The 55,821-nt window shown below is 71.0% G+C and carries 48 protein-coding genes and 2 tRNA genes; 34 read left to right on the top strand and 16 right to left on the bottom strand.

Features of this window, described 5'->3' with window-relative positions:
• Positions 1–355 precede the first annotated feature (355 nt).
• A complete protein-coding gene (locus ABTX78_RS33415; protein ID WP_502994040.1) occupies positions 356–3,379 on the bottom strand; it encodes a lysylphosphatidylglycerol synthase domain-containing protein in 3,024 nt (1,007 codons plus the stop codon).
• 170 nt (positions 3,380–3,549) lie between these two features.
• Between ABTX78_RS33415 and ABTX78_RS33410 the strand changes: the two genes are divergently transcribed.
• The 6 genes from ABTX78_RS33410 to nudC all read left to right on the top strand — a co-directional run bounded on the left by ABTX78_RS33410 (position 3,550) and on the right by nudC (position 14,800).
• Positions 3,550–3,903: an MGMT family protein gene (locus ABTX78_RS33410; RefSeq protein WP_502994039.1), complete on the top strand. Its 354-nt coding sequence runs from the start codon at positions 3,550–3,552 to the stop codon at positions 3,901–3,903.
• A 203-nt stretch (positions 3,904–4,106) separates the two neighbouring features.
• The gene (locus tag ABTX78_RS33405; RefSeq protein WP_352210531.1) at positions 4,107–7,652 is read left to right on the top strand and encodes an ATP-dependent helicase; all 3,546 of its coding nucleotides are present in this window, start codon (positions 4,107–4,109) and stop codon (positions 7,650–7,652) included.
• A 106-nt stretch (positions 7,653–7,758) separates the two neighbouring features.
• Positions 7,759–8,577: a hypothetical protein gene (locus tag ABTX78_RS33400; protein WP_352210530.1), complete on the top strand. Its 819-nt coding sequence runs from the start codon at positions 7,759–7,761 to the stop codon at positions 8,575–8,577.
• Positions 8,578–8,814: 237 nt separating this feature from the next.
• Positions 8,815–12,405 (top strand): ATP-dependent helicase, encoded by a 3,591-nt coding sequence (locus ABTX78_RS33395; protein WP_352210529.1) that lies wholly within the window; start codon positions 8,815–8,817, stop codon positions 12,403–12,405.
• Between the two features lie 10 nt (positions 12,406–12,415).
• Positions 12,416–13,813 (top strand): dipeptidase, encoded by a 1,398-nt coding sequence (locus ABTX78_RS33390; protein WP_352210528.1) that lies wholly within the window; start codon positions 12,416–12,418, stop codon positions 13,811–13,813.
• Positions 13,814–13,849: 36 nt separating this feature from the next.
• Positions 13,850–14,800, top strand: a complete 951-nt coding sequence (nudC, locus tag ABTX78_RS33385; protein ID WP_352210527.1) for an NAD(+) diphosphatase — start codon at positions 13,850–13,852, stop codon at positions 14,798–14,800.
• Between the two features lie 101 nt (positions 14,801–14,901).
• On the opposite strand, the gene ABTX78_RS33380 is transcribed toward nudC, so the two are convergent.
• Positions 14,902–15,144: a mycoredoxin gene (locus ABTX78_RS33380; protein ID WP_352210526.1), complete on the bottom strand. Its 243-nt coding sequence runs from the start codon at positions 15,142–15,144 to the stop codon at positions 14,902–14,904.
• Between the two features lie 170 nt (positions 15,145–15,314).
• Between ABTX78_RS33380 and ABTX78_RS33375 the strand changes: the two genes are divergently transcribed.
• The 5 genes from ABTX78_RS33375 (at position 15,315) to ABTX78_RS33355 (ending at position 19,194) form a co-directional block, all read left to right on the top strand.
• On the top strand, positions 15,315–17,489 hold the full coding sequence (locus ABTX78_RS33375) for an ATP-dependent DNA helicase UvrD2 (protein WP_352210525.1): 2,175 nt from the start codon (positions 15,315–15,317) through the stop codon (positions 17,487–17,489).
• A gap of 165 nt (positions 17,490–17,654) precedes the next feature.
• The gene (locus ABTX78_RS33370; protein WP_352210524.1) at positions 17,655–17,993 is read left to right on the top strand and encodes a hypothetical protein; all 339 of its coding nucleotides are present in this window, start codon (positions 17,655–17,657) and stop codon (positions 17,991–17,993) included.
• A gap of 194 nt (positions 17,994–18,187) precedes the next feature.
• Entirely contained in the window at positions 18,188–18,556 is a 369-nt protein-coding gene (locus tag ABTX78_RS33365) for a WhiB family transcriptional regulator (protein WP_327680511.1), read from the top strand.
• Positions 18,553–18,876, top strand: coding sequence for a putative WhiB-interacting protein (locus ABTX78_RS33360; RefSeq protein WP_327680509.1), 324 nt, complete (start codon positions 18,553–18,555; stop codon positions 18,874–18,876). The genes ABTX78_RS33365 and ABTX78_RS33360 overlap by 4 nt, the downstream gene beginning before the upstream one ends.
• Before the next feature lie 117 nt (positions 18,877–18,993).
• Positions 18,994–19,194: a hypothetical protein gene (locus ABTX78_RS33355; RefSeq protein ID WP_352210523.1), complete on the top strand. Its 201-nt coding sequence runs from the start codon at positions 18,994–18,996 to the stop codon at positions 19,192–19,194.
• Between the two features lie 99 nt (positions 19,195–19,293).
• Here the strand turns inward: ABTX78_RS33355 and ABTX78_RS33350 are convergent, their stop codons facing one another.
• Both ABTX78_RS33350 and ABTX78_RS33345 read right to left on the bottom strand, forming a co-directional pair.
• Positions 19,294–20,658 carry an ABC1 kinase family protein gene (locus ABTX78_RS33350; protein ID WP_352210522.1) on the bottom strand — a complete coding sequence of 455 codons (1,365 nt, stop codon included), beginning with the start codon at positions 20,656–20,658 and terminating at the stop codon, positions 19,294–19,296.
• A gap of 44 nt (positions 20,659–20,702) precedes the next feature.
• Positions 20,703–21,923, bottom strand: coding sequence for a ThiF family adenylyltransferase (locus ABTX78_RS33345; RefSeq protein WP_352210536.1), 1,221 nt, complete (start codon positions 21,921–21,923; stop codon positions 20,703–20,705).
• 311 nt (positions 21,924–22,234) lie between these two features.
• Between ABTX78_RS33345 and ABTX78_RS33340 the strand changes: the two genes are divergently transcribed.
• The 4 genes from ABTX78_RS33340 (at position 22,235) to ABTX78_RS33325 (ending at position 26,075) form a co-directional block, all read left to right on the top strand.
• Positions 22,235–22,858, top strand: a complete 624-nt coding sequence (locus ABTX78_RS33340) for a M48 metallopeptidase family protein (protein WP_340475242.1) — start codon at positions 22,235–22,237, stop codon at positions 22,856–22,858.
• A gap of 128 nt (positions 22,859–22,986) precedes the next feature.
• A complete protein-coding gene (locus ABTX78_RS33335) occupies positions 22,987–24,609 on the top strand; it encodes a TerD family protein (protein ID WP_352210521.1) in 1,623 nt (540 codons plus the stop codon).
• A gap of 14 nt (positions 24,610–24,623) precedes the next feature.
• A complete protein-coding gene (locus tag ABTX78_RS33330) occupies positions 24,624–25,304 on the top strand; it encodes an AIM24 family protein (RefSeq protein WP_352210520.1) in 681 nt (226 codons plus the stop codon).
• A gap of 15 nt (positions 25,305–25,319) precedes the next feature.
• Positions 25,320–26,075, top strand: coding sequence for an AIM24 family protein (locus ABTX78_RS33325; RefSeq protein WP_352210519.1), 756 nt, complete (start codon positions 25,320–25,322; stop codon positions 26,073–26,075).
• An 80-nt stretch (positions 26,076–26,155) separates the two neighbouring features.
• Here the strand turns inward: ABTX78_RS33325 and ABTX78_RS33320 are convergent, their stop codons facing one another.
• Together ABTX78_RS33320 and ABTX78_RS33315 are read right to left on the bottom strand one after the other, a co-directional pair.
• On the bottom strand, positions 26,156–26,695 hold the full coding sequence (locus ABTX78_RS33320; protein WP_352210518.1) for an NUDIX hydrolase: 540 nt from the start codon (positions 26,693–26,695) through the stop codon (positions 26,156–26,158).
• Positions 26,692–28,185, bottom strand: a complete 1,494-nt coding sequence (locus ABTX78_RS33315; protein WP_352210517.1) for a zinc-dependent metalloprotease — start codon at positions 28,183–28,185, stop codon at positions 26,692–26,694. The genes ABTX78_RS33320 and ABTX78_RS33315 overlap by 4 nt, the downstream gene beginning before the upstream one ends.
• Positions 28,186–28,375: 190 nt before the next feature.
• Here ABTX78_RS33315 and ABTX78_RS33310 point away from each other — a divergent pair, with 190 nt between their 5' ends.
• From ABTX78_RS33310 to ABTX78_RS33295, 4 genes are all read left to right on the top strand, one after another.
• Positions 28,376–29,503 carry an SDR family oxidoreductase gene (locus ABTX78_RS33310; RefSeq protein ID WP_352210516.1) on the top strand — a complete coding sequence of 376 codons (1,128 nt, stop codon included), beginning with the start codon at positions 28,376–28,378 and terminating at the stop codon, positions 29,501–29,503.
• A 79-nt stretch (positions 29,504–29,582) separates the two neighbouring features.
• Positions 29,583–30,041 carry a molybdenum cofactor biosynthesis protein MoaE gene (locus tag ABTX78_RS33305; RefSeq protein WP_352210515.1) on the top strand — a complete coding sequence of 153 codons (459 nt, stop codon included), beginning with the start codon at positions 29,583–29,585 and terminating at the stop codon, positions 30,039–30,041.
• 373 nt (positions 30,042–30,414) lie between these two features.
• Entirely contained in the window at positions 30,415–30,585 is a 171-nt protein-coding gene (locus tag ABTX78_RS33300; RefSeq protein ID WP_352210514.1) for a hypothetical protein, read from the top strand.
• A gap of 101 nt (positions 30,586–30,686) precedes the next feature.
• Complete coding sequence (locus tag ABTX78_RS33295; RefSeq protein ID WP_352210513.1) at positions 30,687–31,775, top strand: YlbL family protein; 1,089 nt, start codon at positions 30,687–30,689, stop codon at positions 31,773–31,775.
• A gap of 58 nt (positions 31,776–31,833) precedes the next feature.
• Here ABTX78_RS33295 and ABTX78_RS33290 read toward each other — a convergent pair whose 3' ends face one another.
• Positions 31,834–32,391, bottom strand: coding sequence for a PPA1309 family protein (locus tag ABTX78_RS33290; protein WP_352210512.1), 558 nt, complete (start codon positions 32,389–32,391; stop codon positions 31,834–31,836).
• Between the two features lie 136 nt (positions 32,392–32,527).
• On the opposite strand from ABTX78_RS33290, the gene ABTX78_RS33285 reads away from it, so the two are divergent.
• From ABTX78_RS33285 to ABTX78_RS33270, 4 genes are all read left to right on the top strand, one after another.
• Positions 32,528–35,443 carry a UPF0182 family membrane protein gene (locus ABTX78_RS33285; RefSeq protein WP_352210535.1) on the top strand — a complete coding sequence of 972 codons (2,916 nt, stop codon included), beginning with the start codon at positions 32,528–32,530 and terminating at the stop codon, positions 35,441–35,443.
• Positions 35,444–35,492: 49 nt separating this feature from the next.
• A tRNA-Met gene (locus ABTX78_RS33280) sits at positions 35,493–35,566 on the top strand.
• A gap of 203 nt (positions 35,567–35,769) precedes the next feature.
• Positions 35,770–37,788: a tetratricopeptide repeat protein gene (locus ABTX78_RS33275; RefSeq protein WP_352210511.1), complete on the top strand. Its 2,019-nt coding sequence runs from the start codon at positions 35,770–35,772 to the stop codon at positions 37,786–37,788.
• Positions 37,789–37,860: 72 nt separating this feature from the next.
• Positions 37,861–37,934, top strand: a tRNA-Met gene (locus ABTX78_RS33270).
• 63 nt (positions 37,935–37,997) lie between these two features.
• Here the strand turns inward: ABTX78_RS33270 and ABTX78_RS33265 are convergent.
• Positions 37,998–38,822: an NAD(P)H-dependent oxidoreductase gene (locus ABTX78_RS33265; protein ID WP_352210510.1), complete on the bottom strand. Its 825-nt coding sequence runs from the start codon at positions 38,820–38,822 to the stop codon at positions 37,998–38,000.
• A gap of 244 nt (positions 38,823–39,066) precedes the next feature.
• Positions 39,067–39,483 carry a Fur family transcriptional regulator gene (locus ABTX78_RS33260; RefSeq protein WP_352210509.1) on the bottom strand — a complete coding sequence of 139 codons (417 nt, stop codon included), beginning with the start codon at positions 39,481–39,483 and terminating at the stop codon, positions 39,067–39,069.
• 125 nt (positions 39,484–39,608) lie between these two features.
• Between ABTX78_RS33260 and ABTX78_RS33255 the strand changes: the two genes are divergently transcribed.
• Complete coding sequence (locus ABTX78_RS33255; protein WP_352210508.1) at positions 39,609–41,078, top strand: catalase; 1,470 nt, start codon at positions 39,609–39,611, stop codon at positions 41,076–41,078.
• 154 nt (positions 41,079–41,232) lie between these two features.
• On the opposite strand, the gene ABTX78_RS33250 is transcribed toward ABTX78_RS33255, so the two are convergent.
• Positions 41,233–41,637 carry a CBS domain-containing protein gene (locus ABTX78_RS33250; protein ID WP_352210507.1) on the bottom strand — a complete coding sequence of 135 codons (405 nt, stop codon included), beginning with the start codon at positions 41,635–41,637 and terminating at the stop codon, positions 41,233–41,235.
• Positions 41,638–41,869: 232 nt separating this feature from the next.
• Positions 41,870–42,670 (bottom strand): histidinol-phosphatase, encoded by an 801-nt coding sequence (hisN, locus tag ABTX78_RS33245; protein ID WP_352210534.1) that lies wholly within the window; start codon positions 42,668–42,670, stop codon positions 41,870–41,872.
• 151 nt (positions 42,671–42,821) lie between these two features.
• Between hisN and ABTX78_RS33240 the strand changes: the two genes are divergently transcribed.
• Positions 42,822–43,481 carry a TetR/AcrR family transcriptional regulator gene (locus tag ABTX78_RS33240; RefSeq protein ID WP_352210506.1) on the top strand — a complete coding sequence of 220 codons (660 nt, stop codon included), beginning with the start codon at positions 42,822–42,824 and terminating at the stop codon, positions 43,479–43,481.
• On the opposite strand, the gene ABTX78_RS33235 is transcribed toward ABTX78_RS33240, so the two are convergent.
• The 4 genes from ABTX78_RS33235 to ABTX78_RS33220 form a co-directional block, all read right to left on the bottom strand.
• Positions 43,426–43,749, bottom strand: a complete 324-nt coding sequence (locus ABTX78_RS33235) for a DMT family transporter (protein ID WP_352210505.1) — start codon at positions 43,747–43,749, stop codon at positions 43,426–43,428. The genes ABTX78_RS33240 and ABTX78_RS33235 overlap by 56 nt on opposite strands.
• Positions 43,750–43,841: 92 nt before the next feature.
• Positions 43,842–44,855 (bottom strand): ribosome small subunit-dependent GTPase A, encoded by a 1,014-nt coding sequence (gene rsgA, locus ABTX78_RS33230; RefSeq protein ID WP_313944218.1) that lies wholly within the window; start codon positions 44,853–44,855, stop codon positions 43,842–43,844.
• Positions 44,856–44,859: 4 nt separating this feature from the next.
• Positions 44,860–46,200: a 3-phosphoshikimate 1-carboxyvinyltransferase gene (gene aroA / locus ABTX78_RS33225; RefSeq protein ID WP_352210504.1), complete on the bottom strand. Its 1,341-nt coding sequence runs from the start codon at positions 46,198–46,200 to the stop codon at positions 44,860–44,862.
• A gap of 108 nt (positions 46,201–46,308) precedes the next feature.
• Positions 46,309–47,049 carry a M50 family metallopeptidase gene (locus ABTX78_RS33220; protein WP_352210503.1) on the bottom strand — a complete coding sequence of 247 codons (741 nt, stop codon included), beginning with the start codon at positions 47,047–47,049 and terminating at the stop codon, positions 46,309–46,311.
• Positions 47,050–47,099: 50 nt separating this feature from the next.
• Between ABTX78_RS33220 and ABTX78_RS33215 the strand changes: the two genes are divergently transcribed.
• From ABTX78_RS33215 to def, 8 genes are all read left to right on the top strand, one after another.
• Positions 47,100–47,915, top strand: a complete 816-nt coding sequence (locus ABTX78_RS33215) for an SOS response-associated peptidase (RefSeq protein ID WP_352210502.1) — start codon at positions 47,100–47,102, stop codon at positions 47,913–47,915.
• A 24-nt stretch (positions 47,916–47,939) separates the two neighbouring features.
• Positions 47,940–48,575: an alpha/beta hydrolase family protein gene (locus ABTX78_RS33210; protein WP_352210501.1), complete on the top strand. Its 636-nt coding sequence runs from the start codon at positions 47,940–47,942 to the stop codon at positions 48,573–48,575.
• A 257-nt stretch (positions 48,576–48,832) separates the two neighbouring features.
• Positions 48,833–49,498, top strand: a complete 666-nt coding sequence (locus ABTX78_RS33205) for a sigma-70 family RNA polymerase sigma factor (protein ID WP_352210500.1) — start codon at positions 48,833–48,835, stop codon at positions 49,496–49,498.
• A complete protein-coding gene (gene rsrA, locus ABTX78_RS33200) occupies positions 49,495–49,815 on the top strand; it encodes a mycothiol system anti-sigma-R factor (RefSeq protein ID WP_352210499.1) in 321 nt (106 codons plus the stop codon). Before ABTX78_RS33205 ends, rsrA begins: the two co-directional genes overlap by 4 nt.
• A gap of 240 nt (positions 49,816–50,055) precedes the next feature.
• Positions 50,056–51,438, top strand: coding sequence for an HD domain-containing phosphohydrolase (locus ABTX78_RS33195; RefSeq protein ID WP_352210498.1), 1,383 nt, complete (start codon positions 50,056–50,058; stop codon positions 51,436–51,438).
• Positions 51,435–52,691, top strand: coding sequence for an HD-GYP domain-containing protein (locus ABTX78_RS33190; protein WP_352210497.1), 1,257 nt, complete (start codon positions 51,435–51,437; stop codon positions 52,689–52,691). The genes ABTX78_RS33195 and ABTX78_RS33190 overlap by 4 nt, the downstream gene beginning before the upstream one ends.
• A 105-nt stretch (positions 52,692–52,796) precedes the next feature.
• On the top strand, positions 52,797–53,804 hold the full coding sequence (locus ABTX78_RS33185) for a tetratricopeptide repeat protein (RefSeq protein ID WP_352210496.1): 1,008 nt from the start codon (positions 52,797–52,799) through the stop codon (positions 53,802–53,804).
• An 80-nt stretch (positions 53,805–53,884) separates the two neighbouring features.
• Positions 53,885–54,517, top strand: a complete 633-nt coding sequence (gene def, locus ABTX78_RS33180) for a peptide deformylase (protein WP_352210495.1) — start codon at positions 53,885–53,887, stop codon at positions 54,515–54,517.
• Between the two features lie 4 nt (positions 54,518–54,521).
• Here the strand turns inward: def and ABTX78_RS33175 are convergent, their stop codons facing one another.
• Positions 54,522–55,490 carry a GlxA family transcriptional regulator gene (locus tag ABTX78_RS33175; RefSeq protein ID WP_352210494.1) on the bottom strand — a complete coding sequence of 323 codons (969 nt, stop codon included), beginning with the start codon at positions 55,488–55,490 and terminating at the stop codon, positions 54,522–54,524.
• Positions 55,491–55,572: 82 nt separating this feature from the next.
• Here ABTX78_RS33175 and ABTX78_RS33170 point away from each other — a divergent pair.
• On the top strand, positions 55,573–55,821 hold a 249-nt coding region (locus ABTX78_RS33170), incomplete at its 3' end, for a hypothetical protein (protein ID WP_352210493.1).

The following is a 55,821-nucleotide window of genomic DNA, read 5'->3' as shown; positions in this document are numbered from 1 at the left end:
GGGCCGCGGGGGGGGGCGGGTGGCGGGGGGGGGCCCCCCCCCCCCGGGGTGGGGCTCGCCCTCCCGCGGGGGGGGGCGCCCCCCGCCCCCCCCCCGGCAGGGTGCGTGCGACCGCCGCCCGCCGGGGCAGACGTCTGCGTACGCGCTGCCCCGCGATCCTTGCCCGTCGGAGCTGACGTCGGCGAACGGGGCCAATTCCAGCCCGTCCGGCGCTTGAGGACACGGCCGCAGGCCGTGCCCCATCCGCGACCCGCAGGGCGCAAGCAACACCACCCCCGCCCGCCCGTGCGAACGAGCGCAACCAGTCCGTCCGGCCGTCCGCCCAGGACAAAACCGGCCGCCGGACGCCCCCGGCCTACAGCGCTCCCTTGCGGGTCAGGTGGTTGAACGCGAACCACCCCGGCAACACCGGCAACCAGAGCGTCAGCATCCGGTACAGCAGCACCGCCGGTGCCGCGACTTCCTTCGGGACGCCTGCCACGATCAGGCCGAAGGTGAGCGCGCCCTCGACCGCGCCGACACCGCCGGGCGTCGGCGCCGCCGAACCGAGCGCGTTGCCCGCGAGGAAGACGACGGCGATGCTCGCGTAGCTCAGCGGCTGCACCCCGTTTCCGAAGGCCCTGATCGACGCGTCCAGGCACATCACGAACACACCGGTCAGCAGCAGCATCCCGCCGATGCCGGTGATCAGCTTCATGGGCCGCTGGAGTACGTCGAGCATGCGCGGCACCACACCCGCGAACAGCGACCGCAGCCGCGTCGAGACGAACTTCCGCAGGAATGGGATCGCGGTCACCACCAGCACCAGCACGGCGACCGTCAGCAGCCCCGCGATCACCGTTCTGGACGGGCTGAGCGAGGCCGTCTTCTCCGTGCCGGTGAGGTAGCCGAAGGACAGCAGCAGCAGGATGTGCGCGCCGAGCCCGAACAGCTGGGACGCGCCGACACTCGCCACCGCCAGCCCCGGCCGTACGCCAGAGCGCTGGAGGAAGCGGGTGTTGAGCGCGACACCGCCGACCGCGGCCGGAGCGACGATCTTGACGAACGAACCGGCGACCTGCGCGACCACGGTGCGCAGGAAGGACACCCGCTCCGGCACGAAGCCCAGCAGGCTCATCGCCGCCGCGATGTAGCTGAGGGCGGAGAAGGTGACCGCGGCCGCCACCCAGCCCCAGTGGGCCCGTCCGAAGACGGTGGCGAAGTCGATGCCGGCGAGCTGCGAGAGCAGGAAGTACGCGGCCACCGCGCCGGCGATCATGCTGACGAGGGTGCGCGGCCGGATGCGTTCGAGGCGTACCGGTTCGACCGGCGCCTGCGGCCTGATCAGCAGCACCTGGCGGCGGATCTGGGAGAGCAGGTCCTCCTCGCGCACCTCGTCCATGGCTTCGTCCATGGCGCGCTTGTCGGCCTGCTTCTCGGCCCGCTCCGTCTTGCGCACCGCCTTGCGGTCGTCGGCCGCCGGCCCCTCGGCCGCCTCGGTACGGGCCCGCTTGGCGGCCGCGGAGGCCTCCAGTACGGCGTCCCGCTCCCGCTGTGAACGCTCCCGCGCCAGCCTGCGCAGTGTCGCCCGGGTCGAGCGGCTCAGCGCGATCGGCTGGAGCAGCGGCAGACAGTCGGCGACCGTGTCCGGACCGAGGATCTCGACGGCGGTGGCGACAGCGCGCTTGGCACCCACCCTCAGTCCGATGGTGGTCAGCAACTGCGCGATGTCCATACGCAGCACCATGTCGCCCGCCGCGATCTCGCCGCCGCGCAGATCGGTGATGATCACCTTGCCGGAACGATCCACCAGAATCGCGTCGCCTGTCAGCCTGCGGTGCGCGATACGGCGAGACATGAGCGCCTTCACCTGCCGCCAGGCACCGCGCGCCACGTCGTCGGTGATCTCGTCGTCGTCCATGGCGTCCAGCGAGCGGCCGCCCAGGTGCTCGTACACGAGCATCACGGCGTCCGGACCGAGTTCGGACGTCGCGATCAGCTTGGGGGCGTTGGCTCCGGCGGCGATGGCGGCGTAGGCGAGCAGTGCCTCCTGCTCCAGCGCCTGGCGCAGCGACGGGTTCGAGCGCCGGGTGGTGATGGAGCGCAGCGTCAGCCGGCGCCACACCCGGTAGAAGAATCCCTGTGCCTGCTGCTCGCGGTCGACGACGGTGACGTCGAGCGGCGCGCCCTCCTCCATGGTCACCAGATATCGGCGGCCGCGGTCGCCCTGCTCGGCGGGGCTGCCGCCGATGGGGCGCAGCGGGGAGGAGTCGGGGACGTCCTCGGCCCGCATCGCGTTGACCGGGCGGAAACCGACATGGCGAAGACCGGCCATCAGCGTCTGGCCGGTCGGGCGGACGTTCGGTGAGCCGACCGCGTAGAGCGTTCCGTACGCGACGGTCCAGCCGAGCAGGACGGTCAGGATGATCGAGAACGGGGTGGTGTACCCGGCGACCAGCATCGCGAAGGCGTCGAGCAGCAGCACCACCCACAGGACGACACGCCATCTGGGTCTGCGGGACATCCCGACGGCGGTCATGTACGCGATGACGGGGGCGAGATACCCGTGCACCGGGTCGGTGAGCCCGCCGTCCGTCTGGGTCTGCGTGAGGGCGTCCTGGAGCGTGCCCGGCGCGCCTCTGGCGACCCAGAGATCGGTGGCGAGCGTGACCCCGTGCGCGAGGACGGCAGCGAGGACGCCGTCGGCGATCCGCAGCCCGTCCCGTTTGATCAGACGCTCGATCGCGAAGGCGACCGGGACCAGCAGGACGGCGATGCTGGAGACGAGGCCGGCGATCTTGACCAGCAGGTCGGGCGCCTGGCCGGTGCCCTTGTTGATGTCCTCTTCGAGGCCGGACGTCGTGCCGTGGGCGAAGGCGGCGACGGCGAGCACCACGGCGATCAGGAGGATGCCGATGAGCAGGCGCATCAGGTCGGAGGGGCGGTGTACGCGGGCGGCGAGCAGCGGCTCGTCACCGGAGACCCGGTCGAAGCTGGCGACGTCGGTGACATCGCCGGCCGCGTCCGCCTTCGCCGGCCCGGTCTTCGCGCTGTCCGTCGTCTTCGCGCCGTCCGTGGTCCTCGCGTCGCCCGAGGGGTCCGTGGTCTTCGCAGTGTCCTTCGGGCCTGCTGCGGACGGCCCGGGCGAGGGCTGGTCGGCTGCGGGCGGTGCGGCCGGGGGTGATCCGTCCGCGGGCTGGTCGGCGGGGTGCCGGCCGGTCGACGACTGCGCGGCCGCGGGCCCGGTGGTGGCCTCGTCGCCGGCGGTCCGGCCGGAGTCCTGCGAGGCGGTCGGAACGGGCGCGTCCGGGCCCGACCCGGCCTCAGGGGTGCTTGCTGCCTTGCCAGGCTGCACGCCCTGCTCCTCGCTCGTCTCGGTCTCTTCTTGATCTCGTATCACCAGTCACCGCCCGCACGATGGTGGCACGCCCCGCCGACAGAGGGGGGCATCAGGGTGTATTGCGGGGGCGGGAGGTACGTGAGATACGCCCCTTTGCCGCCTGAAACCCGCTCTGCACTCCATGCGCCCCTCGACCGCCCCGCCCTGCGTTGTCGGTGGGGTGCGGCAGGATGGACCGGATGGAAGAGCTGCCGGAGTACGCGGAGCGGGTCCTGGAGGTCGCCGAGCTGATCCCGCCGGGCCGGGTCATGACGTACGGCGATGTCGCCGAATGGCTCGGCGAGGGCGGCCCCCGCCAGGTCGGCCGGGCGATGGCGCTGTACGGTGGATCCGTGCCCTGGTGGCGTGTGGTCCGCGCCGACGGCATGCTGCTGCCCGGCCACGAGCTGCGCGCTCTCGCGCAGTACCGGACCGAGGGCACGCCGCTCAGAGAAGCCCCACGCAGCGCCGAAGGGCATGTGCCGCGCCTCGACGTGAGGCGGGCGCGGTGGGACGGCGGCGATGGCGACGGCGCTCACATATGACAGCTTCCGCCATTCGGCGCCCGGACGTGCGGTCCAAGGACTGTCCGGAGTACGTCGCGCACGGGGAGTATGCGCCGATTCCGGCGTTCTTCCGGTACACGGCGGACTCACTGCGTCGCCACCGCGCGCTGGCGTAGCGTCTCCAGGGCGCGGCACGAACCGCTCCATCAGCACCAGCACACCCACCAGGACCGGCGATCCACGTGAGCTCCTCCTCCACCACCGGGCGTACGCCGTACCCGCAACAGGTACGGCAGGGGGTCCCCCCACGCCCGCAGGGGCTCAGGGGGAGAACCCCAGGCGCCTACCGGCTGGTCCGTACCCCGCCGGGCGCTGTGGAGCCCCCTCTTCTGGACGCAGCCCAGCGGGCTGTGGTTGACCACGATCACGGTCCGCTGCTCGTTCTCGCTGGTCCGGGCACCGGAAAGACCACGACCCTGGTCGAGGCGGTGGCCGCCCGGGTGGCCAAGGGAGCCGATCCGGAACGCATCCTGGTGCTCACCTTCAGCCGCAGGGCAGCCGTCGAACTGCGGGACAGGATGGCGGTGCGGCTCGGCGGCGCACAGGGTCCGCAGGCCACGACGTTCCACTCGTTCTGCTACGCCCTCGTCCGCGCCCACCAGGACGCCGACCTGTTCTCCGAGCCGCTGCGCCTGCTGTCGGGTCCCGAGCAGGACGTCGCGGTGCGCGAGCTACTGGCGGGACAGATCGACCTGGAGGGGGAGGGCCTGGCGCGCCATCAGTGGCCGGACGACCTGCGGGCGTGCCTGACGACGCGCGGCTTCGCCGACGAGGTGCGCGCGGTGCTGGCACGCAGCCGCGAACTGGGCCTCGGACCGGACTCCCTCGCCCGCTTCGCCGCGCGCACCGGACGGCCCGACTGGCGGGCGGCGGCGTCCTTCCTCGCCGAGTATCTCGACGTCCTCGACATGCAGGGCGTCCTCGACTACGCGGAACTGGTGCACCGGGCGGTGCTGCTCGCGGAACGGACCGCGTCGCCGTACGACTTCGTGTTCGTCGACGAGTACCAGGACACGGATCCGTCCCAGGTGCGGCTGCTGCAGGCGCTGGCGGGCGGCGGGCGGACGCTCGTCGCCTTCGGCGACCCGGACCAGTCGATCTACGCGTTCCGCGGCGCGGACATCAACGGAATCCTCGACTTCCCGGACGCGTTCCGGCACGCGGACGGCAGCCCCTCGGACGTCGCGGTCCTCACGACGTCCCGCCGCAGCGGTGAGCTGCTGCTGGCGGCGACCCGGCTGCTGACCCGCCGGATGCCGCTGACGCGGCTGCCCTCCGACAAGGTGCGGGCGCACCGCGAACTGTCCGCGGTCCGCGAGGGCGGGACGGTGGAGACGTACACCTTCCCGACGGCGTCCACGGAAATGGAGAACATCGCGGACATCCTCCGCCGTGCCCATCTGGAGGACGGCGTCGCCTGGTCCGACATGGCGGTGCTGGTCCGTGCCGGTGACCGTACGATCCCCTCCATCCGGCGTGCCCTGACCTCGGCGGGCGTACCCCTGGAAGTCGACGGCGCGGACGTGCCGCTGCGTCACGAGCCGGCGGTGTCGCCGCTGCTGACGGCACTGCGGGCGGTGGCGACGGCGGCCGCCGCGCATCCGGCGGCGCGGCCCTCCGTCGAGGCGGTCACCGAGCAGACGGACGCGGCGGGACCGGTCACCACGGAGGACGCCCCGGACGCGGCCCACGCGCCCGCCGGCGGGGAAGCAGCTGACGCGCCCGCGAGCCCGGACGACGCCGACTCCGCCGTCCTCGAAGACGCCACCCTTGAACCCGCCGTCCTCGAAGACGCCACCGAAGACGCCGCCCCTGAAGACGCCGCCCCCGAGACCTCGAGCGCCGCCCCCGCCCCCTGGCTCGACACCGAGACCGCCCTCACCCTTCTCGCCTCCCCCCTCGGCGGCATGGACGCCGCCGACCTCCGACGGCTCGGGCGAGCCCTGCGGGACGAGGAGCGTGCCGCCGGGAACAAGCTTCCGCCTCCCTCCGACCTCCTCCTCGCCCGCGCACTCGCCGAGCCGGAACGCCTCGTCGCCCACGACCCCTCGTACGCCCGAGGCGCCCAGCGTCTCGGCGGTCTCCTGCGCACCGCGCGGGAGCTGCTCGAAGGCGGCGGCACCGCCGAAGAAGCGCTCTGGGAGCTGTGGGACGGCACCCCCTGGCCACAGCGTCTCGAACGCGCCGCCCTCCGCGGCGGTCCCGGCGGACGCAACGCCGACCGTGACCTCGACGCCGTGTGCGCGCTCTTCGACACCGCGGCACGCGCCGAGGAACGCACCGGCGGCCGTGGCGCCCTCAACTTCATCGAGGAGATCGAGGCCCAGGACATAGCGGCCGACACCCTCTCGAAGCGGGAAGTCCGGCCCGACGCCGTGCGTCTGATGACCGCGCACCGTTCCAAGGGTCTCGAATGGCGTCTCGTCGTCGTGGCCGGTGTCCAGGAGGGCCTGTGGCCGGACCTCCGCCGCCGTGGCTCGCTGCTGGAGGCGGACCGCATCGGACGGGACGGTCTGGCCGAGCCGCTGACGCCGGGGGCCCTCCTCGCCGAGGAGCGCCGGCTCTTCTACGTGGCCGCCACCCGCGCCCGCGACCGGCTCGTCGTCACCGCGGTCAAGGCACCCGCCGACGACGGCGACCAGCCCTCCCGGTTCCTCACCGAGCTCGGAGCCGAACCGAAGGATGTCACCGGCCGTCCCCGCCGTCCCCTCGCCGTCTCCGCGCTCGTCGCCGAACTGCGTGCCACCACCGTCGACCCCGACGCATCCCCCGCGCTGCGGGACGCCGCCGCCCGCAGGCTGGCCCGCCTCGCGGCCCTCGCCGACGACGAGGGCCAGCCGCTCGTGCCCGCCGCGCACCCGTATCGCTGGTGGGGCCTGTACGAGCCCACCCACAGCCGCCTTCCGCTGCGTGACCGAAGCGAGCCGGTCACGCTCTCCGGAAGCGCTCTGGACCAGCTAGCCAACACCTGTGCTCTGCAGTGGTTCCTGGGGCGTGAGGTGAAGGCGGACGCTCCCGCCACCGCCGCCCAGGGATTCGGCAACGTCGTCCACGTACTCGCCGACGAGGTGGCCTCCGGGCGGACCCCCGCCGACCTCGCCGTCCTGATGGAGCGGCTCGACTCGGTCTGGGACGCGCTCGTCTTCGACGCGCCCTGGAAGTCGCAGCAGGAGAAGCAGCACGCGCGCGTGGCCCTCGAACGGTTCCTGCGCTGGCATGTGATGGACCGTGGTGGCCGCGTTCCCGCCGCGACGGAACACGACTTCGACGTGACACTGGAGGCCGGTGAGTACGAGGTGCGCATCCGCGGCTCCATGGACCGCGTGGAGCAGGACGCCGAAGGACGCGCGTACGTCGTCGACTTCAAGACCGGCAAGCAGACGCCCACCAAGGACGAGGTCGCCCACCACCCCCAACTCGCCGTGTACCAGCTCGCGGTGCGGGAGGGTGCGCTCGACGACGCCTTCGACGGCCGGCGTCCCGAGCCCGGTGGTGCCGAGCTCGTCCAGCTGCGGCAGGCCGCCCCCAAGAAGGAGGGCGGTGAGGCTCTGCCCAGAATCCAGGCGCAGGAGGCGCTGACGGGGGAGTGGGTCGGGGACCTGCTCGCCACCGCCGCCGGCCGTGTCCTGGACGAGCGCTTCACCCCGTCCGCCGGGCAGCACTGCACCCACTGCGCGTTCCGCGCCTCGTGCAGCGCCCAGCCGGAAGGCCGTCAGACAGTCGAATGACGAGGTGTGTTGTGGCCCATGCCACACCCATCGGCATGCATCCATTGGCTGTCGACAGGTGTCGCTCAAGGGGCGAGGCACCAACGGGGTTTCAGAGGAGAAGCAGATGGCGGCACGACGTACATTTCTGGTTTCGGCAGCGGTCTGCGCGACCGTGATCGCCGGACTGGCGGGCTGTTCTAAGGACAGCGGCAGCACATCCGACGGCAGCTCGGGCGCGAAGAAGAAAGCCGCCGCCACACCGAAGGCTCCGGCCGACCCCTTCGTCGGACTCACCGCCGACAAGATCAGCGACAAGGCGATCGCGGCGACGAAGACCGCCCGCTCGATGCGCATGTCCGGGCGGGTCACCAGCGACGGTGAGGAAGGCGACATCGACGTCACCGCCGACTCCCAGGGCTCATGCAAGGGCTCGATGGGCCCCGCCGGCAACTCTCTCGAGCTCGTCCAGCTGGACAAGGTCCTGTACATCAAGGGCGACGAGAACTTCTACCGGGAGCAGTTGACCGGGAGCGAGATGCCGAAGTCCGAGACCGACGCCGCGGTGGAGCTGATGAAGGGCCGCTGGCTGAAGATGCCCGCGGAGTCCGCCGGCGAGATGGGGGGCGCCTGCGACGTGAAGACCATGGTCAGCGACATGGACGACGAGAAGTCGGACCGTCAGGGCATGACCAAGGGCCCCGACGCCGACGTGAACGGTCAGCCCGCCGTGACCCTCGTGAAGAAGAAGACCGGCGGTGAGACGCTCACCATGTACGTGGCCAAGGAGGGCAAGCCCTACCTGCTGAAGGTCGTGGTGGTCGGCGGTGACGAGCCCGGCACGATGACGTTCTCCGACTACGACAAGCCGGTGAAGGTCACAGCCCCGCCGGCCGACCAGGTCGTCGACCTGGACAAGCTGGACGGGGCGGACGCGGGCGCCTGAGACCCGGCGCCTGCGCCTGGCGTGTGAGCCCGAGACCCGGCGCCTGCGCCTGGCGTGTGAGCCCGGGGCCCGACGCCTGCGCCTGGCGTCCGAGGCCAGGCGCCTGCGCCGGGGACGGGGACGGTGCCTGCGGGCCGGAGCCCGGAGCCTCGTGCGTGACGCCCCGGGCCGGACGCCTGAGCTCGCGGAGGCCGGTGGGGACCACTGCTGTCAGTGGTCCCCACTAGCCTCTCTGGAGTGAACGCCCGCATCACCGATCCCGAGCAGCTCAAGGAGCTCCTCGGCATCCCCTTCACCCCGGAGCAGACGGCCTGCATCACGGCACCGCCCGCCCCGCAGGTCGTCGTGGCCGGAGCCGGGTCGGGGAAGACGACGGTGATGGCCGCCCGGGTGGTGTGGCTCGTCGGCACCGGCCAGGTCGCGCCCGAGCAGGTCCTCGGACTCACGTTCACGAACAAGGCGGCGGGAGAGCTCGCCGAGCGGGTCCGCACCGCTCTCGTACGGGCAGGGGTGACCGACCCCGACGTCATCGACCCGGACCATCCCCCGGGCGAACCGCGCATCTCCACGTACCACGCGTTCGCCGGGCAGCTTCTGGCCGACCACGGGCTGCGGATAGGCCTGGAGCCGACCGCCCGGCTGCTCGCCGACGCCACCCGCTACCAACTCGCCGCCCGCGTACTGCGTGAGGCGCCGGGCCCCTACCCCTCGCTGACCCGGTCGTTCCCCTCGCTGGTCAGCGATCTGCTGGCGCTCGACGCGGAGCTCGCGGAGCATCTGGTGCCTCCGGAGCAGCTCGGTTCGTACGACTCCGAGCTGCTGCGCACCCTCGACGGCGTCCGGCTGAGCAACGCCGAGTTGCGCAAGGTGCCCGAAGCCGCGGCCGCGCGCCGTGAACTGCTCGACCTCACCGTCCGCTACCGGGAGGCCAAGCGCTCCCGTGAGCTGCTCGACTTCGGCGACCAGATCGCCCTCTCGGCCCAGCTGGCCCTCACCCGCCCCGAGGTCGGTGCGATTCTGCGGGACGAGTTCCGGGTCGTCCTGCTCGACGAGTACCAGGACACCTCCGTCGCCCAACGGCTGCTGCTGTCCGGACTGTTCGGCCAGGGCACCGGTCACGCGGTGACCGCGGTCGGCGACCCCTGCCAGGCCATCTACGGCTGGCGAGGAGCGTCGGTGGCCAACCTCGACGACTTCCCCTCCCACTTCGCGCACGCCGACGCCCGTCCCGCCACGCGCTTCTCGCTCAGCGAGAACCGCCGCAGTGGCGGCCGGCTGCTGCACCTGGCCAACGACCTGGCGACTCCGTTGCGGGCCATGCACGAAGGCGTCGAGGCGCTGCGGGCCGCGCCCGGCGCCGAGCGGGACGGCATGGTGCGCTGCGCACTGCTCGCGACACACGAGGAGGAGATCGCGTGGCTCGCCGACTCGATCGCCCACCTCGTGCGTACGGGCAAGGAGCCCGGTGAGATCGCCGTCCTGTGCCGGACCGCGGGCGACTTCCCCGAGATCCAGGCCGCCCTGGTCGCACGCGACGTCCCCGTCGAGGTCGTCGGTCTGTCCGGGCTGCTGCACCTGCCCGAGGTGGCCGACCTGGTCGCGGTGTGTGAAGTCCTCCAGGACCCCGGGGCCAACGCCTCGCTGGTCCGGCTGCTGACCGGCCCCCGCTGGCGGATCGGCCCCCGGGACCTGGCTCTGCTGGGCCGCCGGGCCCGTCTGCTCGTGCACCGTGCCCGCGCCGACGGGACGGACCCGGACGAGCGGCTGGCGGCGGCCGTCGAAGGCACGGACCCGGCCGAGGTCATCTCGCTCGCGGACGCCCTGGACACGTTCCTCGAATCGGCCGACGGCGACGAGGAGCTGGCATTCTCCGCCGAGGCGCGGGTCCGCTTCGCCCGTCTCGCGACCGAACTGCGCGAGCTGCGGCGATCGTTGGCCGACCCCCTGATGGACGTACTGCACCGTGTCCTCGGCACGACGGGCCTCGAAGTCGAACTGTCCGCCTCCCCGCACGCCCTGGCCGCCCGGCGACGCGAGACGCTCTCCAACTTCCTCGACATAGCGGCACGTTTCGCGGCGCTGGACGGGGAGGCCTCGCTGCTGGCCTTTCTCGCCTTCCTGCGTACCGCCGCGCAGTACGAGAAGGGCCTGGACAACGCCCTGCCGGGCGGCGAGAACACCGTCAAGGTCCTGACCGCGCACAAGTCGAAGGGGTTGGAATGGGACGTCGTCGCCGTCCCCGGCCTGACCGCCAAGCACTTCCCGAGCGAGCAGGCGCGGGAGGCGTGGACCTCCCAGTCCAAGGTCCTGCCGCACGCCCTGCGGGGTGACGCGGGCACCCTCCCGGACGTCACGAGCTGGGACGCGGGAGGGCTGAAGGCCTTCAAGGACGCCATGAAGGACCATCAGCACACGGAGGAACTGCGCCTGGGATACGTCACCTTCACCCGCCCCCGCACACTGCTGCTGGGCTCCGGCCACTGGTGGGGCCCGACGCAGAAGCGCCGGCGCGGCCCGTCCGCGTTCCTCCGGGCACTGCACGACCACTGCACCGAGGGCTTCGGCGAGATCGAGGCCTGGGCCGACGAGCCACCGGAGGACGCGGAGAACCCCTGTCTCGACACGACCGGGCCCGAGCGGGCCTGGCCGCTTCCGCTGGACCCCACGTCCCTGGCCCGGCGCCGGGCCGCGGCGGAGACGGTACTGGCCTACCTCGACGCGGGCCCGGAGCCCGAGCCCGAACCGGCTCCCGAGCCTCCCGACGACGAGGAGTGGGCCCTGTGGGACGACGAGGAAGCACCGTTCGACGACTCCGAGGACGAGCCGCCCGCCCCCGACGACCCGTACCCCCCGGACGCCCCGTACACGGACGATGCGCACGACCCGGACCACGGTGGTTCCGCCACCGCCGGCCCGCCCGCCGCGCACGAACCACCGGCACCGTCCGGGGCCCGTGCAGCCGCGTCCGGGGCCCGCGGACCGGAGCTCTCACGAGCCGTTCCGCACCAGGCGGGTCCACCGCCCGAGCGACCCGACGACGCCCGTCACGCTCCGGAGGAGGCGCGCCCCTCGCGGAAGGGACGCACCTCCGAGGACGTACTCACCCCCGAGGACGCCCGTGCGATCGCGTCCTGGGACCGCGACCTCGACGCGCTCGCCGGGGAGCTGCGCCGCAGCCGCACCGGTGTGCGGGCCGTGCCCGTGCCGCCGTCACTCACCGCATCCCAGCTCATGCGTCTCGCGGCCGACCCGGACGGCTTCGCCCAGGAGCTGGCCCGCCCCATGCCGCGGCCGCCCCAGCCCGCGGCCCGCAGGGGCACCCGGTTCCACGCCTGGGTGGAGTCCCGTTTCGAGGAGCTTCCGCTGCCCATGCTCGGCCCGGACGAGCTGGGGGGCGACGACACCGAGACGCCGGAGATCGCGGACGAACGTGACCTGGAAGCGCTCAAGGACGCCTTCGAGCGCACCCCGTACGCCCGTCGCACGCCCTACCGCGTGGAGTCCCCGTTCCAGATCACTCTGGCCGGCCGCGTGATCCGGGGCCGTATCGACGCCGTCTACCGCCCCACCGGGACCGGCACACCCCACGCGTACGAGATCGTCGACTGGAAGACCAGCCGCAGCGGCACCGCCGACCCTCTCCAGCTGGCCGTCTACCGGCTGGCCTGGGCCGAGCAGCACGACCTGCCTCTGGAGGCGGTCGACGCCGCGTTCGTCTTCGTGCGCAGCGGCGAGGTCGTCCGGCCGCCGGACCTCCCGGACCGCGTGGCTCTGGAACGCATCCTGCTGGGCGAGACGGCGGAGGAACCGGCAGCCGAGGCCCGTTAGGCTCACCAGCATGAGCGACACCCCGGACAGCGTCGTCCGTACGTACATCCAGCGGCACCGCGCGGCCTTCCTCGACGACCTCGCCGAGTGGCTGCGCATCCCCTCCGTGTCGGCACAGCCCGACCGTGCCGCCGATGTACGACGCAGTGCCGACTGGCTCGCCGCCAAGCTCCGGGAGACCGGCTTCCCGGTCGCCGAGGTCTGGCCGACGGCCGGTGCCCCCGCGGTGTTCGCCGAGTGGCCCGCCGGCGACCCGGACGCGCCGACCGTCCTCGTCTACGGACACCACGACGTCCAGCCCGCCGCCCGCGAGGACGGCTGGCACTCCGATCCCTTCGAGCCCGTGACCGTCGACGGCAGGCTGTACGCACGTGGCGCGGCGGACGACAAGGGCCAGGTCTTCTTCCACACCCTGGGCGTACGGGCGCACCTCGCCGCCACCGGACGCACGGCGCCCGCCGTCAACCTCAAGCTGCTGATCGAGGGTGAGGAGGAGTCGGGCTCCCCGCACTTCCGCGAGCTCGTCGAGGCCGAGGCCGCCCGTCTCGCCGCCGATGTCGTGATCGTCTCGGACACCGGTATGTGGTCGGAGACCACCCCCACCGTCTGCACCGGCATGCGCGGCCTCGTGGACTGCGAGATCGAGCTGTACGGCCCCGACCAGGACATCCACTCCGGGTCGTTCGGAGGTGCGGTGCCCAACCCGGCGACGGCCGCGGCCCGGCTCGTGGCCGCGCTGCACGACGCCGACGAGCGGGTCACCGTTCCCGGCTTCTACGACGACATCACGCCGCTGACCGACGCCGAACGGGAGCTCTTCGCCGAGCTGCCCTTCGACGAGGCTGCCTGGCTGAAGACGGCCAAGTCCCACGGCACGCTCGGCGAGGTCGGCTACTCCACACTGGAGCGCGTCTGGGCCCGGCCGACCGCGGAGGTCAACGGCATCGGCGGCGGTTACCAGGGCCCCGGCGGCAAGACGATCATTCCGGCGTCGGCGCAGCTGAAGCTCACCTTCCGGCTGGTCGCGGGCCAGGATCCGGACAAGATCGAGGTGGCGGTGAGCCAGTGGGTCGCGTCCCTGGTCCCCGCGGGCATCCGCTACGACCTCACCTTCGGGGCATCGACCCGCCCCTGTCTCACCCCGCTGGACCACCCCGCCCTGCAGTCCGTCGTACGGGCCATGAGCCGGGCCTTCGACGGACAGAAGATCCTCTTCACCCGTGAGGGCGGCTCGGGACCGGCGGCAGACCTCCAGGACGTCCTGGCGGCGCCCGTGCTCTTTCTGGGTATCTCCGTACCCTCCGACGGCTGGCACGCGCCCGACGAGAAGGTCGAGATCGACCTGCTGATCAAGGGTGTGGAGACCACCGCGCACCTGTGGGGCGACCTCGCCGCCGCCCTCCGCTAACTGACACCCAATCCACTCGGGGGAGTTGGAAGAACCGTGAGCACCCACACTTTCGCCGGCGCCGGGGACCTCCCGATCGGTCTCACCGCACCGAGCGGCATCGACCGCGAGGCGCACCACCGTCTCGACGAGGCATGGCTGGCGGCGGCCTGGAGCCACCCGACGACGCGTGTCTTCGTGGTCTCCGGCGGCCAGGTCCTGATCGACGAGGGCGCGGACGGCCGTACCGAACTGGTGATGACCCCGGCCTTCGAGGCCCCCGTCACCGAGACCCACCGCTACTTCCTCGGCACCGACGAGGAGGGCGTGCGCTACTTCGCGCTCCAGAAGGACGCGTTGCCCGGCCGGATCGACCAGTCGGCCCGGTCCGCGGGGCTGCGTGAGGCCGGTCTGCTGCTCTCCCCGCGCGACGCCGGCCTGATGGTCCACGCCGTCGCGCTGGAGAACTGGCAGCGGCTGCACCGGTTCTGCTCCCGCTGCGGCGAACGCACCGTCATCGCGGCCGCGGGCCACATCCGCCGCTGCCCGGCCTGCGGCGCCGAGCACTACCCGCGTACGGACCCGGCCGTGATCATGCTGGTCACGGACGAGGAGGACCGCGCCCTGCTCGGCCGCCAGGTGCACTGGCCGGAAGGCCGCTTCTCCACACTCGCCGGGTTCGTGGAGCCGGGCGAGTCGATCGAGCAGTCGGTGCGCCGGGAGGTCTGGGAGGAGGCCGGGGTGACGGTCGGCGAGGTCGAGTACATCGCCAGCCAGCCCTGGCCGTTCCCGTCGAGCCTGATGCTCGGCTTCATGGCCCGGGCGACCTCGTCCGAGATCAACGTCGACGGTGAGGAGATCCACGAGGCGCGCTGGTTCTCCCGCGAGGACCTGCGGGCCGCGTTCGAGTCCGGCGAGGTGCTGCCGCCGTACGGGATCTCCATCGCCGCCCGTCTGATCGAGCTCTGGTACGGCAAGCCGCTGCCGAAGCCGGGCAGCGCCAACTGAGGTGCCCGCGAGTGCCGCTGTGGCCCGCGGCACTCGCGGTCCCGGCACGACGACGCCCCCGCCCGACATCGTCGAGCGGGGGCGCGTGTGTGCGGGTGCGGTCAGGCGCCGATCTTCTGCTTGACCTGCGCCAGCGAGGGGTTGGTCAGCGTCGTGCCGTCCGGGAAGAGCACGGTCGGCACCGTCTGGTTGCCGCCGTTGGCCTTCTCGACGAAGGTCGCGGAATCCGGGTCCTGCTCGATGTTGATCTCGGTGTAAGCGATGCCCTCACGGTCCATCTGGCCCTTGAGCCGACGGCAGTATCCGCACCACGTGGTGCTGTACATCGTCACAGTGCCCGGCATGGTCTCTCGCGCTCCTCTGTCTCGCTGACTGCGTCCCACTCACTCGGTGCGTGGTCGCACGGCACTAGAACGTACGTGACCGGCCCGCCATTCCCGTATTAGTACGACCACACCCGCTCCCCTGTGGACAAGCGCCGCACCCGCCTCTCCGGACCTGGCAGCATGGCGGGGTGACAGCAGCAACGCACTCCTCCCTTTTCCCGCAGGTGCCCGAGTCGGCCGACGCGGTGCTCGACGGACTCGACCCCGAGCAGCGCGAAGTGGCGACCTCCCTGCACGGCCCGGTGTGCGTGCTGGCAGGCGCCGGCACGGGCAAGACGCGGGCGATCACCCATCGCATCGCGTACGGGGTGCGCGCGGGCATTCTCCAGCCCGCCAGTGTGCTGGCCGTCACCTTCACCAACCGCGCGGCGGGCGAGATGCGGGGGCGGCTGCGCCAGCTCGGCGCCGGCGGCGTCCAGGCCCGCACCTTCCACTCCGCCGCCCTGCGCCAGCTCCAGTACTTCTGGCCCAAAGCGGTCGGCGGCGACATGCCACGGCTGCTGGACCGCAAGATCCAGCTGGTCGCCGAGGCGGCCGCGCGCTGCCGGATCCGGCTGGACCGCAACGAACTGCGCGATGTGACGAGCGAGATCGAGTGGGCGAAGGTCACCCAGACCGTTCCCGCGGACTACCCGGCCGCCGTCACCAAGTCGGTCCGCGACGCCCCCCGGGACCCGGCCGAAATCAGCCAGATCTACGGGATGTACGAGCAGCTCAAGCGCGACCGCTCGGCGATGGACTTCGAGGACGTCCTGCTGCTCACGGTCGGCATCCTCCAGGACCGCCACGACATCGCCGACCAGATCCGCCGCCAGTACCAGAACTTCGTGGTCGACGAGTACCAGGACGTCAGCCCGCTCCAGCAGCGGCTCCTCGACCTGTGGCTCGGCGAGCGGGACAGCCTGTGCGTGGTGGGAGACGCCAGCCAGACGATCTACTCGTTCACCGGCGCCACCCCGGACCATCTGCTGAACTTCCGCACCCGCCACCCCGGCGCGACCATGGTCAAACTGGTCCGCGACTACCGCTCCACGCCCCAGGTCGTCCACCTCGCCAACGGTCTGCTGAGCCAGGCCCGCGGCCGCGCCGCCGAGCACCGGCTCGAACTGATCTCCCAGCGCGAGCCCGGCCCCGACCCGGCCTACGTGGAGTACGCGGACGAACCGGCCGAGGCCGAAGGCACCGCCCGCCGCATCCGCGACCTGATCGCCGCGGGTGTCCCGGCCGGCGAGATCGCGGTCCTCTATCGCGTCAACTCCCAGTCCGAGGTCTACGAACAGGCGCTTGCCGACGCGGGCGTCCCCTACCAGCTGCGGGGAGCGGAGCGCTTCTTCGAGCGCCAGGAGGTCCGTGAGGCGGGCATCGCGTTGCGCGGCGCGGCCCGCGCCGGCGGCAACGACTCGCTGCTCGACGACGCGGGGGACCTCCCTTCACAGGTCAGGGCGGTGCTCTCGACCAAGAACTGGACGAGCGAACCACCCGCGGGCTCGGGCGCGGTGCGCGACCGCTGGGAGTCCCTGGCCGCCCTGGTCCGTCTCGCCGAGGACTATGTGCGAGTGAAGCCGGAGGCGACACTCTCCGACCTGGTGACCGAACTGGACGAGCGGGCGGCCGCCCAGCACGCCCCCACCGTCCAGGGCGTGACCCTGGCCTCGCTGCACTCGGCCAAGGGCCTGGAGTGGGACGCGGTGTTCCTCGTCGGCCTCACCGAGGGCATGATGCCGATCACCTACGCCAAGACCGACGAACAGGTCGAGGAGGAGCGCCGGCTGCTCTACGTCGGGGTCACCCGTGCGCGGCTGCATCTGTCCCTCTCCTGGGCGCTCTCCCGGTCGCCCGGCGGCAGGGCCTCGCGTCGCCCGACCCGTTTCCTGAACGGCATGCGCCCGGGGTCGGTGGCCCCGGGGACGCGCAGTGCGGGGGGCGCGGGCGGTGTCGACCGCGGCACCGGCGGCCGGCGCAAGCGGCGCGGCCCCGTGCTGTGCCGGGTGTGCGGCAAGACGCTCACCGACGCGGGTGAGATGAAGCTGATGCGCTGCGAGGACTGCCCCTCGGACATGGACGAGGCGTTGTACGAGCGGCTGCGCGAGTGGCGCTCGGACCAGGCGAAGGAGCTCGGCCAGCCGGCCTACTGCGTGTTCACCGACAAGACGTTGATGGCGATCGCGGAGGCCGTGCCGGGCGACGAGGGGGAGCTGGCCGGTATCTCCGGTGTCGGCGGACGCAAGCTGGAGCGTTTCGGCGCCGATGTCCTCGCCATCTGTGCAGGTCAAGAGCTTGAAGGAGTCGACGAGGAGGACTGATACAAACTCGTCGGAAAAATAGTTTGCGCGGGCCCCGGCAGGCCCCATAGGTTCTTAACCACGGGAACAGCGACTTCTCTGAAGCCCTGTTGTCGTGCTGTACTTATCCGAACACGCGTGATCGGCCCCGGCCGGTCCCCAAGACGCCGAGAGGAGGCGAATCCAGTGATCAGCATCGAGACCAGCTTCATCAGCACCGCCAAAATGACCGATCGCTCGGACGCCTCCGCCTGCTCGCTCGGCTTCTCCGCGTCGTTCAACGGCACCGGTGTGTCCGGCTCCTCGGCCGCGCTTCCGGTGATCGGTCTGGGCGGAATCGCTCTGGGCGGACTCCCTGTCCGGGACCGCAATGAGCGACCGACCAAGGCACTGGCAGCAGATGTAGCAGCGGTGAAGGCCCAGGCCTATGCCTTTGCGGCGACCAGTGCCGAAACCAAGAAGCAGACGCAGCACCACACGACGTGGGCCTTCCGTGGGCTCGAACCCTGGAGTGATCCAGCCTGATTCAGATCAGGCCGGCGCCTTCAGGGCCGCGGAACCCCACCCGGGATCCGCGGCCCTTCTGTTTTCCCCGAACGGGGGAGCCGGAGCGAAGGGGCCTCGGAAACAGCAGCACCCGGTACCAGCCCCCCGGACCGAATCGGGGGACCGCCAACCGGCCAACAGGCCGGACCGACAAGACGAGGAACGACACCACCGTGCAACTCGAAGCGCACGCCCCGTCCGTACCGCCTTCCGAGACGATCCCCCCGCCCGCCCTCACGGAGGACTCCACCTTGACTCCGCTCACTGCGCTCACCGCGCTCGACGACGCCATCGAGAACCTCGGCGTACCCGTTCCCTGCCGGTCCTACGACCCGGAGGTCTTCTTCGCCGAGTCCCCCGCGGACGTCGAGTACGCCAAGTCCCTCTGCCGTACCTGCCCGCTGGTCGAGGCCTGCCTAGCCGGCGCCAAGGAGCGGCGTGAGCCGTGGGGCGTCTGGGGTGGCGAGCTCTTCATCCAGGGCGTCGTCGTCGCCCGCAAGCGGCCGCGTGGCCGCCCGCGCAAGAACCCGGTTGCGGCATGAACATCACCGGAACCATCGATCGCCCCCTGACGCACGATCCCCAGAAGCTGGCCCCCATGACCTCTTCCACGAGCGAGCCGTCCGGCTCCGCCACCCCAGACGTCACCACCATCGGCGCGACCGCCTCGCGTCAGAACAGGACCCGTGAGATGCAACTCATCCCAGAAGCCATGGCCCGTGCGCATATGCACGAGCGCCTGCGCGAAGCCGAGTCGGAACGCCAGGCCGTGCGCCTGGTCGCCGCCCGGCGGATGCAGCGCCGCGCCGAGCGCGTCTCGATGCGCGCCCGCCGTGCGCTCGCCATGGCCGTCATGCAGTGACAGCTGTCGGCTCGTCACACCGTGACACCCACTGATTCGCGGGGGCCGGTCCGAACGGACCGGCCCCCGCGGTGCGTTCTACCTGCGGCGGCTCCCGTACGGGGTTATCGTCACGTGGTGGACCAGCAGCAGACTCCGCAGCCGCAACAGCCGGGTGCCGAGGGCGTCGAGTGTTCCCACTGCGGTAAGACCGCCGAGGGAACACCGCTCACCTGGACCTGCTCCGTCGAGAAGGGTGTCCGCAGCTACTTCTGCGACGACTGCGCACGCTCCCATCTGCGCGCCATCGAGGGCAGACTCGACTCCGACTGGTGGTGAGGCCGCGTCCGCGCCGCCCGCCGCCCGCCGCCCGCCCGCCGCCCACCTGCCCGTTGCCGCCGGGGCGCCCCCGTTGCGCTGCCCCCACCTACCGGTCGCTCAGGCCGGCGCCTCGATCGCCGTGCTGTCCTCGTCGTCCTCGGGCAGGAACCCCGGCAGCCAGGACTCCAGTTCGTCCCGTAGCCGCACGGTGGCGTTCAACTGGCACAGCACTCCGATGGTGCTCAGCGTCACCCGGTGTATCAGCAGGTAGGACGGCGGCAGATTGAGCTGCTTGCCCAGCTGATGTGCGGGGGAGCGGATGTCGGCGATCCTCGCGGCCTGGGTTCGCATCCAGCCCCGGGTGAAGGTGAACTCCTCCGCCTCCGCGGGCTCGATGATCGGCACCAGATACTCCAGCACCGCGTCCGGGTCCAGCTCGATCTCGTCCTTGACGAAGCCATCCGAACGCAGCAGGTCGTACACCGCGTCGGCCTCGCCCTCCAGCGTCATCCGCAGGCAGTCACCGATGGTCTGGGGCAGTCCGCCGGGCAGCCGGTCCACCGTGCCGAAGTCCAGCACGCCGAGCCGCCAGGTCTCGCCGTCCTCGTCGGGCAGCAACCGGAAGTTCCCCGGGTGTGGATCCGCGTGCAGCAGTCCGGTGCGGGCCGGACCCGAGAACAGGAAACGCGCCAGCAGCTGTCCGGCCCGGTTCCGCTGCTCCTCCGTGCCGCTCGCGATCACTTCGGCCAGCGGGATGCCGTCGATCCACTCCGTCACCAGCACCTGGTCGGACTGGTGCACCACATCGGGCACGAGCACATCGGGATCGTCCGCGAACTCCGCCGCGTGCTCGCCCTGTGCCTGCGCCTCCAGCTCGTAGTCGAGTTCCTCGGAGACCCGGTCGCGCAGCTCGGTGATCAGGGGCTTGATGTCCATCCCCGGGATGAGCGGCCCGAGCAGCCGGGCGAACCGGCTCAGTTGTGTGAGATCGGAGAGCAGCGCTTCACCGGCTCCCGGGTACTGCACCTTCACCGCGACCTCGCGGCCGTCGTGCCACACCGCGCGGTGCACCTGTCCGATCGAGGCCGCGGCGGCGGGCTTGTCCTCGAAGCTCAGGAAGAGGTCACGCCAATCCTCCCCGAGCCGTTCGGCGAGAACCGTGTGGACGGTGCGCGTCGGCATGGGCGGCGCGGCGTCCTGGAGCTTGGTGAGCGCCGCGCGGTAGGGGCCGGCGATGTCCTCGGGCAGCGCGGACTCGAAGACGGACATGGCCTGCCCGAACTTCATCGCCCCGCCCTTGAGCTCTCCGAGCACCTTGAACAGTTGCTCCGCGGTGCGCTGTTGCAGCTCCTTGGCGACGATCTCCGCGGACTTGCCGCCGATCCGCTTTCCCAGACCCCATGTGGCACGGCCGGCGAACCCCAGTGGCAGTGCGGCCAACTTGGCCGTCCGGGTGACCGCCTTACGCGGAAGATCAGACATGCGCCCCTCCAATTCCCCGACAGCAGCCGAGCCGCGTACGGCGGTTACCCGGCCATTGTCTCGTGCGACGGCCCGAAGTCCGAGGTGTGCTCCCTCTCACTCTTCCCATGTGCACCGCAGACGCAGTCGATGTGCGGCGAGATCCTCTCGGATCGCCAGTCCAGCAACGGCAGGGAGGTCTCCCAGCGCGCTCCTGTGCTGGTCGGCAGCTCTCCGTCGAGAAAGGACAGCGCATGCGCCGCCGCGGTCCCTGCCACCAGTGTGGCGAGTGCGATGTCGCATGCCGGCACCGCCCCACTGCGACGGCCCGCCGAACGCCACTGTGCCAGGAGGCGTCGCCATCCGGGGTCACGGTCCGCCCGGCCCAGTTCGAGACATCCGGCACAGGCGGTGCCGCCGGGCAGCACCAGCGGTCCCACCACGCCTGTGGCCTCGATCACACCGGCGTAGAGGTGCGGAGTGCCCGTGGCGATCCAGTCGGCGGATCCGACGGGGTCGGGGGCATAGGCGGCGAGCCCGTCGCGTGGGCACACGACGACCAGCGACAGGCCGGGCTCGGCGCCCCCGCTTTCTGGTGCGGAGCCTTCCCCCGCCGACGGTGCGGACTGCGGCGATGATGCCGAGACACTGGACGACGCCGACCGCGCCCGGCCCCTCTGCCGTTGCGGTGGAACCGCGGCGGACCGACGGACCAGCTGACGGGCCGTCGTGTCCCTTCGGTCGCCGACCGCTCCCGCCGGCAAACCGCCCGGAGCGATGTCCCACGGCTCGGTGCACCCGCCGTCCAGCACCTCGACCCGTCCGACACCGGCCGAGGAGAGCAGCGCCGCGACTGTCGCGCCGACCCGGCCCGCGCCCCGGACCTGGACGCGCATGGCCCGGCGGGCAGCCAGCCGCCGTATGCCACCGCCCGGTTCGGGATGGACCACGGAGAGCGTCGCCAGGTCGGGACGCAGGCGGTCGAGGGCGCCTGCCCGCTGTCGTAGGGCATCGGCCTCCGGCCCACCCACCGTCGCGTCGTCGAGCAGTCCCGCCGCGCTCAGCCGTCTGACCAGAGCGTCCACCTGCCCGTCCGGCATGCCCATCACCCGGGCCTCCTCGCGCAGCAGCGGGAGCCCGCGTGTGCCGTCGAGCAGCTCCAGCAGAGCGCCCGTCGCCGTGTCCACGGGCCCGACCACGACCGCGTGCGCGGGTGTCACCCCGAACTGCACGGTCTGCCGTTCCCGCCATGCCCGCCTCAGTGCCGGCTTCACCATCGGATGCATTTCCACTTCCCCCTTGATAACCGCGAACCGAAGAACCTTCCGGAGCGAGAACCTCCAGAACCGCCAGAACCCGCAGTACCGCCGGCACCGTGAGAACAGCCAGAACCCGCGGAACCGGGAGAAACCGAAGAATGATCAAGAACGGCTCTCCGCTGATCCGTTGCCAGAATGCCCGGCCACGTCGAAGGGTGTGAAAAGTTGTCCACAGGCTTGGGGTATTAGTCGTTCAAATGGTGCAGCCAAGGGGTGGATCAAGATCGAACCGTTCCGGAGGCGGGACTTCCCCCACCTGCAACGGGTAACGTCGGGGCGTGTCCGTCGACCCTTCCCCTCGCGTCGCTGGGGAGACACCACCGCACAGTGCGGGAAGTCAACAGCGCAGCGTGCCAGGCCGCCCGTCCCGCGGATCGGGGACCAGCGCGGTCGAGGTCCGCAGGAGCGCGCGCCGCAACAGAACGGTCTCCGCCTACCGGGAGGGCGACCGGACCATCGTCCTGATCCCCGCCCGGATGTCGGAGGCGGAGGAGCAGCGCTGGGTGGGCGTGATGCTCGACAAGCTCGCGGCCCAGGAAAGCAAGCGGATCCTCGGTGACAGTGAACTGACCGAGCGTGCCGAGCGGTTGTCCGCCCAGTACTTCGACGGACGCGCAAGACCGACATCCGTGAGATGGGTGACGAATCAGAACACCCGCTGGGGCTCCTGCACCCCGGCCGAGGGCAGCATCCGACTCTCACACCGTCTGCAGGGGATGCCCGAGTACGTCGTCGACTATGTGCTCGTCCACGAACTGGCACATCTCCTGGTGCCCGGTCACGGCCCGCGGTTCTGGCGGCTGCTGGAGGCGTATCCCCGGACCGAACGCGCCCGGGGCTATCTCGAGGGTGTCGTGGCGGCCGACCGGCTGCCGCACCTGCCCGTCACCGGCGGGGAATGACGTCCGACCGGCACTGATCCCGTGTACCGAATGTGTCCCGGCATGCGTCCGGGCTTGGCTCAATGTCGGTTTGAGCCGTTAGCCTGACGCGACGTATTCACCTTCGGGATGGGGGACGGTCGTTACGCATGGCCAGGGAATTCCAACGCGGCCACAAGGCCAAGATCAGTGATCTCACGCCGGGAACGGATCTGTACGTAGGTGTGCAGATCGCGGCTCCTGGGCTGACCTTCGACATCAGCTGCTTCGGCCTCGATGCCAACGAGCAGCTCTCCGACGACCGGTACTTCATCTTCTTCAACCAGCCGAAGTCGCCCGAGGAGTCCGTTCAGCTGCTGGGCGCGCAGGCCGGTGACACCGAGTCCTTCCGCGTCACGCTCGACCGTATTCCGGCGAACATCCACAAGCTGTCCTTCACCGCGACGATCGACGGCGCCGGACAGATGTCGCAGGTCGGTCCGGGATACATCCGCATCGTCGCCGGCGGCGAAGAGGTTGTCCGGTATCCGTTCAACGGCTCGGAGTTCACCACCGAGCGCGCGGTGATGCTGGGCGACTTCTATCTGAAGGACGTCTGGCGTTTCGCCGCCATCGGCCAGGGCTTCGACGGCGGACTCGACGCCCTGCTGAAGAACTTCGGCGGCGAGGTCGCCGAGGAGCAGCCGTCGGCCCAGCAGCCCCAGGCCGCACCGTCGTTCGGGCCGCCCGCCCAGGCGACGGCGCCCCCGGCCTTCGGCGCACCCACCGCACCGCAGGCTCCGCAGCCCGCGCCGTCGTTCGGTGCACCGGCCGCACAGGCCCCAGCCCCGGCGAACCCGCAGATGCACGCCGCACCGACGGTCGCGGCCCCGATGCCCCCGCAGGGCACGATGCCGCCGCCCGCTCCCTCGCCGTACGGGCAGCCGCCTCAGCAGCCGCAGTTCGGACAGGTGCCGGGACAGCCGCCCGGGCAGATGCCGGGTCAGTTCCCGGGGCAGGCCCAGCCGCCCGGCGCGCCCGCGCCATACGGTCAGCAGGCTCCCTACGGACAGCCGCAGGGCATGCCTCCGGGCGCGCCACAGGGCGTTCCCCAGGGGGCCCCGCAGGGTGGTGCCGGTCTCCAGGCCGCGCTCCAGCCGTACCGCGAGACGGCCACCGGCCAGCGCTGGACCCCGCAGAACCAGCAGTTGATGCGAGTCGACCTCACCATGGGCGGCACACCCGTCCTGGCCCGGCAGGGCAGCATGGTGATGTACCAGGGCAAGGTGGACTTCGGCCACAAGGGCGCGGGCTTCGCCGGTCGCGTGATCGGCAATGCGACGGGCCAGGAGATGCAGCTGATGCGCTGTTCCGGCCGTGGTCAGGTCTTCCTCGCGGAGGAGGGCGCACACCTGCATCCGATCGAGCTCCAGGGCGACGGCATCTGCGTCTCCGCGGAGAACGTCCTCGCGTTCGACGAGGCCCTCCAGTACGAGGTCCGTCGTATCGAGGGCCATGGCATCCCCGGCGGCGCGTTGTTCACCATGCAGTTCCAGGGCTCCGGCACCGTCGTCGTGAAGACGCACGGCACCCCGGTCGTCCTGCCGGTCACGCCGACCACCTTCGCCGACTGCAATGCCGTCGTCGCCTGGTCGTCCGCGTCCCAGGTGATCCTCTCCAGCCAGGTCCGGCTGCGCCGCAACGCGTACCCGGGGCACAGCGGAGAGACGATCAACCTCCAGTTCCGGGGCGCCCCCGGCAACTTCATCGTCGTCCAGCCGTACGAGGTCTGAGGGAGCCCGAAGACATGAACCAGCAACTTGCGGGCTTCGCCCCGACTCCGATCACGGCCCGTATGGAGAACCACGGCCGGTCGATGCTCAAGGTCGCCATGGCCTCCGGCCAGGACCTGTACGCACGCACCGGCTCGATGGTCGCCTACGAGGGCTTCGTCCAGTACGAGCCCAACCCGCCCGGCGTCCGCCAGGTCGCCTCCCAGTGGGTGACCGGCGAGGGCGCGCCCATCATGAAGTGCTCCGGCGACGGGCTGCTGTACCTCGCCGACTACGGCGCCGATGTGGTCGTCATCAATCTCGACAACGACTCCCTGTCGGTCAACGGCACCAATCTGCTCGCCTTCGACGCGCACCTCCAGTGGGGCGTCGAGCGGGTCAAGGGCCTGGCCAAGTTCGCCGGCCAGGGCCTGTGGAACGTGGAGATCGCTGGCACCGGCTGGGTCGCGGTGACCTCCCGCGGCACGCCGATCGTCGTCGACTGCGGCCGTGGCGAGGACGAGACGTACGTCGACCCTGACGCCCTGGTCGCGTGGTCCCCGAACCTCAAGGTGAAGGGCAAGCGCAGTTTCAAGGCCTCCTCCCTCGTCGGACGGGGCAGCGGCGAGGCGTACCAGATGGCCTTCTCGGGCCAGGGCATCGTCGTCGTACAGCCGAGCGAGGACAGCACGGACCGCCTGCGGGTCCGGGGCTGAGGGGGAGCGAACATCATGCAGAGCCCACTTTTCAACTACGCCGAACAGCAGTCCCAGGAGCGCTACGTCGTCCAGAACCCGCAGCTGCTGCGGGTCGCGCTCACCGGGCAGGACGACGTCCTCGCCCGCAAGGGCGCGATGGTCGCCTACCAGGGGCTGATGGACTTCGACGGGGAGTACCAGAGCGGTCAGCAGCGCCGCGCCCGCGCCAACACCGGCGAGGGCCTGGACCTGATGCGCTGTTCCGGACAGGGCACCGTGTACCTCGCGAACCTCGCCCAGTACATCCATGTCGTCGACGTCGACCAGGAGGGCATGACGGTCGACAGCGCCTATGTCCTGGCGCTCGACTCGACGCTGCACACCGAGGTCATCGCGGTCGACAGTCAGTACGGGATCTCCGGCTCGGGCAAGTACCAGCTCAACATCTCCGGCCGGGGCAAGGTCGCGCTCATGACCTCTGGTCAGCCGCTGATGATGCACGTCACCCCGGACAAGTACGTCAATGTCGACGCCGACGCGATCGTCGCCTGGTCGTCCGGGCTGCGCGTGCAGATGCAGGCCCAGACGCACTCCTCGGGCGTCCGGCGCAGGCGCGGCAACACCGGCGAGGGATGGGAGCTCAACTTCCTCGGCCAGGGCTTCGCGCTGGTGCAGCCGAGCGAGGTCATGCCGCCGCAGAACGCGGAGATCGGACAGGGCCTGCGCGCCCAGTTCGGTGCGGGCCAGCACGGCTCGCACGCCCAGAACCAGAACAACGCCTGGAACTGAGCAACCCCGCGGCACCCATGCGCGGTGCCGCGCGCGCGTAAGGGGCGGCCTCCCTGGAGGCCGCCCTTACCCGTATCTGCCTACAGCACCGTGCGCGCTGCCAACGCGGCCCGTGTCCGCTCCACCAGCCGCACGACGGACTCGTCGGCCACGTTCGGCACCTCGGCGTAGGCGAACCAGCGCAGATCCAGCGACTCGTCGCTGATCTCCTCCACGGCTCCGGCGGGAGCCAGCGCCGCGTACTGGACGTCCAGGTGCCAGTTGCAGGGCGACGGAATCGCATGGCGGTCCAGGCGGATCGGGCCGCCCGGAAGCAACGCCAGGCCGCCGATCCCGGACTCCTCGGTGGCCTCCCGAAGCGCAGCGGAAGCCAGCGTCGTGTCACCGGGCTCGCAGTGGCCGCCCATCTGCAGCCACATGCCGAGCTTCTTGTGCAGCGTCAGCAGGACCCGCCCGCTCTCCGCGTCGACGACCAGCGCGCTCGCCGTCACATGACCCGCCTCGCAGGCCTTCCACATTCCGTCCGGGTGCGCGTCCAGATGGTCCAGGTAGCGCCCGCGCAGTTCCTCCTGGTCCTCGTAGCTCTTCAGTACGAGGACGGCGTCGTCGTGCAGGCTCACCGGTCGGAGTCGTCCTTGCCGTCCGTCCCGCTGTCCGGACTCTTGTCGTCCGGACCCTTGTCCTTCGGGCCCTTGTCGTCCGCGCCCTTGGCGCCGGGAGCGTCCGCCGGACCGGTGTCGCTCCGGCCGCCGCCCTTGGTCGCCGCCTCACCGAGCATCTTGTCCAGCTCCGAGAAGTCGAGCTGCTCGCGGTGGACGAAGCCGTCCGGGTCGTCCAGGTCCGACGCGGTCGGCAGCATGTCCGGGTGCTCCCACAGGGCGTCCCGCCCGTCCACACCCCGCGCGTCCGTGAGCGAGGCCCAGAGCCGGGAGGCGTCCCGAAGCCGCCGCGGACGCAGCTGAAGACCGATCAGCGTCGCAAAGGTCTGCTCGGCGGGGCCGCCGGACGCACGCCGCCTGCGCAGCGTCTCGCGCAGGGCGCTCGCCGAGGTCAGCCGGGACGAGGCCGCCTCGTGGACGACCGCGTCGACCCAGCCCTCGACCAGCGCGAGCGCCGTCTCCAGACGGGCCAGCGCCGCCTTCTGCTGCGGGGTGTCCTCCGGCTGGAACATGCCCTGCTGGAGGGCCTCCTGCAGCTGCTCAGGGTTGCTCGGGTCGAACTGGCCGACCACGTCTTCCAGCTTGCTGGTGTCGACCTTGATCCCCCGGGCGTACCCCTCGACCGCGCCGAACAGATGCGAGCGCAGCCACGGCACATGGGCGAAGAGCCGCTGGTGGGCGGCCTCGCGCAGGGCCAGATACAGCCGCACCTCGTCCTTCGAGACTCCGAGGTCCTTGCCGAGCGCCGCGACGTTCAGCGGGAGCAGCGCGGCCTTGCCGGCGGGGCCGAGCGGCAGACCGATGTCCGTCGAGCCGACCACCTCACCGGCCAGGACACCGACGGCCTGACCGATCTGCTGGCCGAACATCGCTCCGCCCATGGAGCGCATCATCCCGAGCAGCGGACCAGCCATGGCCTGCATCTCCTCGGGCAGCACATCACCCATGGCCAGGCCGACGCGCTCGGCGACCGGATCGACGAGCTGCTTCCACGCCGGAAGTGTCGCCTCCACCCACTCGGCACGGCTCCACGCGACGGCCGTGCTCGCTCCGGAGGGGAGCGAGGTCACGCCGTCCAGCCAGAGATCGGCCAGACGAACGGCCTCCTCGACCGCCGTCCGCTCGGCGGGGCCCACGCTCTCGTCCTTGGTGCCGTCCGGCGTGCCCTGGGAGACGGTCTGGCGCGCGATCTGCTGCGCCATGTCCCAGTTCACCGGTCCGCCCTCGTAGCTCAGCATCTGCCCGAGCTGCTGGAAGGCCGCACCCAGATCGTTCGGATTCAGGGAGCCGAACATGGCCGCGAACGGATTGTCGCCGCCGTCGCCCCCGAATCCGAAGGGATTGGAGGCCTGCCCGCCCTGGCCACCGCCGGCGGGATCCTTCTTCTTGCCCTCGTCGCCGTTCTCCGGCTCCTCCGGCGGAAGGCCGAATCCGAATGGGGTGTCACTCACGGGTTTCCTCGGCTCGTAGGGCCGCCGGCTCCGGGCCGACGGCGAATGCCCGACAACACCACCAGCGTAGACATCCGCGCCGCATATGGGCTCGGTGCTCCGCCGACTCGTGGGCTGCGGCAGGATGGACGCCACCTGGTACGTACGTGTCATTCGCTTACGTACTGAAGACAACCGCTGGAGACGCCTGGTGAGTTCCCCAGATCCGCAGGTTCGCGGAGCGCGAAACCGCTCAACCCCGACCCCGGGCGAGGGGCCCGCAGGCCGGGGCCCCGTCATCGCGGTCACCGGCGCCGCCACCGGCATCGGTGAACTGCTCGCCCGGCGGCTCGCCGACTCCGCCGAGGTCAAGCAGGTCGTCGCGATCGACGAGCGCAGGGGAGAGGTCGCCGAGGCACAGTGGCACATCCTCGACGTGCGCGACCCCGCCATCGCGGAGAAGCTGCGCGGCGCCGATGTGGTCGTGCACCTGGCTCTCGATCTCGATCTGGAGTCCGACGCGGCCGCCCGCACCGCCTACAACGTGCGCGGCACCCAGACCGTGCTCACCGCGGCAGCGGCCGCCGGTGTGCACCGGGTCGTGCTCTGCACGTCCGCCATGGTCTACGGGGCACTGCCCGACAACGACATCCCGCTGTCGGAGGACGCCGAGCTGCGCGCCACCGCCGAGGCCACCGGCGTCGGAGACCTGATGGAGATCGAGCGGCTCGCCCGCCGGGCTCCGCGCGCGCACCCGGGACTCAACGTCACGGTGGTCAGACCCGCCGTCCTGGTGGGCGGTACCGACACCGCGCTCACCCGCTACTTCGAGTCGCCGCGCCTTCTCGTGGTCACCGGATCGCGTCCCACCTGGCAGTTCTGCCACGTCGACGACCTGGTGAGCGCGCTGGAGTACGCGGCTTTGGAGAAGGTGGACGGCGAGCTCGCCGTCGGCTGCGACGGCTGGCTGGAGCAGGAGGAGGTCGAGGAGCTCAGCGGCATCCGTCGCATGGAGCTGCCCTCGGCCGTCGCCCTGGGCGCCGCCGCCCGGCTGCACCGGATCGGCCTCACTCCATCCCCGGCGGGCGATCTCGCGTACACGATGCACCCCTGGGTCGTCAGCGTGAGCCGGCTGCACGACGCGGGCTGGCGTCCGCAGTGGACCAACGAGGAGGTCCTGGCGGCGCTGCTCGAAGAGGTGGAGGGCCGGCACACGGTCGTGGGCCGCCGGCTCGGCCGCAAGGACGCGACCGCGGCGGGTGCCGCCGGCGCGACGGTCGCCCTGCTCGGCACGGCCGCGCTGGTCCGCCGGGCCCGCAAGGCGCGCCGCCGGCTGTAGGAGGCTCCAAGGGGGGGCGCGGCGGGCAGGTCGATCGGGCTGTTCCGCGATGTCAGTGGCATGAGGCACGATGGCCGGCATGGCACGTATGCACGAGCACCCGGGCGAGCAGGCGGCTGCGGACCCCGTCCGCCTTCTCGCGATCCGCGACACCCCGCTCTCCGTCGACGAGGTCTTCGCGGCCGTCGGTGACGACGCCTCGGGAGGCACCGCACTGTTCGTCGGCACCGTGCGCAATCACGACGGCGGCTCCGACGTGGACACCCTGGGGTACTCCTGCCACCCGTCGGCCGAGGCCGAGATGCGCCGGATCGCGGACCAGGTCGTCGCCCGCTACCCGGTCCGGGCGCTGGCGGCGGTGCACCGGGTCGGGGATCTCGCCATCGGGGACCTCGCGGTCGTCGTCGCGGTGTCCTGCCCGCATCGTGGGGAGGCGTTCGAGGCGTGCCGCAAGCTGATCGACGATCTCAAGCACGAGGTGCCGATCTGGAAGCACCAGAAGTTCTCCGACGGCAACGAGGAGTGGGTGGGCGCGTAGGCCTGCCGGTTCCCGATCCGCTCGATCCCCGATTGGTGCGCACTCGGCCCTGAGCGGTCCGGCCGGAGTGCGTTGTCCTCCCTTCCGTGAGCGTCCGGACCCGGGTCCTGTTCCGTGCCGTGGGCGATGCGGCCTCGGCGTAACCGCCGCGACCACGGGTACCCGACGGACGGCAGCGGGGCGGTGCAGCCGGGCGGTCACGACGCCGCGGCGCGCGTGGCGCTGCGCAGCGCTCCCGCAGCCCGCCCGAAACCTGAGAACCGCCCAAGCGGCCCGATTTGCGTAACCGCCACCCTGCCGTGAGCGTTGAACTGGCAGATGGCTAATCTGCTGATCACTCAGTTGCTTTCGATCATGGGGTAGGGAGGTCGTGATGGCAGCACTCGCCTGGTTGTTGATTCCGCTGTTCGCTGCCGTCGGTGCTGCGATATGGGGAAGCTGGGCCCAGCGGAACCGGACAACCGGTGACGTGGCCGAGCTCGCCGGCTACGCGCGGTTCCGCGACGCGATGGAAAAAGCGGGCACCGGCAGAGATGCCGCCTGACGCAGTCCTGACTCTCACGCCGTCCGTGCGCAGTGGCCTTCCTGCCCCGTACGGACCGGCCCCGGCGGTGCGCTGACAGGCCCGTCCCGTACTGTCGTTCCATGCCACGCCGCACCGCGACGATGCTCGCCTCCACCCTCGTTCTGATCGCACTTCTGTGCGCCGGGGTGTTCATCAAAGTGCCGTATTCGGAGATGTCGCCCGGCCCCACCGTCAACACGCTCGGCGAGGCGCGCGGTGAGCCGGTGCTGGCGATCTCCGGACGCAAGACCTACCCGACGACCGGTCATCTCAACATGACGACGGTCCGGGTCACCGGTGCGGACTACAACATGAACTTCGTCGAGGCCGTCTACGGCTGGCTGGCCCACGACAACGTGGTCGTTCCGCACGACACGCTCTACCCGGACGGCAAGACCGAACAGCAGTCGACACAGGAGAACGCCGAGGAGTTCACCCAGTCGCAGGAAAGCGCGAAAGTTGCCGCGCTGAAGCAGCTGAAGATCCCGGTGCAGTCGCGGGTCGTCGTCTCCACGGTCATCAAGGACACGCCCTCCGAGGACCGGCTGCACGCGGGCGACGTGATCCGCGCCGTGGACGGTGCCGCCGTCGAGCAGCCGGCCGATGTCGCCAAGCTGGTCACCAAGCACAAGCCCGGGGAGAAGGTCGTCTTCACGATCGTCCCGGCGAAGGCCGCTGCCGCCGCCGAGAAGGCGGGCAAGGAGCCGGACGCCACCGAGAAGGTCACGATCACCACGACCACGTCGGACACCGGCAACCGCGCGATCGTGGGCATCCAGGCCGGGACCGACCACACGTTCCCGTTCACGATCGACATCAACCTCGCCGATGTGGGCGGCCCCAGCGCCGGTCTGATGTTCGCGCTGGGCATCGTCGACAAGCTCACCGCCGGAGACCTCACCGGCGGCAATTTCGTCGCGGGCACCGGCACCATCGACGACGAGGGCAAGGTCGGTCCCATCGGTGGCATCGAGATGAAGCTGGTGGGCGCCCGGAACGCGGGGGCGGAGTACTTCCTGACGCCGAACGACAACTGCGCGTCGGCCGCCTCGGACATCCCCGACGGGCTGACGCTCGTGAAGGTCAACACCATCGAGGACGCCGCGAAGTCGCTGGCGAAGATCAGGTCGGGCAGCACGGCAGGGCTGCCGAGCTGCACGACCGGCTGAGTACGGCCCCGCCAGACGGCAACGCGGCGAACGCGCGCCGTCCGACGGACCCGGACCCTTACGACTCGAACGTCGCCGACAGCGCTTCCGCCAGACCCGGCACCAGGTCCGAGCCCGTCAACACCTCGGTGGCGGAGTCCTTCTCGCGCAGTCGCAGCGCAGACTCACGGGCGCCGTCGCGGAGCACCGCCACGGTCATGCGCACCTCCTGTCGGGCCGGATGAGCGGCCACCCACTTGGTGAGGGCGGCGTCGTCGAGACCTTCGGGGACCGACGCCTCCGCCGACGCGGGGAGCATCTGGCGCTCCACGGTCAGCGCGCATCCGACCACCGCGTCCGGCCACGCGATGGTGCCGAGGAACTCGTCCAGGGGAGTGCCGGCGGGAATCTCGTCCTGCTCGATCGGGGTCAGCGGAGCGCCGGCGGCGTCGTCGTCGAGTCCGAGTTGCCCGGCGAGGCCGGGCTCCTGGGTGCGCAGCTGTGCGGTGTCGACGAGGGCGAACAGCCGGGCCGGCCGGTCCCAGCCGAGACCGGAGGCGTACTCGTCGATTTCGAGCACGGCGCGGGTCAGTGGGGCGGCGGCCATCGGGGGGCCGGAGGAAGAACTATTGGGCATGCCCAATATCCTGCCTCCTTCCGGCCCCGATACGGGAACTAGGTAAAGCCTCAGTAAGTTGCAGTAGTGGGCTCTACGATCGCGGGGCCCTTTTCACACGACCGCGAACTTCGAGGTGCGCACGTTGGCTTTCCAGATGCCGGACCGCGGCGGAGGCCCGACCGGGCCACGGATGAGAGTGGGCCGGCCGTCCCGGCGCGTCCGCACTTTGCTCATGACACTGGCCGTGCTGGCCGTGCTGGCCATGGCGTTCGTTATGTTCGCCGGGTTCTGGACGGACTGGCTCTGGTACCGCTCAGTCCACTACTCCTCGGTGTTCACCACCACCCTGTGGACCAAGATCGGGCTGTTCGCCGTCTTCGGTCTGCTCATGGCGGGAGCCGTCGGGCTGAACATCTGGCTCGCGCACCGGCTGCGCCCGCCGCTCAGTGCGATGTCGCTGGAGCAGCAGAGCCTCGACCGGTACCGCATGAGCATCGCCCCGTACAAGAAGTGGGTGCTCCTCGCGATCACCGCTCTGGTCGGGCTGATCGCCGGAGCGTCCGCCACCGGTCAGTGGCGCACCTGGCTGATGTGGGTCAACGGCGTGCCCTTCGGCCAGAAGGACCCGCAGTTCAAGATGGACGTGTCCTTCTACGCGTTCGACCTGCCGTGGTACCGCTTCCTGCTCGGCTTCGGTTTCGCAGCCGCCGTGCTCTGCCTGATCGCCGCCGCGTTGACGCACTACCTGTACGGCGGGCTGCGCATCACGAGCCCCGGCGCCCGGGCGACCGCGGCGGCCACCGGCCACCTCTCGGTGCTGCTCGGTGTCTTCGTCTCGCTGAAGGCCGTGGCGTACTGGCTCGACCGGTACGGCCTCGCGGTGAAGTCCAGTGACTTCAAGGCCACGGGGAACTGGACAGGCCTGCGGTACGTGGACGCCAACGCCTATCTGCCGGCGAAGACGATCCTGTTCTGCATCGCGGTCATCTGCGCCCTGCTCTTCTTCGCGACGCTCTGGCGGCGTACGTGGCAGCTGCCCGTCATCGGCTTCGGCCTGATGGTCCTGTCCGCGATCCTCATCGGCGGTCTCTACCCGGCGATCGTGCAGAAGTTCCAGGTCCAGCCGAACGAGCAGGCCAAGGAAAGTCCGTACATCAAGAAGAACATCGATGCCACGCGCAAGGCGTACGGCATCGACAGCGCCAAGCCCGAGGACTACGAGGGCAAGGGCAACCCGCAGCGGAAGGCGCAGCAGCGCGAAGCGGCCACGTCGGCCGCGAGTTACCGCGTCGTCGACTCCAACGTCGTCTCGCCCGCCTTCCAGCAGCTCCAGCAGGAGCGCAAGTACTACCAGTTCCCCGCGACGCTGGACGTCGACCGGTACACCGGCCCCGACGGCAAGCCGCAGGACACGGTCATCGGTCTGCGCGAGCTCAACATCACGGGCATCCCGAAGAGCAACTGGATCAACGACCACTTCACCTACACCCACGGCTACGGCGCGATCTCGGCCAAGGGCACCAGCGTGATCACCGATCCGAACCGGGGCACCGTCGGCGCACCGGACTTCACCGAGGCCGGCATGCCCACCAAGGGCCAGCTCGGGAAGTACGAGCAGCGGATCTACTACGGCGAGAAGACCGAGCAGTACTCGATCGTCGGCGGTCCGCAGAAGGAGCTCGACTACGAGGCCAGCGTCGGCCCCACCAAGTACACGAGCTACCAGGGCAAGAGCGGCGTCAGCCTCGCCAACCCGCTGAACCGCGCCGCGTACGCAGTGGCTTTCAGCGAGCCGCAGATCCTGTATTCGGGTGCTGTCGGGGAGGGTTCGCGGGTTCTTTACAACCGCACCCCCAAGGAGCGCGTCGAGGCGGTCGCCCCCTGGCTGACGATCGACGGCGACGCCTACCCGGCGGTCGTCGACGGCCGTATCCAGTGGATCGTCGACGCGTACACCACGACCAACGGCTACCCGTACGCCTCGCGTACGACGCTCGGCGACACCACGACCGACTCGCTTACCACCAACCAGCGCGCGGTCGTCGCCCAGCAGAATCAGGTCAACTACATCCGGAACTCGGTGAAGGCGACCGTCGACGCGTACGACGGCTCCGTGAAGCTGTTCCAGTGGGACACCGAGGACCCCGTCCTGAAGACCTGGATGAAGGCGTTCCCGGGCACGGTGAAGCCCAAGGCCGACATCTCGCCCGAGCTCAAGGCCCATCTGCGCTACCCGCAGGACATGTTCAAGGTCCAGCGCGAGCTGCTCACCCGCTACCACGTCACGGAGCCCGAGCAGTTCTACAGCGGCAGTGACGCCTGGCAGGTGCCGGACGACCCGACGAACAAGGACACCAGCGCGGTCCCGCCGTACTACCTGAGTCTGAAGATGCCCGGGGAATCGGCGCAGAAGTTCTCGCTGACGACGACGTTCACACCGGCCGGACGCCCCAACCTGGGTGCGTTCATGGCTGTCGACGCCGATGCCACCAGCAAGGGCTACGGAACGATCAGACTGCTGAGAGTCACCTCGACCGTCCAGGGTCCGACACAGGTGCAGAGTGAGCTGAACGGTGTGCCCGAAGTGGCCACGTTCGTACGGGACCTGAGAGGTACCGACTCGGACATCGAGTACGGAAACCTGCTGACGGTGCCGCTCGACGGCGGGTTCCTCTACATCGAGCCGGTGTACGCCCGAGGCGGCAGCGCGAACTATCCGCTGCTGAAGAAGGTGGCCGTCGCGTACGGCGGAGGCAAGCCGGTCTTCAAGGACAGCCTGACGGAGGCGCTCGACGCGGTCTTCGCCCAGGATGGTGCCGAGCCGCCGCCGACGACGACGCCACCGACACCACCCGGGGACGGCACCACCAAGCCTCCGCCGGCGACCGGTGACGCCGCGCTCAAGGGCGCCATCGCCGACGTGCTGAAGGCGCACCAGGACGCCGAGGCCGCGCTGGCCAAGACGCCGAAGGACTGGGAGGCGTACGGCAGGGCCCAGGAGGACCTGGACGCGGCGCTGCAGCGGCTGAACGCGGCTCAGGGCAGGCCGAGTCCCAGCCCCTCCCCGTAGCTGCTGAACAGGCAACACTCCGCGTCGTGATAGTGTTTCAACACAACGGCGCGGGGTGGAGCAGCTCGGTAGCTCGCTGGGCTCATAACCCAGAGGTCGCAGGTTCAAATCCTGTCCCCGCTACTGAAACGAAGAGGGCCCGGATCCTTTTGAGGATCCGGGCCCTCTTCGTGCGTATGTGCTGCCGGTGGGAACTGGGCGCGCCGTGGGGCGAGTTGGCCGTCAACGTGTTTGACTTATCTCTCTGTGGGCATGTCGACAAAACGCTGAAGTGACCTTACTGGCTGCGGTATACCAGGTGTACGCGGGTTGCAGGTGGTGCGACGATGGAATTTATGGGGGACAGGGCAACTCTGTTGAAGACAGGGCGGTTTGTGCAGCAGCATGCCGGTAACGCGGCAGATGTGACCAGCGCTGCCGACCCCGCGGACACTCCTGCCGCGAGCCAGGTCGACGGCGTGGGCGCCCCTGAGGGCGCCGACTCCGTGGAGAGTGCCGGGGCCGAGGAGCGATACCGCCGTGCGGCGGAGAGCGGCGACACCGCGTCGATGAGCGTGCTCGGCGCGCTGCTGATGCGCCGCGGCGACCTCGACGGTGCCGAGCCCTATCTGCGGGCCGCCACCTCCGAGGGCGACCGTGCGGCCGCCAACAACCTGGGTGTCCTGCTCCACCAGCGCGGTTACGCGGACGAGGCGGCCGGCTGGTGGCGTATCGCCGCCGTCGCCGGTTCGGCCGCCGCCGCGCACGCCCTCGGACGCCACTTCCGCGAGCGGGGTGACGAGCCCGCCGCCGAGTACTGGCTGCGCCAGTCCGCGGAGCAGGGCCACGCCCTGGGGGCGTACGCACTCGCCGATCTGCTGGAGCACCGCAGCGATGTCGGCGCCGAGCGCTGGCTGCGCGCCGCCGCCGAGCAGGGCCATCGTGAAGCGGCCTACCGGCTTGCCCGCGCGCTGGAGCGCCGGGCGGCGGACGAGGCCCGCACCGGTGGGACCGCGGGACTCCTGGTCGTCCGCACGGACGACGGTGCAACAAGCGCCGCCGATGGCGCCTGCGCGCCACCCGGCGGCCGTGGCCGTGACACCGGTGCGCCCTCCGGTCGCGCCGGTCCCGAGGACCGGGCGGGCCCCGAGCCCACCACCCTGGACGAGGCCGCCCAGTGGTACCGGCAGGCTGCCGCACGGGGACACCGCAGGGCCGCGCTGCACCTCGGCGCCATCCTCGAGAAGCGCGGAGAGCTGAAGGAAGCGGGCCGCTGGTACCTCACCTCCGCCAAGGACGGCGAGGCGCGTGCCGCCTGCGCGCTCGGTTTCCTGCTGCGCGACGCCGGCGACGAGGAGAGCGCCGCCGTCTGGTGGCTGCGCGCTGCCCAGGAGGGCGACGGCAACGCCGCCAACGCCCTGGGCGCCCTGCACGCCGCCCGCGGCGAGCAGCAGACCGCCGAGCGCTGGTACCGCGCCGCGATGGACGCGGGCGACGTCAACGGCGCCTACAACCTGGGGCTGCTCTGTGCCGCCCAGGACCGCACCGCGCAGGCCGAGCAGTGGTACCGCCGTGCCGCGTACGCGGGGCACCGGGAGGCCGCCAACGCGCTCGCCGTGCTGCTGCTGCAGTCCGGCGACGCCACGGGCGCTGAGCCGTGGTTCTCCAAGGCGGCCGAGGCCGGCAGCGTGGACGCCGCCTTCAACCTGGGCATCCTCCACGTCGGCCGGGACGACGACCGTACGGCCCTGGTCTGGTACGCCAGGGCCGCGGCCGCGGGTCACACCGAGGCGGCGCTCCAGGTCGGCATAGCGCTGCTCCGCGACGGCGACGACCGGGCCGCCGAGCGGCATCTGCGGTGCGCAGCGGGCGGCGGCAGCCCCGAGGCGGCCTTCCGGCTCGCGACGCTGCTCGACTCCCGTCAGCCGCCCCCGGGCGCACCCGCGCTCGGCGAGCCGCCGGCGGAGAAGAGCGAGTGCGAGGAGTGGTACGAGCGTGCCGCCGAGCAGGGGCACCGCCGTGCCCAGGTGCGGGTCGGCATGCTGGCCGCCGCCCGCGGCGACATGGCGGAGGCGGACCGCTGGTACCGCGAGGCCGCCGAGGCGGGCAGCCGCAACGGCGCCTTCAACCTCGGGCTGCTCCTCGCCCGTGAGGGCAACGAGCGGGAGGCGGCCCTGTGGTGGACCCGGGCGGCGCGCGCGGGACACGGGCGGGCCGCACTGCGCCTGGCCCTGCTCGCCGCGCGCAGGGGCGAGCTCACCGAGGGCCAGCGCTGGTGCGCGCGTGCCGTCGAGCTCGGCCCGGCCGAGGTGGCGGAGCGTGCTGCCCGGCTGCGGGACGCGCTGCACCAGGAGCTCACCGCGTAACGGAGCTCACTCCGCACAGGCGCTTATGGATTTGCTCAGGTCAGTGGGGTGACGTAATGTTGTGTTCACCGACGCGGGGTGGAGCAGCTCGGTAGCTCGCTGGGCTCATAACCCAGAGGTCGCAGGTTCAAATCCTGTCCCCGCTACTGAAACCGAAGGCCCGGATCCTGATGGATCCGGGCCTTCGGTCTGTCCGGGCCCCAATCCGTTCAACGGTCGGCCTCCGTCGGGCCGCCCGTCGTCTCGCACGGTTCGGTGTGTCCGGGGCCCGTGTAGTGGATGCGGATGCCCTCCTCGCCCGGCGCGTGCTCGGGACGCAGGACGAGGTGCTCGTCGTAGTCGCCGCCGTTCTGGCGGCGGTAGGGAATCGGGTCGGTCTCCGGAAGGGCGAGGAGCCGTTCGCGCAGCCGCCCGGCGGCGGCCTCGTACTCGGGTCCCGGCAGGCACACGGTGCCGTTGACGACCAGGGGCGGGACCACGGCCATGCCGGTGTACCAGAGGGTGCCGTGCAGGATCGGGAACAGCACGTCGTTGATGTCGCCGTGGATGCCCCGCGGCCCGGTCGTGGCGGCGTTGGCGCCGACCGTCGTCACCACCAGCGCGCGGCGGCCGGACAGCCCGCCGTCTCCGTAGCGCATTGCCCGGCCCGTGGCCGGATCCGGCACACCCTGGGCGAAGCCCTGGACGAACAGCCGGTCGAACCACCCTTTGAGGATGGCGGGCATGCCGAACCACCACAGGGGGAACTGCACGACCAGCGTGTCCGCCCACAGCAGCTTGGCCTGCTCCTGACGGATGTCCTCGCTCAGCGTGCCGGTCTCCAGGGCGCGCTGGGACTCGGTGAGCACATCGAGGCGCTTGTCCGGGTCGTGGGCGAAGTCACCGTGGTCGACCACAGGGTTCCAGCCCATCGCGTAGAGATCCGACTCGACGACTTCGTGCCCCCGCTCGCGCAGCACCGCGACGCCTTCGTCGCGCAGTGCCCCGTTCAGCGAGCGCGGGTCGGGGTGGGCGGACACCCAGAGCACGCGCACGGCCGATCACTCCCTCCGTTGCGGTGTGCGCCCGTCGCGCACACATCGCTGGTGTGTCTGCCCGGGCGGAGGGGACTGAATCCGGTCAGCGGGTCGAGGGACGCGATCGGTGGGCCCGGTCGGTGCGTGGAGGGACCCGGTCGGTGGGTCGAGGACCCCGGCCCCTGGTCGCCGGGGGATCGGGGCGCGCGGACAGCGAAAAGCCCCGGCACCGTCGGGTGCCGGGGCTCTCGATGTCGTCCGGCTACGCCGCCGCGCAGTTCGGGCAGGTGCCGCGGTAGGTCACCTCGACGTCCGAGATCGTGAAGCCGAAGCGCTCGGAGTCGGGCAGGCTCGCCAGCGGATTGCCGGCCGGGTGCACATCGCGGATGGCGCCGCAGTGGGCGCAGACGAGGTGCTGGTGGGGCTGGTGGGCGTTCGGGTCGTACCGCTTGGCGCGGTGGTCCGTGGAGACTTCCAGGACCTCGCCGAGGGTGACGAGCTCGCCGAGCGTGTTGTAGACCGTCGCCCGCGAGATCTCGGGCAGCCTCTTCACCGCCCGCGCGTGGACCTCGTCGGCGGTCAGATGCACGTGCTCGCCGTCGAGGACCTCTGCCACGACACGCCGCTGGGCAGTCATGCGCCAGCCGCGTCCGCGAAGCCGTTCAAGAAGGTCGCTCATAGGAACAGCCTAACAGTGGCTCGTCCCAGGTCCCGACCGAGTGTGAAATTGGATGTTTACTTGACTTGGACAAAGTCCATTGTAGGGTCGGATCCAGCAATCACTGAGGGACAGGACTTGCAGGAATGACGCAGGAGGCGCACGTGACGCAGGGACCGCTCACCACGGAGGCCGGGGCTCCGGTCGCCGACAACCAGAACAGCGAGACGGCGGGCGTCGGCGGTCCTGTTCTGGTGCAGGACCAGGCGCTGCTCGAGAAGCTCGCGCACTTCAACCGCGAGCGCATTCCGGAGCGCGTCGTCCACGCGCGGGGCGCCGGCGCGTACGGCACGTTCACGCTCACCCGTGACGTCTCGCAGTGGACGCGTGCGAAGTTCCTCTCCGAGGTCGGCAAGCAGACGGAGACGTTCCTGCGGTTCTCGACCGTCGCGGGCAACCTCGGCTCGGCCGACGCGGTGCGTGACCCCCGCGGCTTCGCGCTGAAGTTCTACACCGAGGAGGGCAACTACGACCTCGTCGGCAACAACACCCCGGTGTTCTTCATCAAGGACGCCATCAAGTTCCCGGACTTCATCCACACCCAGAAGCGCGACCCGTACACCGGCAGCCAGGAGGCGGACAACGTCTGGGACTTCTGGAGTCTGAGCCCTGAGTCGACGCACCAGGTCACCTGGCTCTTCGGCGACCGCGGCATCCCGGCCACGCTGCGCCACATGAACGGCTACGGCTCGCACACCTTCCAGTGGAACAACGAGGCCGGCGAGGTCTTCTGGGTCAAGTACCACTTCAAGACGGACCAGGGGATCAAGAACCTCACCACCGACGAGGCCAACCGCCTCTCCGGTGTCGACCCGGACAGCCACCAGCGTGACCTGCGCGAGTCCATCGAGCGCGGTGACTTCCCGTCCTGGACCGTGCAGGTGCAGATCATGCCGGCGGCCGAGGCGGCGACCTATCGCTTCAACCCGTTCGACCTCACCAAGGTGTGGCCGCACGAGGACTACCCGCCGATCGAGATCGGCAAGCTGGAGCTCAACCGCAACCCGGAGAACATCTTCGCCGAGGTCGAGCAGTCCATCTTCAGCCCCGCCCACTTCGTGCCGGGCATCGGTCCCTCTCCGGACAAGATGCTCCAGGGCCGTCTCTTCGCGTACGGCGACGCCCACCGCTACCGCGTCGGCATCAACGCCGACCACCTGCCGGTGAACCGCCCGCACGCCACCGAGGCGCGGACGAACAGCCGTGACGGCTTCCTGTACGACGGCCGCCACAAGGGCGCGAAGAACTACGAGCCGAACAGCTTCGGCGGCCCGTTCCAGACGGACCGTCCGCTGTGGGTCTCCACCCCGGTCGGCGGCGGTACCGGCAACCACGAGGCGCCCCGTCACGCCGAGGACGACGACTTCGTGCAGGCGGGCAATCTCTACCGCCTGATGTCGGAGGACGAGAAGACCCGGCTGATCGAGAACCTCTCGCAGTTCATCGCGAAGGTGTCGCGCGACGACATCGCCGAGCGGGCGGTCGACAACTTCCGCCAGGCGGACGGTGACTTCGGCAAGCGGCTGGAGGCCGCGGTCCAGGCCCTTCGCGGCTGACCGGCGACTGCCGAAGAACAGAGGGCCGGATCCCTGTCCAGGGGGGTCCGGCCCTCGTCTGTGCCCTCCGGTCGCCCGGCTCCCTGCGTCGTCCGTCGGCGGCTGCCGGGCCCCGGCGCTCGTCGATCGCCGGGCGGCGGGTCGCCGGCGGGCTCTAGCCGACGAGCGTGGAGTGGTGCCGCCGGGCCGGGGCCCAGCAGCGGATGATGTCGCGGACGGAGACGATGCCGACGGGACCGCCGTCACCGTCCATCACGATCAGGTGCCGGAAGCCGCCGTGCGACATGGCCTCCGCAGCCTCCTCCAGGGTCCAGGACGGCGCGGCGAAAACGACGTCGGTGGTGGTGTGGGTGCCGGCGGTCTCCTGGTCGGGGTCCTGGCCCGTGCCCACCGCTACGAGGATGTCGCGCTCGGTCAGAATGCCCAGGCCGTCGGCGTCGGTGTCGAGGACGACCGCCGCGCCGACGCGGCGTGCGGCCATCAGCCGGGCCGCCTGGCGGAGTGTGTGCGTGGGTCCGATGGTGAGGACCACCGTGCTCATGGCGTCACGGACGAGCATGAATGGAGCCACCTCCTTGGTGATCGGCAGTTCGGGAACCGATTCACAAGTTCACAAGTGGACGGACTCTCAGAGTCGCAGTCTTGGGGGGCCGCAGCAAGGGGGCGGGCGCGGCGCATTGACCGGCGCCCGGACACCGCCGGGACGGACGCGTGCGCCTGCCCCGGCGATACGGCTCGGCGGGGGCTGCCCGGCAGAGCCGCTGCCGCTCGGTCGCGGCTGACGGTGACCGTCAGTAGCGCTGATTGAGGTAACCGAGCAGTTCCTCGTGGAGCAGGCCGTTGGACGCGGCCGCGTTCCCGCTGTGCGGGCCGCGGCGTCCGTCCAGGCCGGTGAAGGATCCGCCGGCCTCCTGGACGACGATCGCGGTGGCGGCCATGTCCCACAGCGACAGCTCGGGCTCCGCGCAGATGTCCACCGAACCCTCGGCGACCATCATGTACGGCCAGAAGTCGCCGTAGCCGCGGGTTCGCCAGCACGCGCGGGTCAGATCCATGAAGCCGTCCAGCCGCCCCTGCTCCTCCCAGCCGCTGAGCGAGGAGTACGCGAAGGACGCGTCCGAAATGCTGCCGACCCGGCTGACCTGGAGCCTGGTGGCCTGGCTCAGGCTGCGCCCGGTGTAGGCGCCACCCCCCTGCGCGGCCCACCAGCGGCGGCCGAGCGCGGGGGCCGAGACCACGCCGACGACCGGCTGGAAGCCGCCCTCGCCCTGGACCATGAGGGAGATCAGCGTCGCCCAGACCGGGACGCCGCGTACGTAGTTCTTGGTCCCGTCAATGGGGTCGATGACCCAGCGGCGCGGGCCCGTGCCCTCGATGCCGTACTCCTCGCCGAGGATCGCGTCACGCGGTCGCGCTCTCTTCAGCTGCCCGCGGATCAGTTCCTCCGCCGCTTTGTCGGCCTCGGTCACCGGCGTCATGTCCGGCTTGGTCTCGACCTTGAGGTCGAGGGCCTTGAACCGGTCCATGGTCGCGGCGTCGGCGGCGTCGGCGAGGACATGGGCGAGGCGCAGATCGTCGTGGTAGTCGGGCATGGTCGTCACTCTATCGGGGCTCATCCGGCCTCCCGGGAGCACCCGCTCGCCCCGGCTCTTGACAGTGCGTGGAGGCGCGTCAACTCTGAGCGCAGTGCCGTACCGCACGGTGGGCGCCCGGTCGGGGCGCCGCCCGGTCTGGGAGGCGATGATGCCTACAGCGCGAGAGTCCCTGCTGAATGCCGCGCTCGCCGCGCTTGCCGAGCTGCCGTGGTCGGGGGTGCGGATGGTGGATGTCGCCTCCGCCGCGGGGGTCTCGCGGCAGACCCTCTACAACGAATTCGGCAGCAAGGACGGGCTGGCCCGCGCCCTGGTACGGCGGGAGACCGACACCTTTCTGTACGGCGTGGACCAACTGCTGGCCGAGCGGACGGCTCCCGTGGACCGGCTGGCCGCCGTGGCCGAGTGGACGGTCGGTGAGGCGCGGTCGAGACCGTTGCTGCGTGCGCTGCTGACGGGCTGCTGGGGCGAGCATCTGCCCGTTCCCCGGCCCGCCCGTCGTGATGCGCCCGCGGCCGGAGTCCCCGCCCAGCGCCGCGCGGACGCCGGACTGCCGGCCCCCTCGGACGTGGTGACGGAGGTACGGGACAGATCGCGGGCCGCGCTGGAATCCGCGAGGCCCCAGGGGTGGACGGCGGAGGAGTCGGCCGCGCTCGCGCAGCGCTGCGAACTGACGGTGCGGCTCGCGTTCTCCTATGTCGTCGCGCCCGCCGGTGAAGGCGTGGGGCAGCTGGTCCGTACGGCCGTGGCCGGGCTCAGTGTCCCGACCCCGACAGCTGGAGACCGACAACACCGACGATCACCAGCGTGATCGAGACGATCTTCAGAGTCGAGACCACGTCGCCCAGGAAGACCATGCCGTAGATCGCGGTCCCGGCCGCTCCGATGCCCGTCCACACCGCGTACGCCGGACCGACGTCCAGTTTCCGCAGGGCCAGGGTCAGCAGACCGAAGCTGCCCAGTGCGAAGCAGGCGAACGCGATCGTCGGCCAGAGCCGGGTGAATCCGTGCGACAGCTTGAGACACACCGCGAAGCCCGTCTCCAGGATCCCGGCGACCACTACCAGCAGCCACGCCATGGTCTGTGCCTCCGCAACGCTCGGTGACTGCTCGGTAGGACGTGCTGCGATTATGCCCTTACCAGGACCGACAGGCGGCAAACGTGCGCCGGTCAGTCGCCCTCGCGTCGCTCCCGGGTGGCGAGCAGCCGCCGCAGGGAGTACAGCCTGGCCGGGTCCGCGTGGCCCTCGGCGACCCACTCGTCCAGCGCGCAGTCCGGCTCGTCGTGGCTGCACGCCCGCGGACAGCCCTCCGTCCCCGGTACGAGATCCGGGAAGGCGAGGATCACGCGGGACGGGTCGACATGGTGCAGACCGAACGACCGCACGCCGGGAGTGTCGATCACCCAGCCGCCCTCCTTGTCGTTGAGCGGGAGGGCGAGAGCCGAGGTGGTGGTGTGCCGGCCGCGGCCCGTGACCGCGTTGACCAGGCCGGTGCTCCGTCGGCGCTCCTTCGGCACCAGGGCGTTGACCAGCGTCGTCTTGCCCACGCCGGAGTGGCCGACGAACGCGGTGGTGCGGCCGGAGAGGTGTTCGTGCACGCGCTCCGCGGCGACGCCGTCGACGAACTCGTCGCGGGTGGTGACCACATGGGGGACACCGAGCGCCCCGTACATCTCCAGCAGCTCGTCCGGCGACGCCAGGTCGGACTTGGTGAGGACCAGGAGCGGGGTGAGCCCGCCGTCGTAGGCGGCGACCAGGCAGCGGTCGATCAGACGCGGGCGCGGTTCGGGGTCGGCGAGCGCGGTCACGATGGCCAGTTGGTCGGCGTTGGCCACGACCACGCGCTCGTAGGGATCGTCGTCGTCGGCCGTACGCCGCAGGACGGACTTCCGCTTCTCGATCCGCACGATGCGCGCCAACGTGTCCTTGTCCCCGGACAGATCGCCGACGATGCCGACCCGGTCGCCCACGACAGCGGCCTTGCGGCCCAGCTCCCGGGCCTTCATGGCGTGGACGATCCGGTCCTCGACGAGGCAGGTGAGCCGCCCGCGGTCGACGGTGAGGACCATGCCCTCGACGGCGTCCTCGTGCTTGGGGCGGATGTTGGTCCGCGGCCGGTTGCCCTTGCGGTTCGGGCGGACGCGGATGTCGTCCTCGTCGGGGTTCTTGCCGTAGCGCCGCATGTCCTCAGGCCCCGAGCATTCCGGCCCACATCCGCGGGAAGTCGGGCAAGGTCTTCGCGGTGGTGGCCACGTTCTCGATCTGCACGCCCTCGACGGCGAGACCGATGATCGATCCGGCCGTCGCCATCCGGTGGTCGTCGTAGGTGTGGAACACCCCGCCGTGCAGCGGACGGGGGCGGATGTGCAGTCCGTCCTCCGTCTCGGTGACGTCGCCGCCGAGTTCGTTGATCTCCTTGGTGAGAGCGGCCAGGCGGTCCGTCTCGTGGAGGCGCAGATGCGCCACCCCGCGCAGTGTGGAGGGGGAGTCCGCGAGAGCCGCGACGGCCGCGATGCCCGGGGTCAGCTCGCCGACCTCGCCGAGGTCCACGTCGATGCCATGGACGCGGCCCGTGCCGGTCAGGGTGAGACCGGCGTCGGTCAGCTCGCAGGAACCGCCCATCTCGGTGAAGATCTCGCGCAGCGCGTCGCCGGGCTGGGTGGTGCGCTCGGGCCAGTCCGGAACGGTCACCCGGCCGCCGGTGATGAGCGCGGCCGCCAGGAACGGCTGAGCGTTCGACAGATCGGGCTCGACGGTGAGGTCACGGCCCAGCAGGGCGGAGGGGGAGACCCGCCACACATTGGGCTCGCCACCCGTCTCCGGCTCGTCGACCTGAGCGCCGACCGCACGCAGCATGTCGACGGTCATCCGGATGTGCGGCATCGACGGCAGACGGGCGCCGATGTGCCGCACCTCCACGCCCTGGTTGAAGCGCGGGGCGGAGAGCAGCAGCGCCGAGACGAACTGCGAGGACGAGGAGGCGTCGATCTCGACGGAGCCGCCGTCCAGTGCGCCGCCGCCGTGCACGGTCATCGGGAGCGCGCCGCGGCCGTCGTCGTCGATACGGGCGCCGAGCACGCGCAGGGCGTCGATCACGCCGTTCAGCGGGCGCTCGTAGGAACGGGGGTCGCCGTCGAAGCGGATCGGGCCGGACGCGAGCGAGGCGACGGGCGGAAGGAAGCGCATCACCGTGCCGGCGTTCCCGACGTCGACGGTGGCCGGGCCGTGCAGACCCGCGGGGATCACGCGCCAGGCCTCGCCCTCGCTGTCGTGGGCGCCGGTGACGGTGGAGCTGGAGGACACCGTTTCCTCGATGCCGACACCGAGGGCGCGCAGGGCGTCGGCCATCAGCAGGCTGTCGCGCGAACGCAGCGGGCGGCGCAGCCAGCCCGGCTCGGCGGCGAGAGCGGCCAGCACGAGAGCGCGGTTGGTGACCGATTTGGAACCGGGCACGGTCACCGTCGCTTCGACGGCTCCGGTCGCGAACGGGGCGGGCCAGAGGGCAGGGTGCACGGAGGCTTCGGTCATGGCCTTCACTTTAATGGCTCCGCACGAACCCCGATCTTGATCAAATACGGCGAAACCGGGGCGTAATCGATCAGTGGTAAAGGGCTTCGGCGAGTGTTCGCCATGTGCTCACAGGCCCAGCAGCCACCGACCGCCGCCGATCAGTGAACACAGCGAGACCGCGTGGAAGAGGAACAGCCACAGGGCGGGCGGCACATGGGTCAGCCGGGCGAGCTGATCGGCGTCCGAGTCCGGTGCCCCGCCGTGCCGGCGCTTGGACTGGAGCTCGAAGGCCGGCCGTACGCCGCCGAGCAGCAGGAACCAGACGGCCGCGTAGGCGAAGGCGGCCTGCACCTCCGGCTCGGTGAGCCAGGAGACGAGCAGAAAAGCGGCGCCCGTGAGGATGACGGTGACGGCTCCGTAGACGTTGCGGATCATCACCAGCATGGCCAGCAGCAGCGCCGTGGACACCCACAACAGCAGGGTGATGTGGTGCGCGGCCAGCAGCCAGGCGCCGCCGAGGCCCAGCAGGGGAGGCGCGGTGTAGCCGGCCGCCGCGGTGAGGATCATGCCGAGGCCGGTCGGCTTGCCGCGGCTCACCGTCAGACCGCTGGTGTCCGAGTGCAGCCGGATGCCGTCCAGCTTGCGGCCGGTGAGCAGGGCGACGAGGCCGTGGCCGCCCTCGTGGGCGATCGTCACGGCGTTGCGGGAGACGCGCCAGACGGGATGCGGGAGCACGACGGCGAGGGCGAGGACCGCGGCGCCGATGACCAGCCACCGGTCCGGTGCCGGCTGGGACCCGAAGACGCGGTCCCAGAGATCACCTATGGACGCACTGCTGAGCGGGGAAACGGATTCGGTGCTGACCATTTCTGGGGCGGGCTCCTCGGGCGGCGGTCGGGAGTGGCAGTCTGGCACTTATGTGCGGACGGTATGCAGCCAGTCGTAGGCCCGAGGACCTCACCGGACTCTTCGAGGTCGAGAAGTGGGAGCCGAAGGAGACGCTGGCTCCCGATTTCAACGTCGCCCCGACCAAAGAGGTCTACGCGATTCTCGAACGCCCCCTCAAAGACGCGGAGGACCCCCGCCCGGTTCGCCAGCTCCGCACGCTGAAGTGGGGGCTCGTGCCGTCCTGGGCGAAGACGCCCGAGGGCGGGGCCCGGATGATCAACGCCCGGGCGGAGACCGTGCACGAGAAGCCGTCGTTCCGCAGGCCCTTCGTCTCGCGCCGCTGCATCCTGCCGGCCGACGGCTATTACGAGTGGGTGACCGCGGCCGAGGAGCGCCGGCTGGAGGAGGAGGGCAGGAAGAAGCGGCCGAAGAAGCAGCCGTACTTCGTCGCCCCCGCCGACGGCTCGGTGTTCGCCATGGCCGGTCTGTACGAGTTCTGGCGGGACAGCACTCTGCCCGACGACCACCCCCAGGCGTGGTGGGTGACCTGCTCGGTGATCACCACGGAGGCAGAGACGGGACCGCTCGGCGTCGCACCCGCCGAAGGACCGCGCTCGCTGTCCGACATCCACCCCCGGATGCCCCTGATGCTCACGCCGGACCGGTGGGACGCCTGGCTGGACCCGTCCCGGACGGATGTGGACGAGCTGAAGGCGCTGCTCCAGCCGCCGCCGGAGGGCCTGATGCGGGCGTACCCGGTGACGACGGCCGTCAGCAATGTGCGCAACAACGGACCGGAACTGCTGGAAGAACTCGCGGCGCCGCAGGAGAGCACGCTGTTCTGACCCCCCGCGGCCCAAGATGGCTGCGTGAAGAACAACGAGATCGTCGAAACCCCGGCCGGGGACGCCCGTGTCACCTGGTACGCGGCACAGGACGCCACGACCGTGCTGGCCCTCGGCCACGGGGCCGGCGGCGGCATCGGTGCCCGCGACCTCCAGGGGATCGCCGCCGCGCTGCCCGCCGACGGGGTCACCGTCGCCCTGGTGGAGCAGCCCTGGCGGGTGGCGGGGAAGAAGCTCGCACCCGCGCCCAAGACCCTCGACATCGGCTGGCGGGCCCTGTGGCCGGCCCTCGCCGCGCCCGGCCTGCCGGTCGTCGCCGGCGGGCGCAGCGCAGGGGCGCGGGTCGCCTGCCGGACCGCACGGGAGCTCGGGGCGGTCGCGGTCCTTGCCCTCAGCTTTCCGCTGCACCCGCCCGGCAGACCGGAGAAGTCGCGGGCCGCGGAACTCCTCGGCGCCGGGGTGCCGACGCTCGTCGTCCAGGGCGGCAACGACCCCTTCGGCAGGCCCCGTGAATTCCCGGACGGCGCGTACGAACTGGTCGAGGTGGAGCAGGCGGATCATGGCTTCGCCGTCGCCAAGAGCGCCAAAATCGCCGAGGAGGAGACCGTGACAACCATCACGGACGCGGTGCGCGCCTGGCTGGGGCGACTGCGGGAATGACCGGGGGTCCGGCTCTGTTGTGCGGGATGTCTGTACGTCAGTACCGGAGCATGGAGTAGGGAGTCCGTCGCATGGGTTCGACCATCTGCCCGAGCCGCAGGCACGCCGCTGACCTGGAGTGGACCGTGCTCTCGGCAGGCAAGAGCGCCCCCGTTCGGGCGGCGGGCGGAATGGATCGGCAGGAGCCGGCGACCGAAGGTCGACTATTCTCCGATTCGAGCGGGTCCGCATTCGGCCTCGCCACAGCGTTGGAGGAGGTGGGTCCGGTCACTGGGACCGACGCAGGGACCGACGACGGCCAGGCGGCACAGCCGGAAGAGACGTCCGCGGAGCGCAACGCCCGTTTCGAGCGTGACGCCCTCGGCTTCCTCGACCAGATGTACTCCGCCGCCCTGCGCATGACGCGCAATCCGGCCGATGCCGAGGATCTCGTGCAGGAGACGTATGCCAAGGCGTACGGGTCCTTCCACCAGTTCCGTGAGGGAACCAACCTCAAGGCGTGGATGTACCGGATTCTCACGAACACCTTCATCAACTCGTACCGGAAGAAGCAGCGCGAGCCCCAGCGCAGTGCCGCCGAGGAGATCGAGGACTGGCAGCTGGCGCGCGCCGAGTCGCACATGTCGACGGGACTGCGCTCCGCGGAGTCGCAGGCTCTCGACCACCTCCCCGACTCGGACGTGAAGGCCGCGCTGCAGGCCATTCCCGAGGAGTTCCGTATCGCGGTCTATCTCGCAGACGTCGAGGGCTTTGCGTACAAGGAGATCGCGGACATCATGGGAACACCCATCGGGACGGTGATGTCCCGCCTGCACCGGGGCCGTCGCCAACTGCGCGGCATGCTCGAGGACTACGCACGTGAGCGCGGACTCGTCCCGGCCGGTGCGGGGGAGTCGAACGAAGCGAAAGGCTCGGGCTCATGAGCTGCGGAGAGCCGCACGAGACGGACTGCTCAGAGGTCCTGGACCATCTCTACGAGTTTCTCGACCGAGAGATGCCCGACAGCGACTGCACCAAGTTCGAGGTCCACTTCGAGGAGTGCTCCCCGTGCCTGGAGAAGTACGGTCTCGAGCAGGCCGTGAAGAAGCTGGTCAAGCGCTGCTGCGGGCATGACGACGTGCCCACGGACCTGCGCGCCAAGGTCATGGGCCGCATCGATCTCATCCGTTCGGGACAGGCGGTCCCCGAGCAGGACGTGACGATCGCGGGCAGCGAGCTGCCGGGTCTCGCCCAGGAGTAGCCCAGGACGCCGCAGCAGCAGCCGGAAGGTGCGCCACGAGACGCGTGGCGCACCTTTTTCGTGGGCGGGTGCCCCTCACGCGTCGGTTTTCAATGGCGGGTGCCGCACGCGTCCGTGCCGCCCTTCCGTGCCCGTGTCGTCGCGCCGCCCTGTCACCCGTCTGTGCGAAAGGTGGCCAACGCCCCGCCGTGTCCTCTCCAACTCGCTAGCCTGGCGCTCGATTTGGGAGGGGGCGGAGCAGTGAGGTCCGTACCGGCATCGGCACGTGCGTACATTGTGGCCGCCCTGCTCTGTGCCGTGGCCTGTGTCCTGCCCGCGCTGCGGCAGGAGGCGGCGGGCGGCTGGAGGGCCGTCGGCCTGCTCGCCGGGCTCTACGCCGTCTGCGAACTGCCCGCCCGCTGCCGCTACCTCGGCAGCTCGGTGCCCGTCGCGGCCGGCTCCTTCTTCCCGGTGCTGCTCGCCGCCGCGTTCCTGCTGCCCCCGGCCCAGGCCGCGCTGGTCGCCGTGCCCGGCGCCCTGCTGGGACGGGTCGACCGGCGGCCCGCGGGCGTGCGGCGTCTCTGGCGGGCCGCCCAGCTGACCCTCGCCACCTGGACCGCCGCCCAGGTCTATCTGCTGCTCGGCGGCGAACACGTCCTGCGCGCCCCCGACTTCCCGCAGGCTCTCGTGACAGCGGCCGGCGGCGCGCTCGCCTTCTGCCTCGCCGTCACCGCTCTCGACGGCGGCATCCTCGCGACCGCGGAGCGGCTGCCCCTGCGCACCGCGTGGCGCGGCCCTGCGCTGTGCTCCCTCGTGCCGCATCTGGTGCACGGGCTGGCCGGGCTGATGATGGCGGTGCTGTGGGCGAGTCCGTACGGCCCGCTGTCCGCTCTCTTCGTGCTGCTGCCGATGTACATCTCCTGCTGGATCTTCGCGCAGTACCACCGTGAGCGCGCGGCCCACCAGGCCACCATCCGCGCCCTCGTGCAGGCCGTCGACCTGAAGGACAAGTACACCCGCGGGCACAGCGAGCGGGTGGGAAGGGCCTCGGCCCTCATCGCGCGCGAACTCGACATGGACGAGGAGCGCCTGGAGGTGCTCCGGTTCGCCGGGATCCTCCACGACGTGGGCAAGCTGGGCGTGCCCACCCGGGTGCTGCGCAAGGACGGTCCCCTCACCCCCGACGAGCGCCGGGTCATCGAACTGCACCCGGAGTACGGCCACGAGATGGTGCGCGGCATCGGGTTCCTCGGCGAGGCGCGGGCCGCGATCCTGCACCACCACGAACGGCTCGACGGCAGCGGGTATCCCTACGGGCTCGCCGGCCGGGAGATTCCCGAGTTCGCCCGCGTCGTCGCCGTGGCCGACGCCTTCGACGCGATGACCTCGACCCGTTCCTACCGGCGGGCCCGGCCCGTGCCGGCGGCGCTGGAGGAACTGCGGCGGTGCGCGGGCACGCAGTTCGACCCTCGGATGGTGCGCGCTCTGGTCCGCGCGCTGGAGCGGCACGGCTGGGAGACGGCCGTCACCTCGGACGAGCCCGGTCCGCCGGGCGCACGGGCCCCGCGGGCAGGCGTGCCACCGCAGCCGGCCGTCGTCCCCGCCCGCCGCCGTGGCAACCGCACCCCCGGCGGCGGCGTGTGAAGCCGGGGACCGGCGCCGTCGGCGTCGTCCACGGCGCTGCCGCCGCGCTGACCTGCGCCGGCCTGGCGTGGACCTTCTGGGACGGTCTGGCGCAGCCCGGCCACGCCCTGGCCTTCGGCGCGCTCATCGTCGTCGGCGAACTCGCCCGCTGGGGTGCGGGGCCGGGGGAGCGGGAACCCGCGCCCATCGGGGCCGCCGGGGCGCTCGCGTACGCCCTGCTCGGGGAGAGCGCGGGCAGGAACACCAGCCACGGCGTCCTCCAGGTGGTCGCCGTCGTCGTGGCGGCCGCGCTCGTGGGGGCCGTCCTCCATGTGGCGCGCGGACATGGACCCGCGCTGGACCATGTCGCCCGCCGGGTGCTCACCGTCGGCTTCGCCGCCGTCTGTTTCCAGCCGCTCTACAACTCGGGCGAACTGGAGCGCCGGCTCGGTCACGGCCCGTACTACGCGCTCTTCCTGCTCGTGCTGCTGCTCCTGACGGCCCTGTGCGACGCCGTGCTCGCCGCCGCCATGCTGCGCGCCCGCTCCGGCTTCCCGTACGGCCCGCTGCTGCGCGACGAGCTGCGGGCGATCCTCGGCATAGGGTCCGCCGTCTGCGCCACCGGTGCCGTCATGGCGCTCGCCGTAGCCGTCGCGGGGCTGTGGGCGCTGCCCGTCTTCTGTGTGCCCCTCCTGCTCACCCAGCTCTCCTTCCGGCGCTACGCGGCCGTCCGGACGACCTACCGGCAGACCATCGCCTCACTCGCGCGGGCGACCGAGATCGCCGGATACACCCGGCCGGGCCATGCCCACCGCGTCGCCTTTCTCTCCACCGCCGTCGGGCGGGAGCTGGGTCTCACCGGCGGCGATCTGACCGTTCTGGAGTACGCGGCGCTGATGCACGACATCGGCCAGCTCTCCCTCGTGGATCCCGTGCCGGACGGGGCCACGACCCTCCTGCCCGTGCCCGAACAGCGCCGTATAGCGCTGCTCGGCGGAGCCGTCGTCCGCCAGACCGGAGTCCCGTCCGCCGTCGCCGTCGTCGTGGAGCGCCAGGCCGACCCGTACCGCGAACAGCCGCTGCCCGCCCGGATTGTCCGTGCCGTCAACGCATACGACGATCTGACCGGGGGAAGCGGACGCTCTGCGGGCGGGGCGCTCGGGGCACTCGAACGGCTCCGCCTCGGCACCGGACAGGACTATCAGCCGGAGGTGGTCGAATCACTTGCCAGAGTCCTGGCGCGAGGCGGTCTGGCCCCCGCCCCACCTGGGTAACCCATGGGTAATGAGCCAGCCTCCGACCGGGCATGGTTGGATGCAAAAGAGGACACACAAGCAGCGTGCGGGGGCAGTGACCCGAGCGACCGGCAGGCGGGAATCGTGAGGATCTTCGGGAAGGTACGGCATCGGCCCTCCGCCTCGTGGCGGCAGGCCACCGACCGCGCGTTCACGCTGATCGGCGACGGCCGGTACGAGGACGCGGGCGCTCTGCTGACACGAGCGGCGGACCTTGAGCCCTGGCTCTCCGAGTCCTGGTTCAATCTCGCCCTGCTGCACAAGTTCCGGCACGACTGGGAGCAGGCCAGGGCCGCCGGTCTGCGAGCGGTCGCCCTGCTGGACAAGGAGACCGGGGCCCCCGACTGGTGGAACGTCGGCATCGCGGCCACCGCCCTCCAGGACTGGCCGCTCGCCCGCCGCGCCTGGCAGGCGTACGGGCTGAAGGTGCCCGGCAGCCCCACCCGGGCCGGTGTCACCGGCGCGGCCGCGGCGAACGGCGAACCGGTCGGCATGGACCTCGGCAGCGCCGCCGTACGGCTGTCGCCCGAGGGCGAGGCCGAAGTGGTGTGGGGCCGCAGGCTCGACCCGGCCCGGATAGAGGTGCTGTCGATCCCGCTGCCCTCCTCCGGCCGCCGCTGGGGCGAGGTCGTCCTGCACGACGGTGTGCCGAACGGCGAGCGGACCACGTCCGCGGGCCCGTCCTACCCCGTCTTCGACGAGATCGAGCTCTGGGCGCCCTCTCCCGTGCCCACCTGGGTGGTGCTGCTGGAGGCGGCCACCGAGGCCGACCGGGACGCCCTGGAGCAGCTGGCGTCCGACGCCGGATTCGCCGCCGAGGACTGGTCCTCGTCGGTACGACTGCTGTGCCGGGCCTGCTCCGAGAGCCGGATGCCGAGCGCCGAGGGCGAGGGCGAGCACCTCGACCCGCACGACCACAGCGAGCCCGGCCATCCCGGCCCGCTCGGCCATCGCACGGCCGGCGATCTGTGGTCGCCGGAGCGCGAGTGCGGCATCGCCGCCCCCGCCGGCCTGGTGCGCGGACTGCTCGACGGATGGGTCGCGGACAGCCCGGACACCCGTGAGTGGCGGGATCTCGAGGAAGTCTGCTGACGCCTGCCCGTAGGCTGTACGGACACAGAGTGACCGGCCACCGGGCTCACATCGGGTACTGAGGAAGGCGTACGGCTGACATGGCGTCGCAGCAGGAGACGGACCAGCAGGTCAACGATGGTTTCGTCGTGGACACGGAGGACTGCGAGGCACGTGAGCTCGCGCATCGCGAGCGGGGCACCTCGCGCCCGATCACGGTGGTCGGCAACCCCGTCCTCCACACGGAGTGCAAGGACGTCACCGCCTTCGACGACAAGCTCGCCTCGCTGATCGACGACATGTTCGCGAGCCAGCGCACCGCCGAGGGCGTCGGCCTGGCCGCCAACCAGATCGGCGTGGACCAGAAGGTCTTCGTCTACGACTGCCCCGACGACGACGGTGTGCGGCACGTCGGTGTGGTCTGCAACCCGGTCCTGGAGGAGCTGCCTCCGGGGCTGCGCGTCCTCGACGACGCCAACGAGGGCTGCCTCTCCGTCCCGACCGCCTACGCCTCGCTGGCCCGCCCGGACTACGCCGTGGTGCGCGGCCAGGACGCCCAGGGCAACCCGATCAAGGTACGCGGCACCGGCTACTTCGCGCGCTGCCTCCAGCACGAGACGGACCACCTGTACGGCTACCTCTACATCGACCGGCTCTCCAAGCGGGAGCGCAAGGACGCGCTGCGGCAGATGGCCGAGGGCACGCCGCGCTACCCGGTCGTGCCCAACGACTGAGCCCTCAGGCGACGGTCCGCACCGGGCCGCGGAACGTGCGGCGGTAGGCGTTCGGCGTGGTGCCGAGGGTGCGCAGGAAGTGGTGGCGCAGCGCCGCCGCGTTGCCGAACCCCGACCGTCCCGCGATGGTGTCCACCGTGTCGTCCGTCGACTCCAGCAACTCCTGCGACAGCAGCACCCGCTGTCGCAGCAGCCAGCGGTAGGGCGTGGTCCCGGTCTCCTGCTGGAAGCGGCGGGCGAAGGTCCGCGGTGACATGTGGGCACGCTCCGCGAGCTGTTCCACGGTCATCTCGCGATCCAGATGCCGTTCCATCCAGGCGAGGACGTCGCCGACCGTGTCGCACCGGGTCCGCGGCAGCGGGCGTTCGATGTACTGCGCCTGGCCGCCGTCGCGATGCGGCGGCACCACCATCCGCCGGGCGATGTGGTTGGCGACCTCCGGACCGTGCTCCTGGCGCACCACATGGAGGCAGGCGTCGATCGCCGCGGCGGTGCCGGCCGAGGTGATGACCGAACCCTCGTCGACGTACAGCACATCGGGATCGACGACGGCCAGCGGATGGCGCTCGGCCAGGATGCCGGTGTGACGCCAGTGGGTGGTGCAGCGGCGGCCGTCCAGCAGTCCGGCGGCGCCGAGGACGAAGGCGCCCGTGCAGACGCTGATCACCCGGGCGCCCCGGTCGACCGCGCGGCGCAGCGCGTCCAGCAGCTCCTCCGGGTAGCCCCGGGTCGGATAGTCGCCGCCGGTGGGGACGGCGACGAGATCCGCGTCCTCCAGCCGCTCCAGGCCGTGCTGTGTGGTGATGCTGAACCCGGCGTGCGTGTGCAGCGTGGGGCCCGCGGCGGAGACCACGGCGAAGTCGTAGACGGGCATGCCGTCCTCGCTGCGGTCGAGGCCGAACACCTCGCTGATCACGCCGAGTTCGAAGGGGTGCACGCCCTCCAGGAGAACGGCGGCCACGTTTTTCAGCATGGGCCCAGTGTGGCAGTAATTCGATGGTTCATGACAGTCCTGCCACTGACCTCTTTGCCGCCCGAGGACGACAGTGGAGGACATGAACGCATTCCTGGAGTACCTGTTCGTGATCGCCCTCTTCGCACTGATCACTCTTCCGTCCCTGGTGGGGCATGCCAGGGACCGTGCCGTCGACCGTCAGCTGCGGGAGGCCGCGGGACGCCTGGAATCCGAGCGTCCCGCGGCCACGACCACCGCCGGGGCCCACGGTCGGCGCCCCGCACCCCGGCTTCCTGCACCAGACCCGCACCCGGACGAGCGCCGGCCTGCGCGGCACCGACGACCTGCC

The sequence above is a fragment of the Streptomyces sp. NPDC096193 genome, assembly GCF_040302905.1.
Classification (GTDB): Bacteria; Actinomycetota; Actinomycetes; order Streptomycetales; family Streptomycetaceae; genus Streptomyces.
This window is presented reverse-complemented; position numbering and strand designations above follow the sequence as displayed.

What these genes read in the sequence shown, in the direction of transcription:
- ABTX78_RS33410 (WP_502994039.1), top strand. Translation starts at nt 3,550, where the DNA reads ATGGACCGGATGGAAGAGCTGCCGGAGTACGCGGAGCGGGTCCTGGAG.
- ABTX78_RS33400 (WP_352210530.1), top strand. Translation starts at nt 7,759, where the DNA reads ATGGCGGCACGACGTACATTTCTGGTTTCGGCAGCGGTCTGCGCGACC.
- ABTX78_RS33390 (WP_352210528.1), top strand. Translation starts at nt 12,416, where the DNA reads ATGAGCGACACCCCGGACAGCGTCGTCCGTACGTACATCCAGCGGCAC.
- ABTX78_RS33380 (WP_352210526.1), bottom strand. Translation starts at nt 15,144, where the DNA reads ATGCCGGGCACTGTGACGATGTACAGCACCACGTGGTGCGGATACTGC.
- ABTX78_RS33360 (WP_327680509.1), top strand. Translation starts at nt 18,553, where the DNA reads ATGAACATCACCGGAACCATCGATCGCCCCCTGACGCACGATCCCCAG.
- ABTX78_RS33350 (WP_352210522.1), bottom strand. Translation starts at nt 20,658, where the DNA reads ATGTCTGATCTTCCGCGTAAGGCGGTCACCCGGACGGCCAAGTTGGCC.
- ABTX78_RS33345 (WP_352210536.1), bottom strand. Translation starts at nt 21,923, where the DNA reads ATGCATCCGATGGTGAAGCCGGCACTGAGGCGGGCATGGCGGGAACGG.
- ABTX78_RS33335 (WP_352210521.1), top strand. Translation starts at nt 22,987, where the DNA reads ATGGCCAGGGAATTCCAACGCGGCCACAAGGCCAAGATCAGTGATCTC.
- ABTX78_RS33330 (WP_352210520.1), top strand. Translation starts at nt 24,624, where the DNA reads ATGAACCAGCAACTTGCGGGCTTCGCCCCGACTCCGATCACGGCCCGT.
- ABTX78_RS33325 (WP_352210519.1), top strand. Translation starts at nt 25,320, where the DNA reads ATGCAGAGCCCACTTTTCAACTACGCCGAACAGCAGTCCCAGGAGCGC.
- ABTX78_RS33305 (WP_352210515.1), top strand. Translation starts at nt 29,583, where the DNA reads ATGGCACGTATGCACGAGCACCCGGGCGAGCAGGCGGCTGCGGACCCC.
- ABTX78_RS33300 (WP_352210514.1), top strand. Translation starts at nt 30,415, where the DNA reads ATGGCAGCACTCGCCTGGTTGTTGATTCCGCTGTTCGCTGCCGTCGGT.
- ABTX78_RS33295 (WP_352210513.1), top strand. Translation starts at nt 30,687, where the DNA reads ATGCCACGCCGCACCGCGACGATGCTCGCCTCCACCCTCGTTCTGATC.
- ABTX78_RS33290 (WP_352210512.1), bottom strand. Translation starts at nt 32,391, where the DNA reads ATGCCCAATAGTTCTTCCTCCGGCCCCCCGATGGCCGCCGCCCCACTG.
- ABTX78_RS33285 (WP_352210535.1), top strand. Translation starts at nt 32,528, where the DNA reads ATGCCGGACCGCGGCGGAGGCCCGACCGGGCCACGGATGAGAGTGGGC.
- ABTX78_RS33275 (WP_352210511.1), top strand. Translation starts at nt 35,770, where the DNA reads ATGGAATTTATGGGGGACAGGGCAACTCTGTTGAAGACAGGGCGGTTT.
- ABTX78_RS33260 (WP_352210509.1), bottom strand. Translation starts at nt 39,483, where the DNA reads ATGAGCGACCTTCTTGAACGGCTTCGCGGACGCGGCTGGCGCATGACT.
- ABTX78_RS33255 (WP_352210508.1), top strand. Translation starts at nt 39,609, where the DNA reads ATGACGCAGGAGGCGCACGTGACGCAGGGACCGCTCACCACGGAGGCC.
- ABTX78_RS33250 (WP_352210507.1), bottom strand. Translation starts at nt 41,637, where the DNA reads ATGCTCGTCCGTGACGCCATGAGCACGGTGGTCCTCACCATCGGACCC.
- hisN (WP_352210534.1), bottom strand. Translation starts at nt 42,670, where the DNA reads ATGCCCGACTACCACGACGATCTGCGCCTCGCCCATGTCCTCGCCGAC.
- ABTX78_RS33240 (WP_352210506.1), top strand. Translation starts at nt 42,822, where the DNA reads ATGCCTACAGCGCGAGAGTCCCTGCTGAATGCCGCGCTCGCCGCGCTT.
- ABTX78_RS33235 (WP_352210505.1), bottom strand. Translation starts at nt 43,749, where the DNA reads ATGGCGTGGCTGCTGGTAGTGGTCGCCGGGATCCTGGAGACGGGCTTC.
- rsgA (WP_313944218.1), bottom strand. Translation starts at nt 44,855, where the DNA reads ATGCGGCGCTACGGCAAGAACCCCGACGAGGACGACATCCGCGTCCGC.
- aroA (WP_352210504.1), bottom strand. Translation starts at nt 46,200, where the DNA reads ATGACCGAAGCCTCCGTGCACCCTGCCCTCTGGCCCGCCCCGTTCGCG.
- ABTX78_RS33220 (WP_352210503.1), bottom strand. Translation starts at nt 47,049, where the DNA reads ATGGTCAGCACCGAATCCGTTTCCCCGCTCAGCAGTGCGTCCATAGGT.
- ABTX78_RS33215 (WP_352210502.1), top strand. Translation starts at nt 47,100, where the DNA reads ATGTGCGGACGGTATGCAGCCAGTCGTAGGCCCGAGGACCTCACCGGA.
- rsrA (WP_352210499.1), top strand. Translation starts at nt 49,495, where the DNA reads ATGAGCTGCGGAGAGCCGCACGAGACGGACTGCTCAGAGGTCCTGGAC.
- def (WP_352210495.1), top strand. Translation starts at nt 53,885, where the DNA reads ATGGCGTCGCAGCAGGAGACGGACCAGCAGGTCAACGATGGTTTCGTC.
- ABTX78_RS33175 (WP_352210494.1), bottom strand. Translation starts at nt 55,490, where the DNA reads ATGCTGAAAAACGTGGCCGCCGTTCTCCTGGAGGGCGTGCACCCCTTC.